This is a genomic window from Thioalkalivibrio sp. ALJT (assembly GCF_000381825.1).
In the GTDB taxonomy this organism is placed as follows: Bacteria; Pseudomonadota; Gammaproteobacteria; order Ectothiorhodospirales; family Ectothiorhodospiraceae; genus Thioalkalivibrio.
Genome location: NZ_KB907124.1, coordinates 172239 through 224258 on the forward strand (window position 1 = coordinate 172239; position 52020 = coordinate 224258).

General features: G+C 64.5%; 47 protein-coding genes, 3 tRNA genes and 1 pseudogene (1 of these 51 cut by a window edge). 26 read left to right on the forward strand and 25 right to left on the reverse strand.

The features are described 5' to 3' along the window. The 3 genes in view from G332_RS0106550 to G332_RS0106560 are tightly spaced (at most 5 nt apart) and all read left to right on the forward strand, a layout consistent with a single transcriptional unit that may run on beyond the window. Positions 1–427, forward strand: partial view of an adenylate/guanylate cyclase domain-containing protein gene (locus G332_RS0106550; RefSeq protein ID WP_019626205.1) — the final stretch only. Its footprint begins 1652 nt before the window's first position; 427 of the gene's 2079 nt are visible here — the last part of the coding sequence; its start codon lies off the left edge, out of view; it ends in the stop codon at positions 425–427. Next, entirely contained in the window at positions 424–972 is a 549-nt protein-coding gene (locus tag G332_RS0106555; protein WP_019626206.1) for a hypothetical protein, read from the forward strand. Before G332_RS0106550 ends, G332_RS0106555 begins: the two co-directional genes overlap by 4 nt. A 5-nt stretch (positions 973–977) precedes the next feature. Beyond that, entirely contained in the window at positions 978–1502 is a 525-nt protein-coding gene (locus G332_RS0106560; RefSeq protein ID WP_019626207.1) for a hypothetical protein, read from the forward strand. A gap of 306 nt (positions 1503–1808) precedes the next feature. Here G332_RS0106560 and G332_RS0106565 read toward each other — a convergent pair. After that, positions 1809–1884 (reverse strand) — tRNA-Asn (locus G332_RS0106565). Positions 1885–1956: 72 nt separating this feature from the next. Further along, positions 1957–3147 (reverse strand): pyridoxal phosphate-dependent aminotransferase, encoded by a 1191-nt coding sequence (locus G332_RS0106570; protein ID WP_019626208.1) that lies wholly within the window; start codon positions 3145–3147, stop codon positions 1957–1959. 98 nt (positions 3148–3245) lie between these two features. On the opposite strand from G332_RS0106570, the gene uvrB reads away from it, so the two are divergent. The 5 genes from uvrB (at position 3246) to G332_RS0106595 (ending at position 8333) form a co-directional block, all read left to right on the forward strand. Beyond that, on the forward strand, positions 3246–5279 hold the full coding sequence (gene uvrB, locus G332_RS0106575) for an excinuclease ABC subunit UvrB (protein WP_019626209.1): 2034 nt from the start codon (positions 3246–3248) through the stop codon (positions 5277–5279). A 74-nt stretch (positions 5280–5353) separates the two neighbouring features. Continuing rightward, positions 5354–6361, forward strand: a complete 1008-nt coding sequence (nagZ, locus tag G332_RS0106580; RefSeq protein WP_019626210.1) for a beta-N-acetylhexosaminidase — start codon at positions 5354–5356, stop codon at positions 6359–6361. Positions 6362–6501: 140 nt separating this feature from the next. After that, a complete protein-coding gene (locus G332_RS0106585; protein WP_019626211.1) occupies positions 6502–6870 on the forward strand; it encodes a DsrE/DsrF/DrsH-like family protein in 369 nt (122 codons plus the stop codon). A gap of 131 nt (positions 6871–7001) precedes the next feature. Further along, a complete protein-coding gene (locus G332_RS0106590; protein WP_019626212.1) occupies positions 7002–7553 on the forward strand; it encodes a hypoxanthine-guanine phosphoribosyltransferase in 552 nt (183 codons plus the stop codon). Positions 7554–7580: 27 nt separating this feature from the next. Continuing rightward, on the forward strand, positions 7581–8333 hold the full coding sequence (locus G332_RS0106595) for an S-methyl-5'-thioinosine phosphorylase (RefSeq protein ID WP_019626213.1): 753 nt from the start codon (positions 7581–7583) through the stop codon (positions 8331–8333). Positions 8334–8820: 487 nt separating this feature from the next. On the opposite strand, the gene G332_RS0106600 is transcribed toward G332_RS0106595, so the two are convergent. After that, positions 8821–10179 carry an adenosylmethionine--8-amino-7-oxononanoate transaminase gene (locus G332_RS0106600; protein WP_019626214.1) on the reverse strand — a complete coding sequence of 453 codons (1359 nt, stop codon included), beginning with the start codon at positions 10177–10179 and terminating at the stop codon, positions 8821–8823. A gap of 103 nt (positions 10180–10282) precedes the next feature. Here G332_RS0106600 and G332_RS0106605 point away from each other — a divergent pair, with 103 nt between their 5' ends. Further along, the gene (locus G332_RS0106605) at positions 10283–11401 is read left to right on the forward strand and encodes an aminotransferase class V-fold PLP-dependent enzyme (RefSeq protein WP_019626215.1); all 1119 of its coding nucleotides are present in this window, start codon (positions 10283–10285) and stop codon (positions 11399–11401) included. A 171-nt stretch (positions 11402–11572) separates the two neighbouring features. Here the strand turns inward: G332_RS0106605 and G332_RS0106610 are convergent, their stop codons facing one another. The 10 genes from G332_RS0106610 to fabD form a co-directional block, all read right to left on the reverse strand. After that, complete coding sequence (locus G332_RS0106610) at positions 11573–11911, reverse strand: PilZ domain-containing protein (protein WP_019626216.1); 339 nt, start codon at positions 11909–11911, stop codon at positions 11573–11575. A gap of 125 nt (positions 11912–12036) precedes the next feature. Continuing rightward, on the reverse strand, positions 12037–13032 hold the full coding sequence (locus tag G332_RS0106615; RefSeq protein WP_019626217.1) for an AAA family ATPase: 996 nt from the start codon (positions 13030–13032) through the stop codon (positions 12037–12039). After that, complete coding sequence (gene tmk, locus G332_RS0106620; RefSeq protein WP_019626218.1) at positions 13032–13712, reverse strand: dTMP kinase; 681 nt, start codon at positions 13710–13712, stop codon at positions 13032–13034. Before tmk ends, G332_RS0106615 begins: the two co-directional genes overlap by 1 nt. A 15-nt stretch (positions 13713–13727) precedes the next feature. Further along, the gene (mltG, locus tag G332_RS0106625) at positions 13728–14762 is read right to left on the reverse strand and encodes an endolytic transglycosylase MltG (protein WP_019626219.1); all 1035 of its coding nucleotides are present in this window, start codon (positions 14760–14762) and stop codon (positions 13728–13730) included. Continuing rightward, positions 14749–15561, reverse strand: a complete 813-nt coding sequence (gene pabC, locus G332_RS0106630) for an aminodeoxychorismate lyase (protein WP_019626220.1) — start codon at positions 15559–15561, stop codon at positions 14749–14751. The genes mltG and pabC overlap by 14 nt, the downstream gene beginning before the upstream one ends. Continuing rightward, entirely contained in the window at positions 15558–16907 is a 1350-nt protein-coding gene (locus G332_RS0106635; RefSeq protein ID WP_019626221.1) for an aminodeoxychorismate synthase component I, read from the reverse strand. The genes pabC and G332_RS0106635 overlap by 4 nt, the downstream gene beginning before the upstream one ends. Before the next feature lie 15 nt (positions 16908–16922). Beyond that, entirely contained in the window at positions 16923–18143 is a 1221-nt protein-coding gene (fabF, locus tag G332_RS0106640) for a beta-ketoacyl-ACP synthase II (RefSeq protein ID WP_019626222.1), read from the reverse strand. A gap of 134 nt (positions 18144–18277) precedes the next feature. Beyond that, a complete protein-coding gene (gene acpP / locus G332_RS0106645; RefSeq protein WP_018872584.1) occupies positions 18278–18517 on the reverse strand; it encodes an acyl carrier protein in 240 nt (79 codons plus the stop codon). Positions 18518–18644: 127 nt separating this feature from the next. Beyond that, a complete protein-coding gene (gene fabG / locus G332_RS0106650; RefSeq protein ID WP_019626223.1) occupies positions 18645–19382 on the reverse strand; it encodes a 3-oxoacyl-ACP reductase FabG in 738 nt (245 codons plus the stop codon). Between the two features lie 31 nt (positions 19383–19413). Beyond that, complete coding sequence (fabD, locus tag G332_RS0106655; RefSeq protein ID WP_081619772.1) at positions 19414–20364, reverse strand: ACP S-malonyltransferase; 951 nt, start codon at positions 20362–20364, stop codon at positions 19414–19416. Positions 20365–20568: 204 nt separating this feature from the next. On the opposite strand from fabD, the gene infA reads away from it, so the two are divergent. Further along, positions 20569–20787, forward strand: a complete 219-nt coding sequence (gene infA, locus G332_RS0106660) for a translation initiation factor IF-1 (RefSeq protein ID WP_012982660.1) — start codon at positions 20569–20571, stop codon at positions 20785–20787. Between the two features lie 86 nt (positions 20788–20873). On the opposite strand, the gene clpA is transcribed toward infA, so the two are convergent. The 3 genes from clpA to icd all read right to left on the reverse strand — a co-directional run bounded on the left by clpA (position 20874) and on the right by icd (position 24844). Beyond that, positions 20874–23144: an ATP-dependent Clp protease ATP-binding subunit ClpA gene (gene clpA / locus G332_RS0106665; RefSeq protein ID WP_019626225.1), complete on the reverse strand. Its 2271-nt coding sequence runs from the start codon at positions 23142–23144 to the stop codon at positions 20874–20876. Between the two features lie 5 nt (positions 23145–23149). Continuing rightward, the gene (clpS, locus tag G332_RS0106670; protein WP_018140091.1) at positions 23150–23476 is read right to left on the reverse strand and encodes an ATP-dependent Clp protease adapter ClpS; all 327 of its coding nucleotides are present in this window, start codon (positions 23474–23476) and stop codon (positions 23150–23152) included. Positions 23477–23587: 111 nt separating this feature from the next. Further along, entirely contained in the window at positions 23588–24844 is a 1257-nt protein-coding gene (icd, locus tag G332_RS0106675; protein ID WP_019626226.1) for an NADP-dependent isocitrate dehydrogenase, read from the reverse strand. 161 nt (positions 24845–25005) lie between these two features. Here icd and G332_RS0106680 point away from each other — a divergent pair, with 161 nt between their 5' ends. From G332_RS0106680 to G332_RS0106710, 7 genes are all read left to right on the forward strand, one after another. Beyond that, on the forward strand, positions 25006–25467 hold the full coding sequence (locus G332_RS0106680; protein WP_026340673.1) for an NUDIX domain-containing protein: 462 nt from the start codon (positions 25006–25008) through the stop codon (positions 25465–25467). Further along, positions 25464–26570 carry a tRNA 2-thiouridine(34) synthase MnmA gene (mnmA, locus tag G332_RS0106685; RefSeq protein WP_026340674.1) on the forward strand — a complete coding sequence of 369 codons (1107 nt, stop codon included), beginning with the start codon at positions 25464–25466 and terminating at the stop codon, positions 26568–26570. The genes G332_RS0106680 and mnmA overlap by 4 nt, the downstream gene beginning before the upstream one ends. Before the next feature lie 62 nt (positions 26571–26632). Next, positions 26633–27262 (forward strand): high frequency lysogenization protein HflD, encoded by a 630-nt coding sequence (hflD, locus tag G332_RS0106690; protein WP_019626229.1) that lies wholly within the window; start codon positions 26633–26635, stop codon positions 27260–27262. A gap of 16 nt (positions 27263–27278) precedes the next feature. Beyond that, the gene (gene acnA / locus G332_RS0106695; protein ID WP_019626230.1) at positions 27279–30032 is read left to right on the forward strand and encodes an aconitate hydratase AcnA; all 2754 of its coding nucleotides are present in this window, start codon (positions 27279–27281) and stop codon (positions 30030–30032) included. Between the two features lie 66 nt (positions 30033–30098). Then, positions 30099–30455: a hypothetical protein gene (locus tag G332_RS0106700; RefSeq protein ID WP_019626231.1), complete on the forward strand. Its 357-nt coding sequence runs from the start codon at positions 30099–30101 to the stop codon at positions 30453–30455. Beyond that, positions 30452–31294, forward strand: coding sequence for an HDOD domain-containing protein (locus tag G332_RS0106705; protein WP_026340675.1), 843 nt, complete (start codon positions 30452–30454; stop codon positions 31292–31294). The genes G332_RS0106700 and G332_RS0106705 overlap by 4 nt, the downstream gene beginning before the upstream one ends. A 30-nt stretch (positions 31295–31324) precedes the next feature. Next, positions 31325–33286 carry a bifunctional diguanylate cyclase/phosphodiesterase gene (locus G332_RS0106710; RefSeq protein WP_019626233.1) on the forward strand — a complete coding sequence of 654 codons (1962 nt, stop codon included), beginning with the start codon at positions 31325–31327 and terminating at the stop codon, positions 33284–33286. Between the two features lie 89 nt (positions 33287–33375). Here the strand turns inward: G332_RS0106710 and G332_RS0106715 are convergent, their stop codons facing one another. Beyond that, a complete protein-coding gene (locus G332_RS0106715) occupies positions 33376–34761 on the reverse strand; it encodes a lyase family protein (protein ID WP_019626234.1) in 1386 nt (461 codons plus the stop codon). Positions 34762–34918: 157 nt separating this feature from the next. Between G332_RS0106715 and purB the strand changes: the two genes are divergently transcribed. Then, entirely contained in the window at positions 34919–36286 is a 1368-nt protein-coding gene (gene purB / locus G332_RS0106720; RefSeq protein WP_026340676.1) for an adenylosuccinate lyase, read from the forward strand. A gap of 7 nt (positions 36287–36293) precedes the next feature. After that, positions 36294–37478, forward strand: coding sequence for a JmjC domain-containing protein (locus tag G332_RS0106725; protein WP_019626236.1), 1185 nt, complete (start codon positions 36294–36296; stop codon positions 37476–37478). A gap of 5 nt (positions 37479–37483) precedes the next feature. Here the strand turns inward: G332_RS0106725 and dusA are convergent, their stop codons facing one another. Then, positions 37484–38425, reverse strand: a complete 942-nt coding sequence (dusA, locus tag G332_RS0106730; RefSeq protein ID WP_038059578.1) for a tRNA dihydrouridine(20/20a) synthase DusA — start codon at positions 38423–38425, stop codon at positions 37484–37486. Between the two features lie 104 nt (positions 38426–38529). On the opposite strand from dusA, the pseudogene G332_RS12705 reads away from it, so the two are divergent. Then, positions 38530–39965, forward strand: a pseudogene (locus G332_RS12705) (Glu/Leu/Phe/Val dehydrogenase). Positions 39966–40028: 63 nt separating this feature from the next. On the opposite strand, the gene G332_RS0106740 reads toward G332_RS12705, so the two are convergent. After that, positions 40029–41414, reverse strand: a complete 1386-nt coding sequence (locus G332_RS0106740; RefSeq protein ID WP_019626239.1) for a M17 family metallopeptidase — start codon at positions 41412–41414, stop codon at positions 40029–40031. Between the two features lie 198 nt (positions 41415–41612). Here G332_RS0106740 and G332_RS0106745 point away from each other — a divergent pair, with 198 nt between their 5' ends. From G332_RS0106745 to mnmD, 4 genes are all read left to right on the forward strand, one after another. Beyond that, positions 41613–42590, forward strand: a complete 978-nt coding sequence (locus tag G332_RS0106745) for an ABC transporter ATP-binding protein (RefSeq protein ID WP_019626240.1) — start codon at positions 41613–41615, stop codon at positions 42588–42590. Next, positions 42587–43369: an ABC transporter permease gene (locus tag G332_RS0106750; protein WP_019626241.1), complete on the forward strand. Its 783-nt coding sequence runs from the start codon at positions 42587–42589 to the stop codon at positions 43367–43369. Before G332_RS0106745 ends, G332_RS0106750 begins: the two co-directional genes overlap by 4 nt. A 117-nt stretch (positions 43370–43486) precedes the next feature. Next, positions 43487–45013, forward strand: coding sequence for a peptidoglycan DD-metalloendopeptidase family protein (locus G332_RS0106755; protein WP_019626242.1), 1527 nt, complete (start codon positions 43487–43489; stop codon positions 45011–45013). Positions 45014–45107: 94 nt separating this feature from the next. After that, entirely contained in the window at positions 45108–46925 is a 1818-nt protein-coding gene (gene mnmD / locus G332_RS0106760) for a tRNA (5-methylaminomethyl-2-thiouridine)(34)-methyltransferase MnmD (RefSeq protein ID WP_026340677.1), read from the forward strand. A 100-nt stretch (positions 46926–47025) separates the two neighbouring features. On the opposite strand, the gene G332_RS0106765 is transcribed toward mnmD, so the two are convergent. From G332_RS0106765 to G332_RS0106775, 3 genes are all read right to left on the reverse strand, one after another. Next, positions 47026–47112: transfer RNA gene (locus tag G332_RS0106765), tRNA-Leu, on the reverse strand. A gap of 43 nt (positions 47113–47155) precedes the next feature. Next, positions 47156–49183, reverse strand: a complete 2028-nt coding sequence (locus G332_RS0106770) for a M48 family metallopeptidase (RefSeq protein WP_019626244.1) — start codon at positions 49181–49183, stop codon at positions 47156–47158. Positions 49184–49196: 13 nt separating this feature from the next. Further along, a complete protein-coding gene (locus tag G332_RS0106775; RefSeq protein WP_019626245.1) occupies positions 49197–49787 on the reverse strand; it encodes a LemA family protein in 591 nt (196 codons plus the stop codon). Positions 49788–49951: 164 nt separating this feature from the next. On the opposite strand from G332_RS0106775, the gene G332_RS0106780 reads away from it, so the two are divergent. Together G332_RS0106780 and G332_RS0106785 are read left to right on the forward strand one after the other, a co-directional pair. Next, positions 49952–50028 (forward strand) — tRNA-Arg (locus G332_RS0106780). A gap of 190 nt (positions 50029–50218) precedes the next feature. Beyond that, on the forward strand, positions 50219–50509 hold the full coding sequence (locus G332_RS0106785) for an IS3 family transposase (protein ID WP_026340679.1): 291 nt from the start codon (positions 50219–50221) through the stop codon (positions 50507–50509). A 248-nt stretch (positions 50510–50757) separates the two neighbouring features. On the opposite strand, the gene G332_RS13490 is transcribed toward G332_RS0106785, so the two are convergent. The 3 genes from G332_RS13490 to G332_RS13670 form a co-directional block, all read right to left on the reverse strand. Beyond that, on the reverse strand, positions 50758–51045 hold the full coding sequence (locus G332_RS13490) for a hypothetical protein (protein WP_156000779.1): 288 nt from the start codon (positions 51043–51045) through the stop codon (positions 50758–50760). Positions 51046–51146: 101 nt separating this feature from the next. After that, entirely contained in the window at positions 51147–51701 is a 555-nt protein-coding gene (locus G332_RS13495; protein ID WP_156000781.1) for a hypothetical protein, read from the reverse strand. A gap of 102 nt (positions 51702–51803) precedes the next feature. Continuing rightward, positions 51804–52020: hypothetical protein (locus G332_RS13670; protein WP_019626248.1), on the reverse strand; the 217-nt coding region annotated here is incomplete at its 5' end.

Consider the following 52020-nt stretch of genomic DNA (forward strand, 5'->3'; position numbering starts at 1 on the left):
CTACTCGGTCGTTGGCGGCGCGGTATCGGTCAACAACTGGCTGGGCAACCTGAATCGGCGCTACGGCACGACCATACTGGCCAGCGAGGCCATCCGCAGTGAAACCACCGGCGACTTCGTATGGCGCTGGATCGATCGGGTCGAAGTCTTCGACGGATGGAACCCCTCCGACGGGGAGGCCCACTCGGACAGGGGCGAGCCCTTCGATATCTACGAACTACGCGGGCATGCCGCCGACCCGGGACTCGCCCAACAACGCGACTATGTCGCGCGCTACGAGGCCGCGCTCGCCCTGCGGGTCAACGAGAAGGACCTCGAACGGGCGCTGGAACGTTTCTACGCACTGCATGAGCAATTCCCGGGCGATGACGCCGTGGCCTGGCAGGTCAAGGTCATTCGCGCAATGCTTGAGGACGACAAGGTATGAGTTATTTCGACCAGGACAAGATGGTCGAGACGGCGCTTGAGCGCTTCGATCGTATTCACGCCATGCATCTCCAGGGATCGGCGGCCCTGGCACAACGCCTGAACTTCCTCTACCGGGTAACGTTCCTCGGTCTGGCGCTGCTGCTGGCGGCCCTGTTCGCGCTGGTGATTGTGGTCTCGGCCCAGATGAACAATATGAATCGCGTGATCTCGGCCGTTAACAACCACATGGGGGAGATCAACCAGGATATGAACCGGATGCTCGCGACGGTCTCGCGTCTGGATTCCAATATGGAGGGCATGTCCGGCGTCGTGCTCCACATGGATAAGATCAACCACAGCGTCGACACCATCTCGATGGACATGTTCGAGATCAACCGCCACGTCGCGCTTCTGGACCGTGATGTCGAGCAAATGTCAACCCATATCGGGGACATGCAGCAGTCGTTCCGCGCCGTCGACGGCAATATGGGGCTTCTGGCCGATGATATGCAGCGCATGTCGCAGCCGATGCGGATGTTCAACCAGTTCAATCCCTTCTGGTAACGCCGATGATCGGTTCCAGCAAACACCTCGACAAGATTGTCCGGCACCTGGAGCACGTCGAGGACGATATCCGGCAGACTCAGCTGGAGCATGCGGCTCACGAGCGTCGCACCGACCGCTTCATGCAGATCACGGTGGCATCACTCGCGGCGGTTGCGCTTTTGAATCTCTACTTCGTCGGCGAACTGGCCCATGAAATCGGGGTTCTGGTCCGAAACATGGACCGCACCCTGGTGCATCTTGAGGAGATAGAGGATCGCATGACGGGGATGGAGCTGCACTTTCAGCAGGTCGGGGAGAATGCTGGCAGGCTCCCGATCGTCGTGGACCAGATGACCTCCATTAGCGCCCGGATGCAGGAGATCGAACGGGACCTTGGCGGCGTCTCCGGGCACATGCACCAGATGAGCAGCCACGTGGCAGAAATGGACAGGAACGTCAGATTCATGACCCACTCGTTCCGGAATGTCAATGGTAAGCTCGTTCACATCCGGCATAATGTCCGGGAGATGTCACGCGTCGTTCCTTGACCACGACGCGGGCTCACTGGCTTTCGCCTCGCCGGGGTATTCCGGCCGCGCATGAGCCAACGCTCCGGAGCACCAACCGGATCGAATCGACGTTTCGCCAACGTTGCGCCTGCGTACCGAAGGGATCCGGGGTTCCGCGACCCGCCAAACGGTCCTGAGCCTGACGTTCAAGCTCGGCCGGCGCGCACAGAAGCGCTTTTGTCCACTTCCCCGGTCCAGGGCCATAGCACAGCGTCAAGTGGTACAGATCCGGGCACACAAACGAAAAAGGCCAGCCCGAAGGCTGGCCTTTTTCGTTGTTTTATCTGGCTCCCCGGGACGGGCTCGAACCGCCGACCTAGTGATTAACAGTCACCCGCTCTACCGACTGAGCTACCGGGGAATTGGGCGCAGATCCTAATGGGGCGGGACGGAGGCGTCAAGGAAAATCTTCCGCCGGTGTCGCCCGCACCGTTTAGCGGTGGGTTGCGGCGAACTGGCGTAGCCGCTCCAGGGCCTTGTCGAGCGTGTCCATGCTGGTGGCGAAGGATACGCGCACATGCCCGGGGGCACCGAAGGCGCTGCCCGGCACCAGGGCCACCCCAACGTCGTCCAGCAGTTGTTTGCTCAATGCCACGTCGGTGTCAATGTCTGCGGCCGCCATCAGGCCGGTTACCCGCGGGAAGCAGTAGAAGGTGCCATCCGGCATCAGGCATTCGATGCCGTCGATGGCATTCAAGCCGTCGACGACATGCCGGGCGCGTTCGGCGAACGCGGAACACATGGCGATCACGCAGCCCTGGTCGCCGTCCAGTGCGGCCTGAGCGCCGGCCTGGGCGATCGATGTGGGGTTGGAGGTGCTCTGCGACTGGATCTTCTTCATCGCGGCGATCAGGTTCTTCGGGCCTGCTGCATAGCCGATGCGCCAACCGGTCATTGCGTAGGCCTTGGAGACGCCATTGAGCACCACGGTGCGTTCGAGCAAATCAGGCGCGACGTTTACGATGTTCACGAACGGGGTGGCGCCGAAGCGGATGTGCTCGTACATGTCGTCGGTGGCGATCACCAGACGCGGATGCTGGCGCAGTACCTCGGCCAGGGCCTTCAGTTCGTCCGCGGAGTAGGCGGCGCCGGTCGGGTTGGACGGACTGTTCAGGAACACCAGGCGGGTGTTCGGGGTGATGGCGGCGGCCAGTTGTTCGGCGGTAATGCGGAACCCGGCCTCCTGGGTGGCGCTGACGATCACCGGACGCGCGCCTGCGAGCAGGGCGATGTCGGGGTAGGAGACCCAGTAGGGTGCCGGGATCACGACCTCGTCACCCGGGTTCAGCAGGGCCTGGCAGAGGTTGAAGATGCTCTGCTTGCCGCCGGAGGACACCAGAATCTGGTCGCGTTCGAACGAAAGCCGGTTATCGCGATCGAATTTGCGGATGACGGCGTCTTTCAACGCTGGCGTACCGTCCACGGCAGTGTACTTGGTATCCCCGCGGGCAAGCGCGTCCACCGCGGCCTGCTTGATATGCTCGGGTGTATCGAAATCCGGCTCGCCGGCACCCAGACCAACGATATCGCGGCCCTCGGCGCGCAGTTGCGCGGCCAGCGCGCTCACGGCCAGGGTGGGGGAGGGCTGGATGCGCTGAACGCGATCGGAGAGCTCGATATCCAAGGCGGGGCCTCTTTTGCGGGTTGTGTTGCGTGGGGCCCGCTCGCGAACGGGCTGAAAGGTTGCGAAATAATACTGAAATCAGGCGCGGAGGATAAGGCGTGCAGTCAGATGGGGGCGAACAGTTCAAGGTGGTCTCGCAGTATCGGCCCGCCGGTGACCAGCCGACGGCGATCCGCGAGCTGACCGATGGTATCGAGGCCGGTCTGGCCCACCAGGTCCTTCTGGGGGTCACCGGTTCCGGCAAGACATTCAGTATTGCCAACGTCATCCAGAACCTGCAGCGTCCGACGATCATCCTCGCGCCGAACAAGACCCTGGCTGCGCAGTTGTATGGCGAGTTCAAGGAGTTCTTCCCGAACAATGCGGTGGAGTACTTCGTCTCCTATTACGACTATTACCAGCCGGAGGCCTACGTCCCGTCGTCGGATACTTACATCGAGAAGGACGCGTCCATCAACGACCATATCGAGCAGATGCGCCTGTCTGCGACGCGCGCCCTGCTGGAACGGCGCGACGCGATCATTGTCGCCTCGGTGTCGGCCATCTACGGCCTGGGGGATCCGCGCAAGTATCTGTCCATGGTGCTGCATATCCAGCGCGGTGACCGCATCGACCAGCGCGATCTGCTGCGCCGGCTGGCCGAGCTGCAGTACACCCGCAACGATGCCGAGCTGCGCCGTGCGACCTATCGGGTGCGCGGCGAGGTAATCGACATCCACCCGGCCGAGTCGGAGGTGGAGGCGGTGCGCATCGAGCTGTTCGACGACGAGGTGGAACGCCTGTCGTACTTCGATCCGTTGACCGGCGAACAGTTGCGCACGGTGCCACGGCTGACGATCTACCCGAAGACGCATTACGTGACGCCCCGCGAGACCTTGCTGGAGGCCGTGGACCACATCCGGGACGAGCTCAAGGAACGGCTGGATTTCCTGCGCAAGGAAGATCGCCTGGTAGAGGCCCAACGCCTGGAGCAACGCACGCTGTTCGATCTGGAGATGATCCTGGAGATCGGCTACTGCAACGGCATCGAGAACTATTCGCGCTATCTGTCCGGCCGGGCCCCTGGCGAGCCGCCCCCGACCTTCTTCGACTATCTGCCGAAGGATGCGTTGCTGGTGATCGACGAGTCGCATGTCACGGTCCCGCAGGTGGGCGGGATGTACAAGGGCGACCGCTCGCGCAAGGAGACCCTGGTGGAGTTCGGCTTCCGCCTGCCGTCGGCGCTGGACAACCGCCCGCTGCGCTTTGAGGAGTTCGAGGCCCTGCAGCCGCAGACCATCTACGTATCCGCCACGCCGGGGAGTTATGAACGTGAACACGCGGGGGCCATTGTGGATCAGGTGGTCCGGCCTACCGGACTCCTGGACCCGATCCTCGAGGTTCGTCCGGCCGGCAGCCAGGTGGACGACTGTCTGTCCGAGGTGCGCGAGCGGGTGGAGTGCGACGAGCGTGTGCTGATCACCACGCTGACCAAGCGCATGGCCGAGGATCTGACCGACTACCTCTCGGAGCACGGTGTGCGCGTGCGTTACCTGCACTCCGACATCGACACCGTGGAGCGCATGGAGATTATCCGCGACCTGCGCCTGGGCGAATTCGACGTACTGGTGGGGATCAATCTGCTGCGTGAAGGCCTGGACATGCCCGAGGTCTCGCTGGTGGCGATCTTCGATGCCGACAAAGAGGGCTTCCTGCGTTCCGACCGTTCGCTCATCCAGACCATCGGCCGCGCGGCGCGCAATGTGAAGGGCAAGGCGATCCTGTATGCCGACAAGGTCACCGGCTCCATGCAGCGGGCGATCGACGAGACCGAGCGCCGCCGCGCGAAGCAGATCGCCCACAACGAGGCGCACGGCATCACTCCGCAAGGCATTCGCAAGAATGTCGCGGATATCCTCGAGGCACGCCATGCCACGCCGGGCGCCGGTCGCCGTCGCGGCCAGAAGAAGGTAGCGGAGGAGGGTGCCGATTACATCGATGCCCCCGAAAATGCTGCCCGCGAGATCGAACGGCTGGAGCAGGAGATGTTCCAGAAGGCGCGCGACCTGGAATTCGAGGAGGCCGCGCGCCTGCGCGACCGCATCGAGAAGCTGAAAGCACTCGCCTTTCTGCCCGAAGCCTCGCTATCCTGAGCAGATCGCTCGCAGGAGCCCTACTAAGACCCAACCCGATGGCTGCATCCCCGGAACTGCCCCCTGGCCCCGTCATGCTCGACGTGAGCGGGCTTGAACTGACGGCCGAAGACCGCGAACGCCTTCGCCACCCCGCCACCGGCGGGGTCATCCTGTTCGCCCGTAACGCCGGTACGCCGGAAGAGGTGCGGGCGCTGACCGACTCCATCCGTACCGAACGCCCCGGCATCCTGATCGCCGTGGACCAGGAGGGTGGGCGCGTACAGCGCCTCCGCGATGGCTTCACCCGTATCCCGCCCATGCGCGAGTTGGGACTGGTCGATGACCATGACCGCCACAAGGCCTGCGAGCTGGCCCATGCGGTCGGCGAGCTGCTGGCGCTCGAACTGCGCGAGGCGGGGATCGATTTCAGCTTTACCCCGGTGCTCGACCGCGATATCGACGTCAGCGAGGTGATCGGCGATCGCGCCTTTCACCATGACCCGGACGTGATTGCGCGGCTGTCCGGCGAACTCATTCGCGGACTGGCGGCCGGCGGGATGACCAGCGTCGGCAAGCATTTTCCTGGCCACGGGGCAGTCGCCGCGGACTCTCACGTCGCGTTGCCGGTAGACGCTCGGCCACTGGCCGAGATTGAGGCCGATGACCTGTCCGCCTTCCGGCCCGTGCTGGGGGATCTGGGTGCCGTCATGCCGGCCCACGTGGTGTATCCGCAGGTCGACGACCGTCCGGCCGGTTTCTCGCGCATCTGGCTGCAGGACATCCTGCGGCGTGAATTGCGCTTTCGCGGCGCCATTCTCAGTGATGACCTGGCCATGGCCGGTGCGGAGGCCCTGGGCAGCCCGGCTCAGCGTGCCGCTGCGGCTCGGGCCGCTGGTTGTGACATGGTTCTGATCTGCAACCAGCCGGAGCAGGCCGATGCGATCCTGGAATCCTGCGCGACGGAAGGACTGGATGCCGCAGCGCTGCGCCGTCTGGAGGCCTTGCGCATGCGACCGCTGGAACCGGGGCCGCGCCGCCTGCAGACCCTGCGCGCGCAGCTGCAGCACTGGCTTGCAGCCGCCGCTGCGACCCCGGCCTGAAGGCGTGCGTGCATGGTCGCCGGGGCCCGATGGTCATCGGGCATTGGCGCCCGCTCGCTCACACGCCTATAATGCGCGACCGGTTTGCACCTAAGCCAATGGTTATATTCACACTCACCACCGAAGCTGGAGATTAAAAGATGGCTGACAAGCTCCTGATCGTCATGGTCAACACCGACCCGAGCAGCCCGTCCGAACTGGGTGCCCCGTTCTTCCAGGCCACCGTGGCCGCCGCGATGGAATACGACGTTGAGGTCATCATGACCGGTCGTGCCGGTGAGCTGGCCAAGAAGGGCGTGGCCGAAAACCTGTTTGTGCAGGAAGGCTCCAGCAAGAGCGTCTATGACTTCATCAAGGACGCCCACGAAGCCGGCGTTGCGATGAAGGTCTGCACCCCGACCCTGGATCTCTGGGGCAACGACCTGATTCCGGAAGTCGACGAGACCGTGGGCGGTGCCTACGTGATCTCCGAGGCGATGGACGATGACACCGTGACCTTCACCTACTAAGGTCGACGTGTTGTTTGCCAGCCGGCCGGCCCTTGTGCCGGCCGGTTGCGTTTGTGGGGGTCGGAACCCGGCGCCTTGCGCACTTCGGTCCGCTCGCACATGATTCCCGCATCCTCCTCTCAGGACAGGCCATGAACCCCGAACAGGCCCGAGCAACACTGCGTGATGCCGACTGCCTTTTCAGTCGCGATGCGGTTGAAACCGCGATAGATCGACTGGCCGAACGCACGGCGGCGGAGCTGAAGGACTGCAACCCGTTGGTACTCGGCGTAATGAACGGAGGGGTGGTGCTCCTGGGCGGGCTGCTGACACGCTGGTCCTTCCCGATGCAGGTGGACTACCTGCATGCGACCCGCTACCGCGGCGGCACCCGGGGCGGCGAGCAGCTGCACTGGTTGGCCCGGCCGCAGACGCCCCTGGCGGGCCGCACGGTGGTGATTGTGGATGACATCCTCGACGGCGGGATTACCCTCGACGGTATCCACACCTTCTGCCGGGAGCAGGGCGCGGCACGCGTGTATTCCATCGTCCTTGTCGAGAAGGACAATCCGCAGCGCGATCCGGCAATCACCGTGGACTTTGCCGCGCTGGAAGTGCCTGATCGCTATGTATTCGGTTACGGCATGGACTACCAGGACTACCTTCGGAACGCACCCGGCATCTTTGCGGTCGCGGGCCATTGATCCAGCGGACCATTGAGAGATTTCGATATGTCGACCCCGCGACTTGCCATCATTGGCGGTACCGGCCTGACCCAGTTGAAGGACCTGGAGATTACTCGACGCCAGGTGATGCACACGCCGTATGGCGAGCCCTCAGGGCCGCTGGTGTTCGGTCATCTGCACGATACCGAAATCGTGTTTCTGCCGCGGCACGGGGCCCGACACACAATTCCGCCGCATCAGGTGAATTACCGCGCGAACATCTGGGCGCTCAAGCACGCCGGGGTGGACAACGTGATCGCGGTAGCGGCGGTCGGCGGTATTACCGAGGCCATGCGGCCAGGTCTGATCGCCATTCCCGATCAGATCATTGACTACACCTGGGCACGCGCCAGCACCTTTTTCGAAGGGGGTGATCTGGAAGGGGTCACGCACATCGACATGACCTGGCCTTACCACCCGGCCGTGCGCGAAACGCTGCTACGGGCCGTGGACGAACTGGAACTGGATGCTGTCGACCACGGGACCTATGGCGCGACCCAGGGTCCGCGTCTGGAGACTGCGGCGGAAATCGACCGTCTGGAGCGCGACGGCTGCGATCTCGTCGGCATGACCGGGATGCCGGAAACGGCGCTTGCGCGCGAACTCGGGCTGAACTACGCCTGTTGCGCCGTCATTGCCAACTGGGCCGCCGGACGCTCGGCGGGCGAGATCACCATGGACGACATCGCCGAGAACCTGAATGTGGGCATGGCCAAGGTCAAGCAGGTACTGACCCACGTGATCCACAGGCTCTCCTGAGCCGAGCGCGCCGCGGGCCCCGCACGGGCGCGTATTCCGTCATCGAAAGGGCATGCGCCGCACGCAGACGACTGCCGAGAAGTGGCGGCCTGGGTGCCACCCGTATCGTTACGCACATCCCGTCTTTAACATAATATGTATTATGCGACGTTATCCGTTGGGCGTTATGGCATGGTGCGTCGGCACCGTTCGTTGATGAAACCTTATGATTCGGGCGCGTGTATTCGAAACCCTTGTGGGAAACACGGCCGAAGGTTCATGCCCGCGCTCGATTTGCCCTTGTGTGATGGTGTATGAGCAAGGCGCGTTGGTCGCACGGATGACCGTCGCGAATAATGCTGCGGGACGGCGCGACCGATCCGATCAAGGATTCGGATTATCTGAGCTGTGGCGATGATCCTGTGCCTGTGCGCGCAAGGACACCAGCGCGTACCTGCGCTCGTGGCACTGCACACAGACTCGGAAGCATGCATCGGCGGATCGCCGATCATGCTCGTACGGCGTGCTCGATGCCTTCGGTCATGACCTCGACCAGAAAGTCGATCTGCTCCTCGGTGATGACATACGGCGGCATCAGATAGCTCACATTGCCGAGCGGACGCAGCAACGCCCCGCGCCTCAGGCCGTGTCGATAGATATGGAGCCCGCGACGTTCCTGCCAGGGATACGGCGTCCGGCTGGACTTGTCCTGGACCAGTTCCACGGCGGCAATCATCCCGTGCTGGCGCACATCAGCCACATGAGGATGCTCGCGCAATGGTTCAAGTCTTGTCGCGATATGCTGGGCAAGCTCTTGATTACGTTTAATAACTGGATCGGAATCGAAGATATCCAGAGTGGCCAGTGCCGCCCGGCAGGCCAGCGGGTTCCCGGTGTAGGAATGGGAATGCAGGAACATGTTCAGACGCTCATAATCGTCATAGAACGCCTGGTAGATCGTCTCCGTGGTCAGGACCGCGGCCATCGGGAGATAGCCGCCGGTAAGCCCCTTTGACAGGCACAGGAAGTCGGGCGTGATCGGCCCCTGTTCGCAGGCGAAGAGCGTCCCGGTACGGCCAAACCCCACCGCGATCTCGTCGGCAATCAGGTGCACGCCATGATGGTCGCACGCCCTGCGCAGCAGACGCAGGTATTCGGGGTCGTACATGCGCATGTGGCCGGCACACTGGACCAGTGGCTCAACGATGACGGCGCAGACTTCGTCGGCGTGTTGTTCAAGCGCCGTTTCCATGTGCTGGAACTGGCGGCGGGCGACATCCGCGCAGGTTTCACCCGCCTCGCGTTCAAAACAGTCCGGTGCGGGTACGGTGATCACATCCAGCATCAGCGGTTCGTAGGTCGCGCTGTAGAGCGGTACGTCGCTGACGGACAGCGCACCCAGGGTCTCGCCGTGATAGCTGTTGGACAGACGAATAAAGCGGGTCTTCTGGTTCTGGCCACAGTTGCGCCAGTAGTGAAAGCTCATCTTCAGCGCCACCTCAACGCCGGCGCTGCCGTTGTCGGCCAGGAATACCCGATCGAGGCCTTCGGGGGTGATGTCGATCAGACGCTCGCAGAGCTCCACGACCGGTTCGTGGGTACAACCGGCCAGGATCACATGTTCCAGTCGGTCGAGCTGATCCTTCACGGCATCGCCGATACGCGGGTTGGCATGACCGAACAGATTGACCCACCAGGAGCTGATGGCGTCCAGATAGCGGTTGCCGTCGAAGTCGTACAGCCAGACGCCCTCCCCGCGCTGTATGGGAAGAAGTGGCAACGTGCCCTCCTCCCCGTAGTCCTTCATTTGGGTGCACGGATGCCAGAGGGCCCGCAGGTCGCGTCTTTTCAGGGTGTCGTTGTCCATGCCGCGTATTGTGCCAAAAGCATGCGGCCGCGCGTCGCGTTGGCAGGTGTTCTCAACCTCGAAGGAACCGGGTACCCTTCGCCCCCACTTGAGGAGGACCGCCATGCACCCGGAATTTCCCCAGGATGGGATCATCCATCTCAACCACGCCGCGGTAGGCCCCTGGCCACGCAGGACCGAAGACGCGGTATGCCGGTTCGCGCGCGAGAATGTAGTCCATGGTTCGCGTGACTACCCGACGTGGCTGCGCCATATGGAGGCCACGCGTGAACTGGCGCGCAGCTTGATCGGGGCGCCTGCAGCGTCCGATATTGCGTTTGTGAAGAATACCTCCGAGGCCCTGTCGATGGTGGCATTCGGACTGGACTGGAAGCCTGGTGACAACGTGGTGTTTCCCGCCGGGGAGTTTCCGTCCAACCGCGTGGTCTGGCTGGAGGCGGCGCGCCGCTATGGCATTGAGGCCCGGGAGGTGCCGGTAGACGCTGAACCCGAACCCGCGCTGCTGGCCGCCTGCGATTCCCGGACACGGCTGCTGGCCACCAGCGCCGTGCGCTACGACTCCGGTATGCGTATCGACGTGCAGGCCCTCGGTGTGGAATTGCGGGCTCGCGGCATCCTGTTCTGCGTGGACGCGATTCAGCATCTGGGCGTTCTGCCCTTTGATGCACAGGGCTGCGATGCCGATTTCGTGATGGCGGACGCCCACAAATGGATGCTCGGTCCCGAGGGCATTGGAGTGTTCTACGTGAACCCCGAGGTCCGCGAGCAGCTTACGCTGCAGGAATACGGCTGGAACATGCTGGCGCACGCCGGTGATTTCGCCAATCCGGGCATTGCGCCGGCTACCAGCGCCCGTCGCTTTGAACCCGGGAGCCCAAACCTGCTGGGGATCCATGCCCTGAATGCAAGCCTGGGGTTGTTACTGGAAACCGGCCTGGACACGATTGACCACGAGATCCGCGAACACTGGCTGTATCTTGCGGACGGGCTGCGGGCGCGCGGCTGCGAGATTCTGACACCACCCGGACGCCGGGCCGGCATCCTGACCTTTCGCCCGCCGGTGCAGGACCTCGAAGGGCTGTATGCACGCCTGCAGGGTCGCGGCATCCTCTGCGCCCTGCGCGGTGGCGGGATTCGCTTTGCGCCGCATTTCTACCTGACACGGGCACAGCTCGATCAGGCCCTGGAGGAGCTGGACGCCGCGCTGGGATGCACTGATTGAAGCAGCGCGCGTGTTGGGAGAGCGGGGCTAGGCTGCCCGTTGTTGATCAAAAACGGGCGCGGGAACGGCGTTACGGCTCACCAGAAGCAGAATGACTGCACGGCCGTCACCACGCATTAAACGCACGCAAAAGCGACTCGAGCGCGGACGTGCGATTCAATCAGCGTCTCCCTAGAACGTGTGGGTTTTGCGATCAGAATTCAGCATGGTCCCCAGATGTTCTTCGATTCGGCGGTGGGTGATGCCTTTATCCGACTGGTTGAACTGAACGCCAATGCCACGCAGGCGGTTGCCTTGGGCACGTGGTGGCGTGATCCAGACAACGGTGCAGGGTGTCGGCAGGCGATCGGAGTCGTCCAGCAGGGATAAAAGCAGGAACACCTGATCCCCCAGCTTGTAGACCTTGTCGGTCGGGATGAACAGACCGCCATTGGTGACGAACGGCATGTAAGCCGCGTAAAGCGCGGGTTTTTCCTTGATCGTCAAGGTGAGCATGCCCTGCCCGGCCATAGAACCTCCCCAGTGCCTTGAAAACGTACTCCTCAGCCGGAGTCACAACCATGGAGTATCGCCCATCAAACCCGTGGCGCGCCAGGTCGCTGCCGGGCCTGACGGACGCCCCCTGGCCCGATGTTTTATGAATTGCGTCCGAGGAGACTGAGGGCGATATCTTCCAGACGCAGCTGAGGATTGAGCTGGCGCGCTGCCTGGCGCTGCCAGACATGGGCCCGCGAGGAGAGTTCGGCCAGACGCCGGGGCCCATGCCGGCGCGCAAACGCCTCCAGCAGATCGCGCGGGAACTGGCGGCCAAAGGCATCCGCCTGCTCGGTAACCAGCAGGCGCTGCGCGGCGAGCAGCAGGGCCTGTAAACGGGGGATCAGGGACTCTGGCAGGCTGCGCTGCATGACGCTGGCCATTGGCGTCACGCCGGGGGCACGCAGCAGGGTCGTCAGGGCCTCGCGGTCTTGCTGCCACTGTTCCATGCGTTGCGGGTCAACCAGAATCTCGCGCGCCAGCAGCGGACGCCCCAGCGCCGCTGCATAGGCCTCGTCCGCGGCCTCGGGTGCGGAGGCGAAGCGGCGCAACCATGCTCCCGCCTCGCCCGCGTCGGGTGTCGGGATCTCGACCATCTCGCAGCGACTGCGGATGGTCGCGGGCAGGCGTGCGGGCTGATCGGCGATCAGGATCAGCATCGCGCCGGCGGGCGGCTCTTCCAGCGTCTTCAGCAACGCATTCGCGGCATTGGTGTTCAGCGCGTCGGCTGGCTGGATCAGCACACAGCGCAGTTCGCCGGAACCGGACAAGCCGAGGAATTCGATGGCGTCGCGGGCCGCAGCAATCAGGATCTCCTTGCCCGCCTCTTCCGGTTCCAGGCTCATCACCTCCGGATGTACGCCCCCAAGAAAGCCCCGGCAGGCATTACAGACCCCACAGGGTGGATCGGCCCCTTTGGCCTGCTGGCATAGCAGGGTCTGCACCAGAGACCGGGCCAGCAGCCCCTTTCCCACGCCCCCGGCACCGTGGACGAGGAGCCCGGTGGGCAGGCGCCTGGCGCGTCCGCGCTGAACCAGGGCTTGCCATGGGGCCTGCAACCAGGGCGGCAGGCGCTCGCTCGTGTCCTGCGTATCCATTATTCGTCCAGTATTCGGGAGTTGTCCTGACCCTGCAGCCCCGCCATCGGCAGACGGTCTTGCAGGCCGTCGAGGATACGTGCGGTCACGGTGTCCGGGTCTGCATTCGCATCCACGACCAGATAGCGGTCCGGGGTCCGGGCCGCGCGTTCCAGATACGCTGCCCGCGCGCGTTCGAAGAAATCCAGCGCCTCGTGTTCGATCCGGTCCCGGCGCCCGCGCTGAACCGCCCGGCCGAGTCCGATCCCGGCCTCGATATCCAGCAGGACCACGAGGTCGGGACGCATCTCGCCCTGTAGCCAGGATTCGAGCTCGGCGACACGGTCCGTACCGAGCCCACGCCCCGCGCCCTGGTAGGCAAACGAGGCATCGGTGAAGCGATCACTGAGTACCCACTCCCCGGCTTGCAGTGCCGGCCGGATGACCTCCTGCAGATGTTGCGCGCGGGCCGCAAACATCAGCAGCAATTCCGACTCCGGGCACATGCCGGGGAGGTCCGGGTCCAGCAGAAGACCGCGCAATCGCTCGCCCAGGGCCGTGCCGCCGGGCTCGCGGGTCAAGCGAATACGCGAGCCGCGATCGCGCAGGGTGGCGTCCAGACGTTCGATCTGAGTGGTTTTGCCCGAGCCCTCGATGCCCTCGAGGACCAGAAAGCGGCCGCGATCGCGCGCGCGTTCCATGTCGTAGCGCCCTCCTCAGCGGTTGCGAATGCCATAGCGGCTGCCGTCACCACCGAGCTGATAGCGGATAACGGCCTCTCGATGCTCGCGGTAGGTCTCGGAAAAGTGATGACTGCCATCCCCGCGCGAGACGAAGAACAGGTCATTGGTGTCCTCAGGGCGTGCGGCAGCCTGCAAGGCTGCGCGCCCGGGCAGGGCAATCGGCGTCGGCGGCAGGCCGGCCCGAGTGTAGGTGTTGTAAGGGTGGTCGCGGTCGAGTTCGTCCCGCGTCAGGCGCTGAACGCCGGGGTCCTGCACATACAGCAGGGTGGGATCGGTCTGCAGCCGCATCCCGCGCTGGAGACGGTTTACGAACACCCCGGCTACACGTTCACGCTCGTCGCCGCGGCCCGTCTCCCGTTCGATGATGGAGGCCAGGATCAGCAGCTCGTAGGGAGACTCCACGGGGTGGTCCTCCAAGCGGTCTTTCCAGGCCTGTTCCAGCTGGATCCGCATGGACTGGTGGGCGCGTCGCAGCACCGTCAGGGCATCCGTGCCGGAACCGAAGAAGTAGGTATCGGGAAGGAACCAGCCCTCCGGGTGCTCGACATCGTCCAGCCCCAGGATCTCTGGCAGGTTGTGTACGCCCACCGACTCCGGCGGCGCAATCAGTTCCGGGTGCTGGCGCAGGGCCGACAATGCCTGGCGGACGGTCCAGCCCTCCGGGAAGGTAACCCGGTGCTGGACCACATCCCCGCGGGCCATCGCGTGCACCAGGTCGCGCGCGCTCATGCCGGGGGTCACCGCGTATTCCCCCGCCTGCAGGCGCGGGGCAACACCCTGACGCCGCCCGTAGACTTCAAGCACCCAGGCGGAGTCGATCCAGCCCCGCTCGACAAAGGTGGTGCTGATCTGGCGCAGGCCCTGTCCCGACTCAAGCTGGAATCGCTCGACGCTCTCGAGCGCCAGTGGACGATCGAGCTGTACGCGGTAGTGCTCGCTGAGCCACCAGGCCGCCGCAAGCGCCAGCACTACTACCAGGCCCAGCAAGCCGAGACTAATCCGCTTCATGCAATGCGATTCCCATTGGATACAGCGGATCATCCTGCCATGTGCCGGCCGGGATGTCCGCATCGATCAGGCGCGCCGGGGCGATCCCCAGCCGCGCATTGCTCACATACAACGCATCGGCCGACCGGACCCGGGCCGGTTCGGGATAGGCCTCATGCACGCGGAGGCCGAACTGCCGCGCGTGCTCGAGTATCCATGCGCGTCGGGTGCCGGCAATGCCGGCCGCGTCCACCGGCGGGGTCAGCAGCGTTCGCCCCTCGCGCAGCCAGAGGTTGCCCTGGCTTGCACTGATCACGCGCCCCAGCGCATCCCGCAGGACTGCCTCATCCCACTCGGCGTGCCAGCCACTGCGCGCGAGTACGTGTTCCAGCCGGCTCGTATGCTTGAGCCCGGCCAGTGCAGGGTTCACCCCGATGCTGACCTCGGCCCAGCCCATCATGAGCGGTTGCGCTTCGAGGGGCGCGGGAAACATCCGTGCGGGGCCCGCACTGACGATACGCGTGATGGCTGGCACGGACGGCGGCGCATAGCCCCGCGGCCCCACCCCGCGGGTGATCGTGAGCCGCGCCATGCAGGTGTTTCCGTTCGTGGCGCGGGCCAGCTCCTCGAGGACCGCAGCTTCCTCCAGCCCGGGAAAGCCCAGACACTGCAGCCCGCGCGCAAGCCGTTCGCGATGGTAGCGCCACAGTTGTGGCCGCCCATTCCGCATTTGCAGGGTCTCGAACAGACCGTCACCGAGCAGCACGCCCCGATCCAGTGCCGAGAGCGTCCCGGCGGCCACGCCATTGACCAGCGTCATGCGTCTTGCCCTGGCGCCGCCTGCAGGGCCTCGATCAGGCCACGGGCCTTGTGCCGCGTCTCCTCGAGTTCGCGCCGGGGGTCGGAATCCGCCACGATGCCGGCCCCGGCGCGGAAGCGCAGCTCCCGACCCCGCACCACCAGGGTCCGGATCAGGATATTGGTATCCATGCGCCCGTGCCGGCTCACATAGCCGCAGCTGCCGGTGTAGGCCCCGCGCGGGGCGGCACTCTCCAGCTCCTGGATGATCTGCATGCTGCGAATCTTCGGGCAGCCGGTGATGGTCCCGCCCGGAAACACCGCTCGCAGGATATCCCCTGTCCGGGTTCCCGGGCGCAGGCGCCCGATGATGCTCGAGACGATGTGATGTACGCGCCGATAGCTCTCGATGGTCATGAGTTCGGCCACACGCACACTGCCGGTCTCGGCCACGCGTCCGATGTCATTGCGCTCGAGATCCACAAGCATCACGTGTTCAGCACGTTCTTTAATATTAAAAGTCAACTCACTGAAAAGACGCTTATCTTTCTCGGAATCCGAATCGCGCCGGCGGGTACCGGCAATGGGCCGGGTTTCCACCTCTCCGGCGTCCACCGAGACAAGGCGCTCGGGCGAAGAACTGATCACATGGGCGCCGGGCAACTGCAGCCAGGCCGCAAACGGAGCGGCGTTCGCCCCTCGCAGGCGTTCGTACAGCACGCCCGGATCCAGCTCAACTTGGGCCGTCGCGCGCCATTCGCGCGACAAGTTGACCTGAAAGGTATCGCCGGCCCGGATGTATTCAAGACCCCGCGCGACCGCATCCAGATACTGTTGCGCCGGTTCCTCCTCCAGGGTCATTTCCGGGAGGGGCGCGGCCTGCATCGCGGCCCCGGTCTCCAGCGCCGCCAGGTCGCGCAGCAGCTGTTGCTGGCGCGCATCCGTAGCGGCCTCGTCGACAAACCAGGTGCGCTCCTCGTGATGGTCGCGTATGACTGCCGCCGGGAAATACGTCACCAGCGCATCCGGCAGCCAGGGGTCGGCCCGACACTCCCCCAGGGCCGGTTCCAGCCGCCACGCCAGCTCGTAGCCCGCATACAGGAACCAGCCGCCGAGAAACGGCAGATGGGCATATGCAGACCACGCCGGATCGGCTGCGTGCGAGCACGAGAGATCCTGCTCCAGTGCCGCGAGGACATCATCCCCCGAAGCAGTGGAAAGCGTGCGCCCGGGAAAGGCAAAGAGGATCGAGAAACGTGCTGGAGCCTGCCCGATCAGGGCCGACTCCAGCAGATGGGGATAGCGTTCGGGAAACCGCCGCGCCAGGGCGACGAGATCGGCCCCGGCGGACAGCTCATGGACCGCCATGGCGGTGAACCGGCGTCAGATGGTGCGGAAGACCAGGGTGCCGTTGGTGCCCCCGAACCCGAACGAATTCGACAGGCCGACCCGGGTGTTCATGTCGCGCGCTTCGTTGGCAACATAGTCCAGGTCGCAACCCTCACCCGGGTTTTCCAGGTTGATCGTGGGCGGCGATACCTGATCGTGCAGCGCGAGCGCGGTAAACACGCCCTCGATCCCGCCGGCGGCACCCAGCAGGTGGCCGGTCATCGACTTGGTGGAATTCACGAGCAGCGAACGCGCGTGATCGCCGAAGGCCTTCTTCAGGCCCTGGGTCTCGGCCACGTCGCCCGCCGGCGTGGAGGTGCCGTGGGCATTGATGTAACCAACCTCGTCCGGGTTGACACCGGCATCGGCGAGTGCGCGATGCATGCACTTGGCCGCGCCGGACCCATCCTGCACTGGCTGGGTCATGTGGTGCGCATCGGCGTTCCAGGCAAACCCGGCCAGTTCGCAGTAGATCTTCGCCCCGCGAGCCTTCGCGTGCTCGTATTCCTCCAGCATCATCACACCGGCACCGTCGCTGAGCACGAAGCCGTCACGATCGCGATCCCAGGGGCGCGAGGCCTGTTCCGGGGCGTCATTGCGGGTGGAGAGCGCCCGCGCCGCCGCAAAGCCGCCGATACCCAGCGGGGTCGTGGCCATCTCGGCACCGCCGGCCACCATCGCATCGACATCGCCGTAGGCAATCATGCGCGCTGCATCGCCGATATTGTGCGTGCCGGTCGCGCAGGCGGAGACGATGGAGATGTTCGGCCCTTGCAGGTTGCGCATGATCGACAGGTTCCCCGCGACCATGTTGATGATGGCGCTGGGCACGAAGAATGGTGAAATCTTGCGCGCCCCACCCTTCAGGTAGGCGCCGTACGAGCGCTCGATGTACGGCAGACCGCCGATACCGGAGCCAATGGCAACCCCGATACGGTCCGCGTTTTCTTCGGTGACTTCGAAACCGGAGTCGTCCAGCGCCTGCAAGCCGGCTGCGAGTCCATAGAGGACGAAGGTGTCCATCTTTTTCTGGTCTTTCGGCGGGACGTAGTCATTGGCTTCAAAGTCCCGAACGGATCCCGAAATCTTTACCGGCATCTCCGACGCATCGAATACATCGATGGGGGAAATGCCGCTCTTGCCAGCCTTGATGTTGCTCCAGGCCTTGTCGATAGTGGATCCGACCGGGGATACGATCCCGAGTCCGGTAATCACGACACGTCGCTTAGCCAATGATGTTCTCCTCGAAAGACTGCAAATCCGCGTTCAGCGAAACGACGAAAGGCCGCCCTGCGTGCAGGAAGGCCCGTTCGCCACTCACGTTCTGACCGGCGCCAGCAGGCGTCGGATCAGTCCTTCATGTGTTCGTTGATGTAGTCGATGGCCTGCTGCACGGTCGTGATCTTTTCGGCCTGCTCGTCGGGGATTTCCGTTTCGAATTCCTCTTCAAGCGCCATCACCAGTTCAACCGTGTCCAGCGAATCCGCACCCAGGTCGTCGACGAAGGCAGCCGTGTTGGTCACGTCTTCTTCCTTCACGCCCAGTTGTTCGACAACGATCTTCTTGACGCGTTCTTCAATGCTACTCATGGTTCAGAAATCCCCTTCGGATTGAGGCGGCTTCGATAAAGGCCCACCATTCTAGAGAAAACCCCCGCCGCGATCTAGCGATCAACGCCGCGGACGCCACGGGCCACACCGGGTGGTCCCGCGAAAATCAATGCATGAACATCCCGCCGTTTACATGCAGGGTCTCGCCGGTGATGTACCCGGCCTCTTCCGAGGCCAGAAAACCGACAGTTGCGGCAATCTCCTCCGGTGCGCCCAGGCGCCCCAGAGGAATCTGGCCCAGAAGGGCCTGCTTGGTGTCATCACCCAGTTCACGGGTCATGTCGGTATCAATGAAGCCGGGGGCCACGGTATTCACCGTGATGTTGCGGCTGCCCACCTCGCGCGCCAGCGAGCGCGCAAACCCGGCCAGACCGGCCTTGGCTGCGGCGTAGTTGGTCTGGCCCGCGTTGCCGGAGGACCCGACCACCGAGCCAATCAGGATGATGCGACCGCGCCGCAGCTTCATCATCCCTTTCAGCAGCCGCTGGGTCAGCCGGACCGCCGCAGACAGGTTGGTGTCGATAATGGCATCCCACTCTGCGTCCTTCATCCGCATGAACAGGTTGTCACGCGTGATGCCGGCGTTGTTCACCAGAACCTCGATGGCCCCCTCCCGGTCCTGAATATCCTTCAGGCCGGCCGCCACCGATTCCGCATCGGTCACGTCCATTGCGATACCACGACCACCGTATTCCTTCAGGGCCTCGGTAATCCGTTCGGCACCGGCCTCGCTGGTGGCCGTACCAATGACCTGCAGGCCCTGCTGGGCCAGGCGTTGAGCGATCGCGGCGCCGATGCCGCGGCTGGCTCCGGTCACCAGGGCTACGCGTTTGCTGTCGGACATGTTTGAGCCTTTACGTCGAGATGAGAAGAGTTCAGGTGCGGTCGCCGGAGAGGCGCTGGACGGTCGCCTCGAGGGTTGCGCGATCGGCGACATCGTACAGTTCCAGGGCGCGGTCGATGCGCTTGGCCAGTCCGCTCAGGACCCGCCCGGGCCCGCACTCGACCTGGACGTCAACTCCCTGCGTCCGGAGGCCGCGAATGGTCTCGACCCAGCGCACCGGCCGGTACAGCTGTGCGGCCAGGTTGGCCTTGATATCGGCCGCGGACGCCACCGGACCTGCCGTCACGTTCTGCCAGACCGGAAGGGTCGGCGCATGAAACGCGGTCCGGTCAAGAACGGCCTGCAGTTGCTCGGCGGCCGGCTGCATCAGGGCGCAATGCGACGGCACCGAAACCGGTAGCTTGACGGCCCGCTTCGCACCGGCATCCTTCGCGGCGCCCACCGCGCGTTCCACCGCCGCCGTGTTGCCGGCAATGACGACCTGTCCCGGGGCATTCAGGTTGACTGCCTCCAGTACCTGGTCCCCGGCATGGGCCTCGCAGAGCGCCTGGACTGCTGCATCATCGAGCCCCAGGATTGCCGCCATTGCCCCCTCGCCCTCTGGCACCGCGGCCTGCATCGCGCGTGCACGTTCGGCAACCAGGTGCACGGCATCGGGAAAACGCAGCACACCGGCCGCGACCAGGGCGCTGTATTCACCCAGACTGTGGCCTGTCACGGCCTGAGGGCGGGCATCGGTCTGCGCGCAGAGCAGTCGCCAGGCCGCCACGCCGGCCGCGAGCATGACCGGCTGGGTCCATTCGGTCTGATTCAACTGCTCGACCGGGCCGTGCTGGCACAGACTCCAGAGATCGGCATCAAGGCAGTCCGAAGCCTCTTGAAAGGTGTCCCGCACGATGGCGTGGTCGTCGCCCAGGTCGGCCAGCATGCCGGTAAACTGAGAACCCTGGCCGGGGAATACGGCTGCCCAAGTCGTTGTCATACGCTGTCGGTCTCGCTCGTGAAAGCGATCGTAGTGTAGGCGCTCGCGTGAACGTCGGCAAACGAGCCCGATGCCCGGAAACCGGGAGCCCGCCGGGGCGGCCTGCCGTTCGGAATTCCAATCCGGTCACAAAGGGCCAATACTTGTGTTCCCTCGACGCATCCGGATAATGTCGCCACCTTGATTCAACGCGAGAGGAACTGTATGGCGAAGGAAGACGAAATCGAGCTGGAGGGCACTGTCGTCGAGACGCTGCCGAACACCACCTTCCGGGTGGAGCTCGAAAATGGGCACACGATCACGGCGCACATCTCCGGGAAGATGCGCAAGCATTACATCCGGATCCTGCGCGGTGACAAGGTGATCGTACAGATGACGCCCTACGACCTGACCAAGGGTCGCATCGTCTACCGCAACAAGTAAGCCCCTCTCGAACGAAGAAGCCCCGGCCGGACCGGGGCTTCTTCGTTCGCAGGCCATCCATGGCCCGTGCGTTTGCAGCCGGCGCTTCAGGAAGAAACGGCCGTCTCCTGGACATCCAGCTCCAGCCCCGATTCGCCAAGGCGTACGACCACTTCACCGCCCTGGGTCAGACGACCGAAGAGCAGTTCGTCCGCCAGTGGCTTCTTGATGTGCTCCTGCAGAGTGCGCGCCATCGGTCGCGCCCCCATCTTGGCATCGTAGCCGTGCTCCGCCAGCCAGGCCCGGGCATCCGGTTCCACGGTCAAGTGTACCTTCTTCTCGTCGAGCTGGGCCTGCAGCTGAATCAGGAACTTGTCGACCACATTGAGGATGGTCGCCTCGTCCAGCGGGCCGAACTGGATGGTGGCATCCAGCCGGTTACGGAACTCCGGCGTGAAGGTGCGCTTGATCGCCTCCATCGCATCGCTGGAGTGATCCTGCTGGGTAAAGCCCACCGACGGGCGGCTGGCCTGCTCGGCCCCCGCATTGGTAGTCATCACCAGGATCACGTTGCGGAAGTCCACCTCACGTCCGTTGGTATCCGTCAACGTGCCGTGGTCCATCACCTGCAGCAGCACATTGAACACATCCGGGTGGGCCTTCTCGATCTCGTCCAGCAACAGCACGGAATGCGGATGCTTCAGGATGGCATCGGTCAGCAGCCCGCCCTCGTCATAGCCGACATAGCCGGGCGGTGCCCCGATCAGGCGCGAAACCGTATGGCGCTCCATGTACTCCGACATGTCGAACCGCGCCAGATGAATGCCCATCTGCTGCGCCAGCTGACGCGTGACCTCGGTCTTGCCGACGCCTGTGGGACCTGCGAACAGGAACGAGCCAATCGGCTTGTCCATGTCGCCCAGCCCGGAGCGCGCCATCTTGATTGCCGTCGCCAGGGTGCCGATCGCCTCGTCCTGCCCGAACACGGTCATCTTCAGGTTGCGGTCGAGGTTGCGCAGGGTCTCCTTGTCGGAGCTGGAGACCGACTTCGGCGGGATGCGCGCGATCTTTGCTACGATGGTTTCGATGTCCTGCACCCCGATGGTCTTCTTGCGCTGGCTGGCCGGCTGTAGCTGGCGGCTGGCCCCGGCCTCGTCGATCAGGTCGATCGCCTTGTCCGGCAGGAAACGGTCGGTGATGTAACGATCGGCCAGTTCCGCCGCGGCGCGCAGCGCCGGCTTGGTAAAGCGCACGTTGTGATGCGATTCAAAGCGGGATTTCAGACCGCGCAGGATCTGCTCGGTCTCGTCCACCGTGGGCTCGGGGACCTCGATCTTCTGGAAACGCCGCGCCAGGGCGCGATCCTTCTCGAAGATGCCGCGATATTCCTGATAAGTCGTGGACCCGATGCACTTCAGCTCGCCCGAGGCCAGCATGGGCTTGATCAGGTTCGATGCATCCATCACCCCGCCGGAGGCCGCGCCGGCGCCGATGATGGTGTGGATCTCGTCGATGAACAGCACCGCACCCGGCTCCTTCTTGAGCTGGGCCAGAACGCCCTTCAGACGCTTCTCGAAGTCACCGCGGTATTTGGTCCCGGCGACCAGCGCCCCCAGGTCCAGGGCATAAACGGTCGCGGATTCGATCGCCTCCGGTACCTCCTCGTCGACAATGCGCCGCGCCAGACCCTCGGCAATGGCGGTCTTGCCGACCCCGGCCTCGCCGACCAGCAGCGGGTTGTTCTTGCGCCGGCGGCAGAGGATCTGGACGGTGCGTTCGATCTCGTGATCGCGACCGATCAGCGGGTCGATCTCGTCCTTGTGCGCCTTTTCGTTCAGATTGCTGGCATACAGCTGCAGCGCGTTGGTCTTCTCCTCGCGCTCGCCCTCCACCGGCTCGGCCTGGGACTCGTTCGGGTTGGGCTGCGCCCCGAGTTCGTCCTCGCCCACCTTGGAGATCCCGTGCGAGATGAAGTTGACGACATCCAGACGCGAGATGTTCTGCTGCCCCAGCACATACAGGGCCTGGCTGTCCTGCTCGCCGAACAGGGCCACCAGGACGTTGGCGCCGGAGACCTCCTTGCGTCCGCTGGACTGCACATGGAACACGGCCCGCTGCAGCACCCGCTGGAAGCCCAGCGTCGGCTGCGTCTCGCGCGAATCGTTTGGCGGGATCCGCGGCGTGTTCTCGTCGATATAGGCCTCCAGCTCGTCGCGGATGCGATCGAGATCGCCCCCGCAGGCCCGCAGCACCGTGGCCGCGCTGGGATTCTGCGCCAGCGCCATCAGCAGATGCTCAACGGTCACGAACTCGTGACGTTTTTCGCGGGCCTCCTTGAAGACCATGTTCAGGCTGAATTCGAGTTCCTTGTCGAGCATGGGAGTCAGGCCTCCTCCATCGAGCAAAGCAGTGGGTGCTGATGGCTGCGGGCGTAGTCGTTCACCTGCGCCACCTTGGTCTCGGCCACATCCCGGGTAAAGATGCCGCATACTCCCTTGCCGCGCGTGTGCACGTGCAGCATCACCCGGGTGGCCTTTTCGCGATCCATGCTGAAGAACGTCTCCAGCACTTCGATCACGAACTCCATCGGCGTGAAATCGTCGTTGAGCAGGACCACCTTGTACTGTCGTGGTGGCTTGAGCTCCGGCCTCGATTCTTCGACCGTTACCGAGTCGTCTCGATCGGGGTTTTGGGGCTTGTCATCACTCATCGGTCGAACTCACGCCTTCAGCGGTTACTCGTTTGGGTCGTTTCCATCCTCGAATGGTTCCGGGCCGGGGCCAAGTGCCCTTACGGACACTCCGACCACCGGCCCGCCCCATCACATGTGCTTGATCATTGCCTCGCCAAAGGCGGAGCAGGCAATCGGCTCGACGTTATCCATCAGCCGCGCGAAGTCGTAGGTCACCTCGCCGGCGCTGATCGCGCCGCCCATGCCCTTGACCACCAGATCCGCCGCCTCGGACCAGCCCAGATGCCGCAGCATCATTTCGGCAGACAGGATCAGCGAACCGGGGTTCACCTTGTCCTGGCCGGCGTACTTCGGCGCGGTCCCGTGGGTCGCCTCGAACATCGCGGTGGTGTCCGACAGGTTCGCACCCGGGGCGATGCCAATGCCACCCACCTGCGCGGCCAGCGCATCCGAAATGTAGTCGCCGTTGAGGTTCAGGGTGGCGATCACCGAGTAGTCCTCCGGGCGCAGCAGGATCTGCTGCAGGAAGGCATCGGCAATCACGTCCTTGACCACGATATCGCGGCCGGTCTTCGGGTTCTTGAAGGTCTGCCACGGGCCACCGTCCAGATCCTGTGCACCGAACTCCTCGCGTGCCAGCTCGTAGCCCCAGGCCTTGAAGGAGCCCTCGGTGAATTTCATGATGTTGCCCTTGTGCACCAGCGTCACCGACGGACGGTCGTTGTCGATCGCGTACTCGATGGCCTTGCGTACCAGGCGCCTGGTGCCCTCGCTGGAGACCGGCTTCACGCCGATGCCGGCAGTATCCGGGAAGCGGATCTGCGTCACGCCCATCTCGCCCTGCAGGAAGTCGATGATCTTCTTCGCCTCCGGCGTGCCGGACTCAAACTCGATGCCGGCGTAGATGTCCTCCGAGTTCTCGCGGAAGATCACCATGTCGGTTTTTTCCGGCTCCTTCAGCGGGCTCGGGGTGCCGTCGTAGTAGCGCACCGGGCGCAGACAGACAAACAGATCCAGCTTCTGGCGCAGTGCCACGTTCAGGGAGCGGAACCCGCCACCCACCGGCGTCGTCAGCGGGCCCTTGATGGACACGCTGTATTCCTTCACGGCCGCAAGCGTCTCTTCCGGCAGGCCGGAGTTGTCGTCGTAGACCTGCGTGGCCTTCTCACCGGCAAAGACCTCCATCCACTCGATGGCCTTCTTCCCGCCATAGGCCTTTTCCACGGCGGCATCGGTCACCCGGCGCATCACCGGGGTAATGTCCACCCCGATCCCGTCCCCCTCGATAAACGGGATGATCGGACGATCCGGGACCGTCAGCTTGCCCTGCTTGTCCACGGTGATGCGCGCGCCCTGTTCCGGGACCTGAATGTGCTGATAGGCCATGCCAACTCCTTGTGCGGATCTGAGATCAATGAATGCCTGAAGGCGTTTATTGGGATTATACATGGCAAGCCTGATTAACCAGTGGCCTGAAACCGTCCTGAATGACCCCGACCGTGCCCCTGGTCGGCGGTGAGCGCACCTGCTGCGTTATCATGGCGGCCATGACCGACCGCCTCCCCTGCCATATCACCGTGGCCGCCGTCATCGAGGACGCCGGCCGCTTCCTGTTTGTCGAAGAAACCGAGGCTGGCCGCCGCGTGCTGAACCAGCCTGCGGGCCACCTCGATGCCGGCGAGGACCTCGTGGCGGCCGTGATTCGTGAGGTGCGCGAAGAGACCTGTCTGGAATTCCAGCCCGAGGCAACCCTGGGCTGCGACCTGCTGGAACTGTCCAGCGGCAGTGTGATCCTCCGGGTCAGCTTCTGCGGCCCGACACAGCGCCCCGCAGCCCCCGGGCCACGCGATGCGGCCATCCATGCCCTGCACTGGTTAACCCCGGAGGAGGCCGAACATGGCTGGCCACTGCGCAGCCCGCTGGTCATGCGCAGCATCCAGCGCTATCGCGAGGGCGGACGCTTCCCGCTGGCCGCGGTGGGCGGCCTGGTGCGCGCCCCGTTCGCATGAGTGCTGGCGAGCGCGTGATCGTCGGCCTGTCCGGCGGGGTGGACTCGGCCGTGGCCGCGAGTCGCCTGATCGAGGCCGGCTACCGCGTCGAGGCCCTGTTCATGAAGAACTGGGAAGATGACGACGACGCCGAATACTGCGCCGCCGAGGACGACTACCGCATGGCCTGCGAGGTCGCCGCGACGCTGGAGATCCCGCTGCACAAGGCCAATTTTGCCGAGGACTACCGTCAGCGTGTATTTGCCCGTTTTCTGCACGAGTACGAAGCCGGACGCACCCCCAACCCCGATATCCTCTGCAACCGCGAGATTAAGTTCCGCTCGTTTCTCGACCACGCCCGTGCCCTGGGCGCGCGCTGGATCGCGACCGGGCACTACGCCCGAGTGCGCCACCACCCGGATTACAGCGAACTGTGCCTGGCCGCCGATGCGAACAAGGACCAGACCTATTTCCTGCATACCCTGACGCAGGAGCAGCTGCGCCCTGCCCTGTTTCCGCTCGGCGACATCCCCAAACAAGAGGTGCGAGAACGCGCCCGTGAACTGGGCCTGCCTAATCATGCACGCAAGGACTCCACCGGGATCTGTTTCATCGGGGAACGGCGCTTTCGCGATTTTCTGGCCCAGTACCTGCGCGCAGCGGCCGGCGCGATGCAGACCCCGGAAGGCCAGGTCGTCGGTCAGCACCAGGGCCTGATGTTCTACACCCTGGGGCAACGCCAGGGCCTGGGCATCGGCGGTGTCGATGGCTTTGCCGAGGCCCCGTGGTATGTGGTCGACAAGGATATCCGGCACAACCGGCTGATCGTCGCCCAGGACCCGCAGCACCCGTTGTTGATGAGCCCCGCGCTCACCACCGAGGCCGTGCACTGGATCCATCGGCCCCCGGAGTCGGGCGAGCCGTTGCTGGCGCGCCTGCGCCATCGCCAGCCGCTGCAGTGGTGCCGACTGGGGCCCGGTGACGGCGCCGGCAGCCAGGTGGTGTTCGACACCCCCCAGCGCGCGGCGACCCCCGGCCAGTCGATTGCCTTTTACCGCGAGGACGTCTGCCTGGGGGGCGGCGTTATCGCTCGGCGCAACACCCTGGCAGAACCTGCGCCGTGAGTCTCTGACGCCACTTCCGGTATAGTGGCAACTCCTTTTTGACGACCCCGGGATCTACTGGCTTGGACCGCTCCGATCACAACCGCACCCTCGCGCTCGCCGCCCTGTTTCAGTGCGCAAGCCTGGTCAAGGATCTCGCCTGGCGCGGGAACTGCGACGAATACGAGTTCGAAGTCCTGATCGGGAGCCTGTTCGCCTTCGATGCCGAGACCCCCGAGGCCGTCTATCGCGAGACCGTCAGTCTGAAGAGCGGTCTGGAGCGCATCGAGAGCCAGTTGCAAAACGGCAACAAGCCGCCGGATATGGAGATTACCCGGTATGCGATCGGGCTGATCTTTCTGGAACGCAAGCTGCAAAAGCGCGATGACATGTTGCAGAAGCTCACCGATGGTCTGCAGGGCGCGCAGCGTCAGATCGACTACTTCCACATCACGCATGAAAGCGTGATCGCCCGCCTGGCCGAGGTCTACAAGGAGACCATTTCCGAACTCGGCCCGCGCATTATCGTGCAGGGCGAACAGAACAACCTCTCCAATCCCGATACCGCCGCGCGCATCCGGGCGCTGCTGCTGGCCGGGATCCGGGCCGCCGTACTCTGGCGTCAGGCCGGGGGATCACGCTGGAAGCTGCTGTTCGGGCGCAAACGGCTGATCCGGGAGGCCAACGACATCCTCAATCGACTCAACACCTGACCGCGGAAGACGCAACATGAGCCACGCCGAACCGAAGAACACCCGCACCCTGAACGCAGGCGGCCGCGAGTGCCGTTACGTCCCGATCACCGACGATTCGCGGGCGCAGGATCTGCCCTTTGCGCTCAAGGTGCTGCTGGAAAACCTTCTGCGCTTCGAGGACGAGCGTACCGTGCGCCGGGCTGATATTGAGGCCCTGCTGGACTGGGACCCACAGGCCGAACCCAGTCAGGAGATCGCCTTCCGCCCGGCGCGGGTGCTGCTGCAGGATTTCACCGGAGTGCCGGCGGTAGTCGATCTGGCCGCAATGCGGGATGCCATGGAGGCACTGGGTGGGGACCCGAAGAAGATCACGCCACTGCAGCCGGCGGAACTGGTGATCGACCATTCGGTGCAGGTGGATGCCCACGGCAACGCCAACGCGATGAATCTTAACGCCGAGCTGGAATACTCGCGCAACCGCGAGCGCTACAGCTTCCTGAAGTGGGGCCAGCAGGCGTTCGATACCTTCAAGGTCGTACCGCCGGATACCGGCATCGTGCACCAGGTCAACCTCGAATACCTCGCACGCACCGTGTTCGTGGATGACCGGGCCGCGGGCGGCTGCATGGCCTATCCGGACACCCTGGTGGGCACCGACTCCCACACTACGATGATCAACGGCCTGGGTGTGCTCGGCTGGGGTGTGGGCGGCATCGAGGCCGAGGCCGCGATGCTCGGCCAGCCGATCTCGATGCTGATCCCGCAGGTCGTCGGCTTCCGCCTGAGCGGCAAGCTGGCCGAAGGCGCCACCGCCACCGATCTGGTGCTGATCATCGTCGAGATGCTGCGCAAGAAGGGTGTGGTCGGCAAGTTCGTCGAGTTCTTCGGCGACGGCCTGGCCGACCTGCCGCTGGCCGACCGCGCCACCATTGCCAACATGGCACCGGAATACGGCGCCACCTGTGGCATCTTCCCGATCGATGACGAGACGCTGGAATACCTGCGACTGACCGGGCGCGACGCCGGCCATATCGAATTCATCGAGGCCTACGCGAAGGCCCAGGGGCTGTGGCGCGACGACAGCGCACCGGTCGCGCGTTACAGCGACATGCTGGAGCTGGACCTGTCAACGGTCGAACCCAGCCTGGCCGGCCCCAAACGCCCGCAGGACCGCATCCCGTTGAGTCAGGCCGGCGCTACGATCAGCCACCATCTCGACACCATGCTCAAGGAACGCGAAAGTGGCGCAGACGAACCGGCCGAGGCCGAACGTTTCGCCACCGAGGGCGGCCATACCGCGGTGGGTGTGGAACACCAGGCGGAGGAGCCCCATCACACCGCGATCGAGATGGACGGCGAGACCTTTACCCTCGATCACGGCGATATCGTAATCGCCGCCATCACCTCCTGCACCAACACCTCGAACCCATCGGTGATGCTGGGCGCCGGTCTGGTCGCGCGCAAGGCGCGCGAGGCCGGGCTGCAAGTCAAGCCCTGGGTGAAGACCTCGCTGGCCCCCGGCTCGCGGGTGGTGACCGACTACCTGGAGAAGTCCGGCCTGCTGAAGGATCTGGAACACCTCGGCTTCCATGTGGTGGGCTACGGCTGCACCACCTGCATCGGCAACTCCGGCCCGCTGCCGGAGCCGATCAGCGAAGCGATCATCAAGGATGACCTGGTGGTCAGCTCGGTCCTCTCCGGCAACCGTAACTTCGAGGGGCGCATCCACTCCGAGGTGCAGATGAACTTCCTCGCATCGCCGCCGCTGGTGGTGGCCTATGCACTGGCCGGTCGCAGCAACATCGACCTGTACAAAGACCCCATCGGCGAGAACGCCGAAGGCCGTGCGATCTACCTGCGCGACATCTGGCCCACCACCGAAGAAGTTCGCCGCGAAGTCGCCGAACATGTAGGTGCCGGGAGCTTCACCAGTGCCTACGGCGACCTCTATTCCGGCGAGGAGCGCTGGCGCAACCTGGAGGCCCCGCAGGGCGAACGTTTCGACTGGCAGGAAGATTCCACCTACGTGCGCAACCCGCCCTACTTCAAGGGTATGGGGATGACGCCGATGCCCCTGAACGACATTCAGGGGGCCCGCGTGCTGGCGCTGCTGGGCGACTCGGTTACCACCGACCATATCTCCCCGGCCGGGTCCATCGCCAAGGACAGCCCCGCCGGCCGTTACCTCGAATCCAAGGGCGTGAAATCGGCCGACTTCAACTCCTACGGCTCGCGGCGCGGCAACCACGAAGTGATGATGCGCGGGACCTTCGCCAACGTGCGCCTGCGTAACCTGCTGGCGCCGGGTACCCAGGGCGGTGTCACCCAGCACCTGCCAGATGGCGCACAGATGTCCATCTATGACGCGGCCATGCGTTATCAGGAAGAGGACACCCCGCTGATCGTGATCGCCGGGCAGGAATACGGGACCGGCTCCTCGCGTGACTGGGCCGCCAAGGGCACCCTGCTTCTGGGCGTGAAGGCCGTGATCGTCGAAAGCTTCGAGCGCATCCACCGCTCCAACCTGGTCGGAATGGGCGTACTGCCGCTGCAGTTCCTGCCGGGCGAGAACGCCGCCAGCCTCGGTCTTACGGGACGCGAGACCTACAGCATTACCGGGGTGGAGAACGGCGAGGCGCGCGAGGCTACCGTCACCGCTGTCAGCGATGACGGCCAGCGCAAGACCTTCAACGTCCGTGTGCGGCTGGATACACCGCAGGAGGTCGACTATTTTCGCCACGGCGGCATCCTGCCCTACGTATTGCGCCAGCTTGCGGCTTCGGCATAAAGTCATGGCATGGGACGGAGGATATCCACCGCATCGATCCGGAGCGGTCAGACACTCGCCGAGGCGGTGCATGACCGGTCCGGCCGTCTTCTGATCCCGGCCGGCATGGTGCTCCAGGACAAGCAGATCCGCGTGCTGCGGTCCTGGGGTATCTGTACGGTCGACGTCGTCGAGGATGCACAGGATACGGACACCACCGGGGCCGATACGCCCCCGCCCCGTGTCTCCCGGAACGCCCCGAACAATGTCTCGGATACCGAGCAGCCCACATCCGTCATGGAAGAACAGGTCGACCGGGCTCTGGCTGACCGTTTTCGCCACTGCGATGTAACCCACTACCCGATGGATGGCATTTATCGCCTTGCACGTCAGCGACTCCTCGAAGAGCTGGTGCAATGCGGTGGCCGTGCGCCGAACGCATGAAGACGATCGAGGAATTCCTCAGCAAGGACGACTCCCTCTGTAGTTTTTCAGATACTTATAACACCATCTTCAAGCGCATTGCCGATCCTTCCGCAACGGTGGCCGGGATCGCCGAGGCCGTGGAGCTGGACCCGACCATCGCGGCCAAGACGTTGCGTATGGCGAATTCCTCGCTTTACGGTTTTCCCGAACCGATCGAGACCCTGCATCGAGCCATCAGCATCATCGGCCTGCAGCAGATCCGACAGATCGTGATGTCAACCATCGTGATTCAGAATTTTCGTGACCTGCCGGTGACCGGCGTGGATATGGAATCCTTCTGGCGGCACAGCATCGCGGTCGGCGTGCTCAGCCGTTCGATCGCCCGCTCTCGGCGCGAAGCCAACGTCGAACGCCTGTATCTGTACGGGATCATGCACGATCTCGGTCGCCTGCTGTTGTTCCTGCATCTGGGGCCGCGCACCGCGGAGCTGTTCGAACTGCGCGAACGCGAGCAGTGCCTGCTGCACGCGGCCGAGCGCGAGCTGCTGGGCTTTGACCATGCGGCTCTGGGTGCCGCCCTGCTGGAGGCATGGGGGATGGCCCCGGCCCAGATCGAAGCGACCTGTTACCACCACGCGCCGGAACAGGCCTCAACCTTCCCGCTTGAAACCGCGATTGTGCATGTGGCCGACAGTATCGCCCATGCCTTGCGGCTGGGCAGCTCCGGGGAGTTCTTCGTCCCCCCGGTGACACCGGAAACCTTCGACCGTATTGGCCTGGAGATGCCGATATACGAGGACATCATTGGCCAGGCCCGCGAGCATCTCGACCAGATGCAGGCGATCCTCCTTCGCTAACCCAGCCATGCTGGCAAAGGATGCTGTCGCATGAGCTCTTCTTCGCACCCGGCCGCAAACGTCGAGCTCAATACACTTCGGGAACGGGTCCAGTTTCTGGAAGAGGCGCTCGATTCCAGCGCCAGCGCGATGGAGGTGCTGGCCTCGACGACGGCGATCTTCGGCGATACCCGCCGCAGCCGCAGTCCCGAAAGGATCATCCAGAACAGCGCCCAGGCACTACGCGCCCTGCTGCCGGCACTGGACATGGCGATCTATATCGTCGACAACGAATGTTCGTTCAATCTGGCCCGCCAGGAACACCCGGGTACGCTGGAGCCGGACTTGCCCTGCATCGTCGAACAACTGATCGAGGATGGCCAGTTCGCCTGGGCCCTGCATCAGAGCCACGCGGTCTGTCTGCCCTCTCCAGTTGCGGACGAGAGCCTGATGCTGCATGTCATCTCCACCCGAACGCGGATTCGCGGCATGTTCGTCGCGCGCTTCCGCCAGGAAGACCTGCAGCGCTACGAGGTGATCCAGGCAACACTGACCATGCTGTTGTTCAATACCGCCTACGCCCTTGAAAGCGCAGACCTGTTTCAGATGATGGAGCGGCGCCAGCAGGCCCTGCAACGGGTTACCGAGCGGCAATCGCGCGACCTCCTGCATCATATGTCGCACGACTCGCTGACTGACCTCCCCAATCGGATGCTGTTCAGCGACCGCCTGTCGCAGGCGATCGAGCGCCATGCGGAGAACCCTGATCGTGTCGCGCTGATCCTTCTCGATCTGGACAACTTCAAGCGCATCAACGACTCGCTGGGTCATCGGGCAGGCGATGAACTGATCCGCAAGGTCGCGCAGGACCTGTCGGAGCTGCTTGATCGGGCCCGAGCGCACTCCGGAGGGCGGCTGCGCACCACTTTGTCACGTCTGGATGGCGACGAGTTCGGAATCCTGGTTGAGGACTCCCAGGGGCTGGACGGGATCGTGCGTCTGGTGACCGACGTTGTACGCAGCACGGCGACCGAACGCCGGATCTTTGAACAACCGGTCATCAGCAGTGTCTCCTGCGGTATTGCCGTCTATCCCTACGATGGAAAGGACGCGGACACCCTGCTCGGCAACGCCGACGTGGCGATGCACGAAGTCAAGCAGCGTGGTCGCAACGGTTTTCGGTTCTACACCCATGATCTTCACTCGCGCACCTTTCACCACTTCGAGCTGGAAAACGAGCTCGGGCAGGCCATCGCCAAGGATCAGCTGGTCCTGCACTACCAGCCCAAGGTCGCCCTCGACAGCGGCCGTATCCTCGGCGCCGAGGCGCTGATCCGCTGGCAGCACCCAACGCGCGGACTGCTGTTACCCGATCATTTCATCGCGGTGGCGGAGGCCATGACCCTGATCGAGGAGATCGGCGAGTGGGTGTTGCGCCAGGTCTGCCGTGATCTGCAGTCGCTGCGCCTGCCCCCGGAGCAATTGCCACGCATCGCGATCAATGTGTCCGCACGCCAGCTGCGTCATCCCGATCTGGCCGGCGACTTTCACCGCATCATCTCCGAGGCGGGTATCCCGCCACGTTGCATTGAACTGGAACTGACCGAGAGCACCATCGTAGATGATCCCGAGGGTGCCTTACGGGTCTTTCAACGCCTGCGCGAGCTCGGCATGTCGCTGGCCGTGGATGACTTCGGCACCGGCCACGCCTCGCTGATACAGCTCAAGCAGTTGCCGGCCGATACCGTGAAGATCGACCGCTCCTTCGTGATGGATCTGGACCAGGGCGCTGATCATTCCCGGATCGTGCATGCGATTATCCTGATGGCCCGCACCCTGGACCTGGACGTGATCGCGGAGGGCGTGGAGACCGCACGCCAGGCCGAGATCCTGCAGGAACTCGACTGCCACATCGCACAGGGGTACCTGTACGCGTACCCGGTCCCCTTCCCGCAATTCCGCGACTGGTTTCAGGATGCGGTCACGTTGCCTGTGACCACGGCCGGAGATTGAGGACGCTCGTTGCGCCTCGGGAGCACGAAAAAAGGGCCTCGCTCCCCTGCGCTCGCGACGATCGCCCTAACCCGACAGGCTCCCGGGATTCATTCGGGCTTCTGCGGGCCGGTCAGGACCACCGGATCCAGCAGCGCCTGCAGACGCTCGCGCGGGATATCCGTCTGCTCGGCCGCGACATCCACAATGGGCCGACCGCTGGCATAGGCCTCCTTGGCGATGCGTGCGCCCGCCTCGTAGCCGATTTCCGCGTTCAGTGCAGTCACCAGGATCGGATTGCGGTCCAGTGCCGCGCGCAGCACCCCTTCATTGACCGTAAAGCCGGCAATCGCGCGATCGGCGAGATGCTCGGCCGCCCCGGCCAGCAGGCCGATCTGCTGCAGCAGATTGTCGACGACCAGGGGCAGGCCGACATTCAGCTGGAAGTTGCCACCCTGCCCGGCCGCCGCGATCGCCACATCCAGCCCGACCACCTGCTGCGCAGCCATGATCACGGCCTCCGGGATCACCGGATTGACCTTGCCCGGCATGATCGAGCTACCCGGCTGCAGGGCCGGCAGTGCGATCTCCCCCAGCCCCGCAAGCGGCCCGGAATTCATCCAGCGCAGATCGTTGGCAATCTTGATCAGGCTGGTGGCCAGGGTGCGCAACTGCCCGGACAGTTCGACGGCTGTATCCTGACTGGCCAGTGCCGCAAACCCGTTTGCCTCACGCACAAAGGCCACCCCGGTGCGCTCGGCCAGACGCCGCGCCACGTGATCGCCGAACTCCGCCGGGGCATTGATGCCGGTGCCCACTGCGGTACCTCCAATGGCCAGCCGGTTCACCCGCTTGCGGGTGTCGCCCATCCGCTCGGCGTCCAGTTCCAGCTGGGTGCGCCACCCGGACAGCTCCTGACTCATGCGCACCGGCATCGCATCCATCAGATGGGTCCGCCCGGTCTTCACGATCGCCGTCAGTTCGCCCTCGCGGCGCGCGATCGTCGCGATCAGGTGGCGCAGTGCCGGCAGCAACCGCCGCTCCAGTTCCAGGCCGGCCGCCACATGCAGAGCCGTCGGGATCACATCATTGGAACTCTGCGAACGGTTCACATGATCATTCGGATGCACCGTCAGTGCGGCATCGGATGCCAGCCGGGCGATCACCTCGTTCATATTCATGTTGCTGCTGGTGCCGGAACCCGTCTGATAGACATCCACCGGGAAGGCATCGGCATGGTCTCCGCTGGCGAGACTGTCGGCCGCCGCGACGATCGCCCCGGCAACCGCATCCGGCAACTGGCCCAGGTTCTGGTTGGCCTCGGCGCAAGCGGCCTTGGTCAGCGCCAGGGCACGGATGAAGGCCGGCGGCAGCGGCCGCCCGCTGATCTGGAAGTTATCGATCGCACGCTGGGTCTGGGCACCCCACAGGGCCTCCTGCGGGACCTCCACCGTCCCCAGACTGTCCTGTTCCTGACGCATTGCGGGCTTCGCCATGCCTTTCTCCTGATTGAGTCCGCACCAGGCTCCAGGGTCCGGGGCAGGCCACGCCCGGCCAACCCATGGGGCCAACCGGGCCCGGCGCGATGCTGTATTGGATCTGAACGCCTTAGTATACTGCGCCGCCTGACCTGAACCCGACCCCGGAATGCCCATGTCTCTGAGCCCATTGAGCGCGATCAGCCCCGTCGACGGCCGTTATGCCCGCCACACCCGTGACCTCGCCCCCTATTTCTCCGAGCAAGGGCTGATGCAGGCCCGAGTGCGCGTCGAGATTGCATGGCTGAAGGCCCTGGCGGCGGAGCCTGCGATCCCAGAAGTCCCCGCGCTGACGACCGAGGCTGCGGCCTTCCTGGACGAGATTGCATTCAGCTTCGACGAAGTCGCAGGCACGCGCGTCAAGGAGATCGAGGCCACCACCAACCACGACGTCAAGGCCATCGAGTACTACATCAAGGAACAGATGTCGGACCGGGCCGACCTGCAGAGCCAGATCGAATTCGTGCATTTTGCCTGCACCTCGGAAGATATCAACAACCTCGCCTATGGCGTGATGGTCCGCGAGGCCCGTGATCACGTGATGCTGCCGGCCCTGGATGCCGTGCTGGCCCCCATGCGCGAGCTGTCCGCGCGCTTTGCCGACCAGCCGATGCTGGCGCGCACCCACGGCCAGCCCGCCTCCCCTACCACCATGGGCAAGGAGCTGGCCAACGTGGTCCAGCGCCTGGAACGCCAGCGTGCCGAGATTGCCGGCGTCGAGTGTCTGGGCAAAATCAACGGTGCGGTCGGCAACTTCAACGCCCATACCGTGGCCTACCCCGAGGTGGACTGGCCGGCCCTCTCGCAGCGCATGGTCACGAGCCTGGGCCTGGTGCCAAACACCCACACGACCCAGATCGAGCCGCACGACTTCCTCGCCGAGCTGTTCCACGCCTGCATGCGCATCAACACCATCCTGCTGGATGCCGCGCGCGATATCTGGGGCTACATCTCGCTGGGCTACTTCAAGCAAAAGGTCGTGGCCGGCGAGGTGGGTTCCTCGACCATGCCGCACAAGGTCAACCCGATCGACTTCGAGAACGCCGAGGGCAACCTGGGCCTGGCCAATGCCCTGTTCGATCACCTCGCCGGCAAACTCCCGGTATCGCGTTTCCAGCGCGACCTGACCGACTCCACGGTGCTGCGCAATATCGGCATCGCCTTTGCCTGGTCCCTGATCGCCTACAAGGCCTTCGGACGCGGGCTGGGCAAACTGGAGATCGAGCCGGGGCGACTGGCGGAGGATCTGGACCAGAACTGGGAAGTCCTGGGCGAGGCCGTGCAGACCGTGATGCGGCGCTACGGCATCGAGTCGCCCTACGAAAAGCTGAAGGAACTGACCCGCGGGCAGCGCATCACCCCCGAGGCCCTGGGCCGCTTCATTGACGGCCTCGAGATCCCCGAAGAGGCGCGCGCGCGGCTGCGCGAACTGACGCCGGCCGCCTACGTTGGCATCGCCGGCCGACTGGCCCGCGAATCCTGAGGACGGCGTGGCCGCACCGGACCCGCAGCAGCCTCTGACCATTCTGGGAGGGCTCACGCCGGCCGAGTTTCTGCGCGATTACTGGCAGCAGCGGCCCCTGCTGGTGCGCGGCGCGATCCCGGGCTTCGAAAATCCGATCGAGCCCGACGACCTCGCCGGGCTGGCGACCGACCCGGACGCGAGCAGCCGTCTCGTGCTCGGCCACCAGGACCGCCAGGACTGGGCGGTCGAATACGGTCCGTTCGCGGCGGAGCGCCTGGAACGGCTGCCCGAGCGCGACTGGACCCTGCTGGTCACCGACGTAGAGCGCTTCTGGTCCGACGGCCTCCATTTCCTTGCGCGCTTCGACTTCATCCCGCGCTGGCGCCGGGACGATCTGATGATCTCCTGCGCGGCCCCGGGCGGCTCGGTGGGTCCGCACGTGGATCAGTACGACGTGTTCCTGTTCCAGGCGGCCGGGCACCGGCGCTGGCAAATCCAGGACCCGCCCGGCGCGCTGGATTGCCACGATGATCTCCCGCTCGCGATCCTGCGCGACTTTGCGCCCACCGACAGCTGGGAACTGGGTCCTGGCGACTTGCTCTATCTGCCGCCCAACCTGCCGCATTACGGGCTGGCGCGGGATGCCCAGTGCATGACCTGGTCGGTCGGCTTCCGCGCCCCGAGCCTGCTGGACGTGTTCGGCGGCTATTTTGACGAACGCGCCAGCGCGCTCGACGAACAAACGCGCTTCGAAGACCCTGGCCGCGCCCCCGCCATACACCCCGGCGAGATTCCTTCCGGTGACCGGCGCATGCTGCGCGACAGCCTGCGCGCGTTGCTGGCTGCCGACGACGCCGAGCTGGACGCCTGCCTGGGGCGCTTCCTGACTCGCCCGACGCATTCCCTGGGTCTGGTGCCCGACGACCCTGCCCTGGCCTCCAGCGCCCCGGCGGATGCGGCGTTCGACGTCCATCCGGGGGTACGCCGGGCCTGGTTTCAGGGTATGGACGGCCCGGTACTATGTCTGGCCGGAAAGGATTATCCGCTGCCGCCGGTCGCGCCGGACGTGCTGGAGGCCTTCTGTCGCGCCCAGTCGCTCAGCGTGGCCGAATGGCGGGAAGCGGTACCGAATATCCGCGCGATCCTGCGCGACGGGCTTGCGGCCGGCTGGCTGGCGCCCCGCGACACCGACACCGACACCGGGCCATAACGGCTTCAGGCGGCGCGGGGCAAGCAGGCGCGTGCGGCGCGCTCGACCAATTCAGGGCCGGCATCGGCGTGGTGTGCCCCTTCGGTGAGGATGCGCCGCCACTGACGGGCACCAGGCTCGCCATGGAACAGCCCGAGGATATGTCGGGTCAGGCGCGCCAGCGGGACCCCGTCCCGGCGCATCGTCTCGGTCAGCGCGAGCACGCCGGCCAGCACCTCGTCACGGCGCGGGTCGCAATCGGCACCGAAATACAGCCGGTCCACCGCAGCCAGCGTCCATGGCTGATGATACGCCAGCCGCCCGAACATCACGCCATCGACATACGTCAGGTGCGAACGTGCCGCGGCGACGTCATCCAGCCCGCCGTTCAACACAATGCTCAGCTCCGGAAATTCCGCTTTCAGCCGATAGACGCGCGCATAGTCCAGCGGCGGTACATCGCGGTTGTCCTTCGGGCTCAGCCCCTGCAGCCACGCCTTGCGGGCATGGACCACAAAGGTCTGACAGCCCGCCGCGGCCACCGCCCCCACAAAGACGTGGAGATCGCGTTCCGAGTCCTGATCATCGATCCCGATACGGTGCTTGACTGTCACCGGCACGTCCACGGCGGACTGCATCTCGCCGATGCATTCCGCCACCAGCGCCGGCTGCGCCATCAGGCAGGCACCGAACGCCCCGGACTGTACGCGGTCGGACGGGCAGCCTACATTCAGATTGATCTCGTCAAAGCCACGATCGGCCGCGATGCGTGCCGCCTGTGCCAGCGTGGCCGGGTCCGACCCGCCCAGCTGCAGTGCGATCGGGTGTTCCACCGCGGCAAAGCCGAGCAGCCGGTCGCGGTCGCCATGAATGACCGCGTTGGCATGCACCATCTCGGTATACAACAATGCCCGTCGGGTCAGCAGCCGATGGAACTGGCGACACCAGGTGTCCGTCCAGTCCATCATCGGGGCCACCGAGAATCGCGGATCGCAGTGGCGAACCGTATTACCCACCCACCAGTCTCCGCGCGGGGCCGCCTGCAGCGTCAAATCTGAAAGGATTTCTCATCATGCCGGAATGCGAAACACCCGAAACGTTTCTCGATAGTGTCTCACACATGGTCGACCGGGCGATGAACTACCTGGAACTGCCGGAGGGCGCCCGTAACGCACTGAAGACCTGCGATTCCGTCATCCAGGTCAGCTTTCCGATCAGCTTTCGCGACCGCATCGAGGTCTTCAAGGGCTGGCGTGCCGTGCACTCATCGCATCGCCTGCCGGCCAAGGGTGGGCTGCGTTTCGCCCCCACCATGGACCAGGAACACGCCGAGGCCCTGGCCGCCCTGATGACCTTCAAGTGCGCGCTGGTGAATATCCCCTTCGGAGGCTCCAAAGGCGGGTTGCGAATCGACCCCCGCAACTACAGCCCCTGGGAGATGGAACGCATCACCCGGCGCTTCGCCCGAGAGCTCATCCAGCGCGGGTACATCAGCCCGGCCCAGAATGTCCCGGCACCGGACCTCGGGACCTCGGGACCTCGCAGCGCGAGATGGCGTGGATCATGGAGACCTATCGCGATCACCATCCGGAGGATGTCAACCATATCGCCGCCGTCACCGGCAAACCGGTCGAGATGGGTGGCATTCGGGGCCGTCTGGAGGCGACCGGCCGCGGTGTGCAGTACGCGCTGCAGGCGTTTTTTCGCGAATCCCAGGCCCCGCAGGACGCCGGGCTCAAGGGCAAGCTGGGAGACCAGCGCATCATTATCCAGGGCTTTGGCAATGTCGGCTCGCATGCGGCGCGCTTCCTGCACAAGAACGATCACGCAAAGATCGTCGGCATTATCAATATTGACGGCGGCATTTACGATCCGAATGGCCTGGATGTGCCCGCGGTCGACGAATATCTGCGCCGCAGCGGCACGCTCGAGGGCTATCCCGGGGTGCGCTTCGAGCGCAACGGCAACGTGCTGCTGGAGGAAGACTGCGACATCCTGATTCCGGCTGCACTGGAGGGCGTGATCCACCGCGATAACGCACACAAGATTCAGGCGAAACTGGTGGTCGAGGCTGCCAACGGACCCTGCACCTTCGAGGGCGACCGCATCCTCCAGGAGCGCGGCATCACCGTCCTGCCGGATGTCTATGTCAATGCCGGTGGCGTGATCGTGTCGTATTTCGAATGGGTGCGAAACCTGTCGCACATGCGCTTTGGCCGTATGGAGCGCCGCTATGACCAGAGCCAGGGGCAGCACATCGTCACCGCCATCGAGATGCTGACCAACCAGAGCGCCCCGGACTGGCTGCGCGACGCCATCGTCCGCGGCGCCGAGGAAATCGACCTGGTGCGATCCGGGCTGGACGACACGATGTGCGAAGCCTTCCGGGAGATGCACGAAGTACGCGAAGTGGAAAGCAACGGCCAGGTCCTGGACTACCGCACCGCCGCCTACCTGATCGCCTTGCGCAAGATCATCCGAGCGCGCAGCGACCTGAAACTGATCTGACCCGGCCGGTCTTGCATCTGACTCTCCTGGTCTTCCTGCGGGCACCGGGGCCGATGTATCGCCCTACCCCGGCTGCCCGTAACGCGACTCCAGCGCCGCGAACAACGCCCGCAGCCCCATGGCCTCGCCCCCCTTGGGCCGGCCGGGCCGGGCGCGGTCGTTGAAGGCCATGATGTCGAAATGGAGCCAGGTCGTCCCTTCGGGGACAAACTCGCGCAGGAACAAACCGGCAGTAATGGCCCCCGCATAGCCGCCGCTGGAACTGTTCGCGATATCGGCCACATCACTGTCGAGCATGTACCGATACGGGGCATGCAGGGGCAACTGGCAGATCGGGTCGTCCCATTCCCGCGCTGGCTCCACCAGAGCCCTTGCCCAGCCCTCGTCCTCGGTCAGGCAGGCGCTGATCTCGGTCCCCACCGCCACGCGCGCAGCCCCGGTCAGGGTGGCAAAGTCCACCAGAAGATCGGGATGGAATGAACCGGCGCGATCCAGCAGGTCCGCCAATACCAGACGGCCCTCGGCATCCGTGTTGTCAATTTCAATGCGCTTGCCATTGCGGGCGGTCAACACATCGCCGGGACGGAACGCACCGGCACCGATTGCGTTTTCCACCGCACCGATCAACACCGTCAGCCGCACCGGCAGAGCTTGTGCCATGATCAGACGCGCCAGCCCCAGCACAATGGCGGCCCCGCCCATATCCTTCTTCATCTGACGCATGGAGTTGCCCGGCTTCAGATTCAGCCCGCCGGAATCGAAGCACACGCCCTTGCCCACCAGCACCAGCGAGGGGGCATCGGGCGGGCCCCAGGTCAGCTCGATGACACGGGCGCCGTGTTCGCTGGCAGCCCCCACTGCATGCACGCAGGGAAATGTTTCTTCCAGTTTGTCGCTGTCACTGACCACATGCAGGCTGCAACCGTAGGCCTCGGCCAGGTCCCGTGCCTGCAGCGCCAGATTGGCCGGCATCATGTCGGCCGCGGGGGTGTTGATCAGGTCGCGCGTCAGCGTGATGGACTCCACAAATGCCAGCACCCGGTCGCGGTCGGCGTCCGCAGGCCACACCAGCCGCGGGGCCCGGTCCGGAGCCTCCCGGTAGCGGTCGAAGCGATAGCGACCAAGTCCCCAGCCGATGGCGGCGAGGTTCTGGATGTCGGGGTTCAGGAAATCGGTCTCGAGCTGGTAATCGCCGGTGCCAAGGGTCTCCGCCGCCGCGGCCAGCATCCAGATCGGGGTCTCTGCGTCAAAACCGGCCAGCACTGCGGCCAGGCCACCCTCCGCATCGGGGATGCGCAGGATGCCCCCCGGCTCCGCCTCGTAGCCGGAGGCCTCCACCCAGTTGCGCCAGGACTCCGGCGCACTCTCCAGGCGCACTGGCAGGGACTCGGGGCTCACCGGGATCAACGGGATGGCGGTATCGGACGACGCAACAAAAACAGAATCCACGCGGCTTTCCTCGAAAACAGTCGAAAGCCTTCATAATACGCGCCTTGTCGATCCCCGGGCGCCGGTCGAATCCGGGCGGTGATTGCGTGCGCAGTGGGAGAACGGCCTCGTTTGGCGTGCTCCCGCATGCGCAGCCGATCCGCCCCGCATCCGGCAAGGGCCCGGGGTTCCCCCCATGTTGTCGAACAGGATGTGCCCATGACGCCAGCGCTGGAGATTCGCGGGCTGAAAAAGACCTACAAAAACGGCTTCCAGGCCCTCAAGGGCATTGATCTCGAGGTCGCACCGGGAAGCTTCTTCGCCCTGCTGGGGCCGAATGGCGCCGGCAAGTCGACCACCATCGGGATCATTACCTCGCTGATCAACAAGACCGCGGGCACGGTCAAGGTGTTCGGCCACGACCTCGACACCGACCTGCAGGCGGTCAAGCGCTCCATTGGTCTGGTGCCGCAGGAGTTCAATTTCAATAACTTCGAGCCGATTGGCGAGATCGTGGTGAATCAGGCCGGCTATTACGGGATCCCGCGTAACGAGGCCTGGGAACGCTGCGAGCATTACCTGAACGAGCTCGGCCTGTGGGAAAAGCGCAAGGACATGGCGCGCACGCTCTCCGGCGGCATGAAACGACGCCTGATGATTGCACGTGCCCTGGTGCACGAACCCCGTCTGCTGATCCTGGACGAACCCACCGCCGGGGTGGATATCGAACTGCGGCGCTCGATGTGGGACTTCCTCACCCGCATCAACACCGATGGCCGCAGCATTATCCTCACCACTCACTACCTGGAAGAGGCGGAGACGCTGTGCCGCAACATCGCGATCATCGATGATGGCGGCATCATCGAGAACACCACCATGAAGCAGTTACTGGCCAAGCTGGAGACCGAGACCATGGTCCTGGATCTCAGCGAGCCGCCGCCCGGCATACCGCAGGACGCCCCGCTGGCACTGCGTCAGCTGGACGACCTGACCCTCGAGGTGGATATCCGCCGCGGCCAGCACCTGAACGACCTGTTCCGGGTCCTCGATCAGGCCGGCATTCGGGTTCACAGCATGCGCAACAAGTCCAACAGGCTGGAGGAGCTGTTCCTGCGCATGACCCGCAATGGCCAGACGCCGAGCCACCTGACGCCGGGCGCCGGCGGTACCAGCGAGCAGCCGGAGAACCAGGCATGAGCCCATCTCACCTGCAACAGTACTGGACCGCCTTTCGCACCATCGTCACCAAGGAGGTGCTGCGTTTTGCCCGTATCTGGGTGCAGACCATCCTGCCCCCGGTGATCACGACCGCCTTGTACTTCATCATTTTCGGCGGACTGATCGGCGAGCGCATCGGCGAGATGGAAGGCTACCGCTACATGGACTTCATCGTCCCGGGCCTGATCATGCTCGCGGTCATCACCAACAGCTATTCCAACGTCGTCTCGTCGTTCTTCGGGTCCAAGTTCCAGCGTCATATCGAGGAGATGCTGGTCTCCCCGATCCCCAACAGCGTGATCATCCTTGGCTTTGTGTTCGGAGGCGTGGCGCGCGGGCTCGCCGTGGGCGTGGCCGTACTCCTGATCTCGCTGTTCTTCAGCCCCCTCAGCGTGCACAACCTGCCGGTCATGCTGGTGATCGTGCTGATGACGTCCATCCTGTTCGCCCTCGCCGGCCTGATCAACGGCGTATTTGCCCGCACCTTCGACGACATCGCCATCGTCCCGACCTTTGTGCTCACGCCGCTCACCTATCTCGGCGGGGTGTTCTACTCCGTCAGCCTCCTGCCGGAGTTCTGGCAGGGACTCTCCATGCTGAACCCGATTCTGTACATGGTCGATGCCTTCCGCTATGGCAGCCTCGGGCACAGCGACTTCCCCGTCGCCCTGTCCTTTGCCATCATCGCCGGCTTTATCACGGTGCTGTACAGCGTCGCACTGATTCTGCTCAACCGCGGGGTCGGCATTCGATCCTGAGAAAGACCCTGCGCCTGTATACCGCGAAGCCACCGGGGCACGCCCCCGGGAGCCTGTCGGTGTAAAATCGCGCAAAAAACGTGGTATAAAGTGGAAACTTCTCGGGTCCAGGGTCTTATGGTCAAGAACAGAAAGAAACTCCATCTCTTTCTGGCGGGTACCGCCGGTCTCACCATTGTGGTGGGCAGCAGCCTGTTTCTGTCTTCGCGCCCTGCCGAGACCTCCCAGCCGCTCTCAATCGGCGCGGGCAAGCCCCTGGCCGATATCCAGCTCCCGGTGACATCGCTTGACCACCCGGCCGGCGGTGCGACCATCCATCCCGTATCCAATGGCCGGGTCAATGGCAGTGCGGAAACCATTGCAGCCGCTACCGACACCCTGGACGATCCAGCCCTGCAATACGCATCGTTTGCCATCGAGCCGGATGCAGATGCCCCGACCTCACCGGATGCGGACGCCCCGACCTCGTATGAGACCTTCGATCTCGACGACGAAGATCCGCACGCCATCGACCCTGAAGACTCCGACTGGAAAAGCCACACCCTCAAGGAAGGCGAACGCCTGACCGACCTGTGGGAACGCGACTGGGAACTGCCTCTGGCCACGCTCTACCGCCTGCTGGACGACAGCGATAATGCCTCCATCCTGAATCGCGTCCGCCCCGGTCAGGAGATCGAATGGCAGGTGGACGAAGACGGCTACCTGACACACATGCGCCTGTGGACCGACCGCGCCAGTGGACACGAGTGGGTGCGCGAGGCCGACGGCTGGGACTTCGACCGCGCCGAGGTCGAGAACGGGCGCGAGTTCAGTCACCTGATCATCCACGCAGAGATCGACGGCAACATTGCCTCGGCGCTGGCCGCGCGTACGGATCTCAGCCCGGGCGCAACCAATGCCCTGGCCGTGCTGCTGGACCGCTACCTCCCGGTGCGCACCCATGCCCGCACCGGCGACCAGTTCACCCTGCTGGTCGAACAGGAGACCCTGGTCGGTGACGACACCCCGCACAATCTCCGCTTGCTGGCCTTTGACTACGAAGGCCAGCGCATCGAAGTGCGCGCGGCCCGTAACGTCAATGGCCGGTTCTACACCCCGGAAGGCGAAAGTCTGCTGCCGCCGTTCGATCGTCGCCCCTTCGCCGGCAACTATCGCATCAGTTCCGGTTTCAATCCGCAGCGGCGCCATCCGGTCACCGGCCGCATCGCTCCGCATCACGGGACCGACTTTGCCATGCCGATCGGCACGCCGATCCTTGCGCCGGCGGACGGCCGCGTCACCCGGGTCGAGAATCACCCCCATGCGGGCCGCTTCATTGTCATCGAGCACGGCCAGGGATACTCCACCCGCTATCTGCATCTGGATCGCCAGCTGGTGCGTCCGGGACAGACGGTGGAACGTGGCGACCGCATCGCCCTGTCCGGCAACACCGGGCGCAGCACCGGCCCGCATCTGCATTACGAGATCCACGTAAACAATCGCCCGCAGAACCCGATGCGGGTCGCGCTCCCGGAAAGCGATTCACTGGAAGGCGACGAACTGGACCGCTTCAAGTCCATCAGCCAGACCCTTCTGGCGCAACTGGACGCAGGCCAGCGCAATCAGCAGGTCGCCTTCACTCCGTTCGAAGAACTGACTCGCTAATTGTGCACCGTCGGGCCGTTATCGGCCCGGCGTACCTGCCCCCGCACACGTGACACCCGTACCCGTCTCCTACCCCGTACTCGACCGGGCGCGCCTGGAATGGCGCGACGGGCTCCCGTTCGCCGTCGACTACGGGGATGGCTACTTCGGGTCCCGTGATCCCCGCTCCGAGGTGCAGGAGGTCTTCATAGGGGCCAACGCCCTCGCCTCTCGATTCCGCCAGTGCCGCCGATTCGTACTGGCCGAGACCGGCTTTGGCAGCGGGCTCAACCTGCTCATGGCCTTGCAGACCTGGCGGCACGAGGCCCCTCCCGGGGCGTTTCTGTCCATGCTGAGCCTGGAGGCCCACCCCCTGGCCCCGGAGGACCTGGCTGCGATTCACGCCACACTGGGACTCGACGGTACCGACGCGCGCCGGTTGCGCAGCCAGTACCCGCCCCCGGTAGCCGGGCTGCACCGCATCGAGTTTCCCGAGGCCCGCGCCGTATTGACCCTGGCTTTGGGCGATGCCGCGCCCCTGCTGAGCGGGGTTGCGGGACAGGTGGATGCGTGGTTCCTGGATGGTTTCGCGCCGCGCAGCAACCCCGCGCTCTGGAACACGGGCGTCTTTCGCCAGATCGCGCGGCTGTCGGCGCCCGGCGCCACCTTCGGCACCTATACCGCGGCGGGACAGGTCCGGCGCGACCTCGAGGACGCCGGATTCGAGGTCCGGCGCGTACCGGGCCACGGCCGCAAGCGCGAGCGCCTGCAGGGAACCCTGCGTACCCGCCCGAATACGCCGGTATCCTCGCGCAGCGTGCCCGAACGGGTCGCCGTGGTCGGGGCCGGTCTGGCAGGGCTTGCGGCGGCACATGCCCTCCAGGCACGGGGCGTCACGGTGGAGGTATTCGACCCCGCGGGCGTCGCAGGCGGGGCCTCCGGCAACCCGGCCGGTGTGCTTTTGCCCAACCTGCATCCTCAAGACCTGGAATTGAACCAGATCGCCCTGGCCGGTATGCGGCACACCGCCGCACTCACTGACCACCTCGAGGGGAAGACCCACCGGCCCATTCGTCTCGCCTCGGGGGTCGCCTTTCATGGCATTAGCGCCCACGGGCGCAAGCGCGTACAGCGTCTGCAAAAGGCCGGACCGGCCCGCGCCGGCCTGCTCTTCGCTCCCGAGGGACCAGGCTGCAACCCGGCCCCGCACCTGTTCTATCCCGACGCTCTCGCCCTGGACATCCGCGCGCTCTGCGAAGCCCTGGCGGCCGAGCTGGCCCCCGTCCGGCACGAGACCGTGCAGGATATCCAGACCCTGGCGAACGGATCCCTGCGCCTTCAGGGGGCCTCCGGGCTCGAGGAATACGATGCGGTCGTGCTCGCCCTGGCGGCCGGCCACCAGCGGCCCCTTTGCCCGGAACAGGCAGCCATTGCGACAGTGGACGGTCAGATGAGCCGGATACAGGCCCCCCTGCCGGACTGGGGCGGGTTTGTCGCGACCGGGCAGGGCTACTGTATCCCGGAGGCTCACGGCCGGGCCTGGATTGGCGCGACCTACCGACATACCGCTGCACCGGCGACCACGGCGCCTGCGTACACCACAGCAGAGGACGATCAGGCCAACCTCCGGCACCTGTCCTGGGTACCGGGACTGCAGGACCCGTCCGAAGTGAAAGTGCTCGCGCGCTGGGCCGGCACGCGGGCCGTCGTGCGGGATCGACTCCCGCTGGTCGGCCCCAGCCGCATGGACCCGGAAGGCCGGGTGATGCTGAGCCTGGCCCACGGCTCGCGCGGCCTGCTGTACGCCCCGCTCGCAGGAGAATGGCTGGCAGATCACCTGCTGGGGTTGATCGAACCCCTCGATGCGCATACGCGGGCACGTCTCGACCCCATGCGGATTGCCGTTCCAGGTGAGGATTCCGCCGAGTCCTGAGCTGAGCGGTTTCCGGACTGACGCAGCAGGAGGCGGCTGGAGACCCGTTCCCGAACGGCCTCGACCCAGGCAGACACCCGATGCGAATCAGGTAATTGAATGGTGGGGACGGCCGGAATCGAACCGGCACGGGCTTGCGCCCAGCGGATTTTAAGTCCGATGCGTCTACCAGTTCCGCCACGCCCCCGGAGCCGCCGCATCATACCGCGCACTCCCGAACACCGCACCCGTCAGCCGACCGGCGTTGTCGAGGACGGAGATCCGCTACCGGGCTCGACAGCCCCTGCCGGCGGCGCGTCGGCCGCCGGCAGCTCGGCAAGCGGTAACGGCACGTGCAGTGCGCCCGCGATGGCACGCAGCAATTCCACCTCGCCAATCACCGTTTGCCCCCCATGCGTAATGGTCGCGAGCATGGCATTGATCAGGGCCTGCTTGTCCGCCGGCCGCAGACCATCCAGGGCCTCCAGCGCGGTATCCAGCACCTGATGCCACGCACCGCCATCGCCCACGCGCGACAGGGCCTGATCCGCGGCCGCCTCGGCGTCTTCTACCGTCAAAGACGTCAACCCGGCCACGACCGCCGCACGCGCAGCGACGGCATCACCCGGATGCCCGTGCCGCGCCAGGATCGCCAGAACATCCTGCGCGGGCTCGATATTCCGGGCCAGCTTCGCCCGCCCACTCGGCCGCGCCCGGTCCGGCTGTTCCAGATCGCGCAACTGCCGGCGCAGCAACAGCCCCGTCGCGTACTCGAACGGCGAGACCCGGCCATCGGCCCGGATCAACTCGGCGATCAGCCCCTCCAGCGCCAGGCGTTCCTCGCGCGGGCGGTGCCGCAGCACCGGGAAGCTCATCTCCAGTAGCGGTATCCGCAGATCCGCCTGCAGCTCCGGCACAGCATCCAGCAGATTCCGCACCCGCGTCTCACTCTCGCCACCGCGCACCTTTGCGATCTGCAAAAGCTGCGCATCGCGCACGTCCTGATCGGGGCTGATCAGCAGGTACAGCAGCACCTCGACGCCCCAGGCATCCGAATGCGCGGCGCGCTCCAGTGGCCCCGGCATGGACGCCACCAGCAAACCAGCCCCCAGGATCTGCGCCAGCCCCGGGTCTCCGATCTGGTCCACCAGTCGTGTCGGGTCCAACAGCAGTCCGCCCGGTCCGTGTGCCGGTGCTGCCTCCCGAGCTGCGGCTTCGGCCTCGGCCTGCGCCTCCCGTTCCGCACGGCGGGCCTGCGCGTCCTCCTCCATGCGCTGGCGGATGGTCGCCAGCTCATCCTCCTGGAACCCGGGCTCGATCGCCTGAATCCGCGGCACCAGCGGCGGATGGGTCGCAAACATCTGCCCCAGGGCCCCCGAGGCAAACAGCATGTGCCCCACCTCCTCGGTGTCGGCGCGCATCGCGCCCTGGCTGGCCCCGATCTTCTTCAGTGCGCCGGCAATGCCCGCAGGCTGACGCGTGAACTGCACCGCCGAGGCATCCGCCAGATACTCGCGCTGCCGCGATACCGAGGCCCGAATCCAGCGCCCGAAGAACAGGCCGATATACCCCACCACCATCAGTGCCACACCCGCGGCCACAATGCCCCCGGCGTTGCGGTTGTTGCGCGACAGGCGCATCGCCAGCAACATGCGCTGACCAATCAACGCCAGCAGCAGGATACCGAACAGCATCCCCATCAGGCGGATGTTCAGGCGCATGTCGCCATTGAGAATATGCCCGAACTCGTGCGCGACCACGCCCTGGAGCTCATCGCGGTCCAGCTGCTCCAGTGCACCGCGGGTCACGGCAATGGCCGCATCGTCCGGCGAATACCCGGCCGCAAACGCATTGATACCCGACTCCTGCTCGAGCACATAGATCTCCGGCACCGGCACGCCAGAGGCGATCGCAATCTCCTCCACCACGTTGACCAGGCGCCGCCGCAGCGGATCGCGGGTATCCCCGTCCACCCGAGTCCCGCCCAGCTCACGCGCCACTGCACCGCCGCCATCACGCAGGCCTATGGTGCGATAAAGGCTACCCAGCCCGATCAGCCCCAGGGTCAGCACACTGGTCCACACCATCACATCCACATTGCCCGCGAGAAAATCCCGGGTCAGCCAGGGTTCGCCCTGTGCCACCGGCTCCCCCTGGCCCAGCAGCACCAGCACGATCGCATTCATCACCAGCACAATGGCCAGCACCGCCAGCGCAAACAGCACCAGCAGCCCCCGGGTACGCCGCTGCGCCCGGTCCTGATGTTCGAAGAAGTTCATCGCCCAGCCCGTATCAGGAGAAGTTGACCTGTACCGCCTCGCGCTTGCGCTCGTCCTCGATCTCCAGCATCTGCGCCGGGCGGAACGCGAAGTTATTGGCAATCAGACTGTTCGGGAACATCTCGCGCAGGATGTTGTACTGCATCACCGCATCGTTGAAGCCCTGACGTGCATAGGCCACACGGTTCTCGGTACTGGTCAGCTCCTCGGAGAGCTGCATCATGTTCTCGTTCGCCTTCAGATCCGGATAGTTCTCGGACAGCGCAAACAGCCGACCCAGTGCGCCAGATACCCCCTGCTCGGCCCCCGACAGCCGCTGCACCGCCTCGGCATTGGTGGGATCACCCTTCGCCTCCTGCAGGCGGTTCACCGCCTGATTGCGCGCCTGGATCACCGCCTCCAGGGTGTCGCGCTCATGGCTCATGTAGCGATCCGCCACCTGCACCAGGTTCGGGATCAGGTCATAGCGCCGAGTCAACTGCACATCAATCTGGGCAAACGCATTCTTGTACCGATTACGCGCCGTCACCAGCCGGTTGTACGTCCAGATCCCCCAGATCACCAGCAGTACGAGGATTCCCAGCACCACCCACATCATATCCATCCCGCCACACTCCTTGACCGTAGGAACCGCGAGTGTACGCCGGATGCCCGGCGCCCACTACGCCCACATCACGCCCACCCGCCCCGACGAGCCGCCCAAACCGCCCTATCCAACCAGCGAATTTGGGCCACCAACCCCTCCACCCTTATACTCGTGCCGCGTTCGTCTCCGTAGCTCAGCTGGATAGAGCGGCCCCCTCCTAAGGGGCAGGTCGCAGGTTCGAATCCTGCCGGGGACACCACATTCCCAGCCTTTTCCGACACCTACGCCACGCCTTCACCCCAGCCACCCGGTATCGACCCGCGCCAATCAGCCCTTCACTGTGGCAACCGCGTGGCAAGACCGTTGCACTACACATCCCCTGTGTGCTGGTCTAATTTTCGTGGACACCTCGATCGGTGGAATGATTGGGATCTGATCGAGGAGACGATATGGGACGCAGGAATTTTGATCCGGAGTACAAGCTTCGGGTGGCCCGGATGGTGGTGGATGAGGGCCAGAGTGTGCCGCAAGTGGTGCGGGACACCGGGGTCGGCGAGACGGCCGTTCGACGCTGGGTCGAGCAGCTCAAGGCGGATCGCGCTGGAGAAGCCGGCGACGGCCGGCCCCTGACGCCGGAGCAGCGGCGGATCCGGGAGCTGGAGGAAGAGAACCGTCGGCTGCGGGAGGACAAGGCGATCCTAAAAAAGGCCTCCGCCTTCTTCGCCCGGGAACTGCTGTGATGCATCGCTGCATCACGACGCTGGCGAACAAGGCTCCGGTACAACGGGTCTGTGATCTGCTGGAGGTGAACCGGTCGGGCTACCCCTCCTTCGCGAATCATGGGCGTCAGACCTAGCCAGCGCAAAAGCGACTATCCCCGCATCTCCCGTCCTTTCCCTACATAGAAGTCGCATTTGCTCCCCAAAATCACCCCAATAAGCCCGAATTACGCGTCGGTTCTACTTTTTTCTCTCGTTCGTTCAGACGGTTATCGTGGTCCGACCCCGTCATTCCGGTAGAACCTGACCGGTGGCAAGGCGCTTGAGTTCTCGGGCAGGCTTTCCGGTGCCAGGTCAGCTTGCCACCCCCGCTCTAAAGCCCACTGTCTGAGAGAAATATCATCAATCATTGGATAATCAAATGAGCGAGGGTGAGGAGTCGAAGACGGGAACGCTTTAACGACCTGCTCATAAGGGATCACCAGATCTTTTTTATCGGTTGCCTCGAGTTCTGAATCCAGCGCATCTTTCCATTTAGAATCCTCAGAATCAGTCATTTCTAGTGCCCCTTTCTCATTCGCCTAACGTCTAAGCTAAGCGGCGCGGCGTTAGCCGCGTCCGGTGGAGCGCGAAGCGCGGAACGAACTTGAGCGACTTGTTATGTTTCATCTCGGCTCTTCTTCCAGGGTCGCTTTATCTGCCCAGTTGTCGCTGAGTCAACGTTTCTAATTGCACCAGGATAAAACTCTGAGAGAAGTTCCCGCGGGTCAACACCAGAGTCTCTGAATGTCCCAATAAGCTGGAAGCGAGCGACTGTGCCAGCCCTTATTCGTCTTATATTGAAGATAACTAAGGCACCATTTGCAGCTAAGCCGAGGGGCACATCAAAGCGGCTCTCATCGTAATCTATGGTTCTTACATCAATGGCTGAAAAGCCTGGAAAATATAGAGTTGGCTTCTGATTACCTGGGATTTGTTCTCCGGATATGTCGGCTCGCCCCTTCAGCCTCAGTTCAATATTGAAGACGGTGAGATTATTTATTGGGCTTCCTCGCAAGAACATTGAGAGCTTATCGTGAAATTCGCCGGGATCAAGATAAGCAGCCACCTGCACGTTGAAGCAAAGCCGCGGACGGTGAATAAATCGGGTCGTAACCCAATAGGTGACTAATCCACCCGCCACTAGGCCGGCGATCAAAAGGGCGATATCCATGGCCTCCCCTCAATGTTGGAAAGTGGAAACATCACGCGAAGCTGAGCCGCCGGGCCGCCGTAGGTGGGCGGGTCCGGAACCTGTCAACCTGTTTCGGACGCCTCACACGGAGGATAATGTATTTTCCGTCCTCGCCCTGGCTGCGCCCATGGTCGGGAAATTCACGACCATGGACTCGCCGGCATCCGCCTCTTCGGGTGACACCGGGTTGATGGTCACCACCTCCGGCGGTCGGGCGGCGACGGGTGCCCCTTTGACGAAGCGCTCGGGGTGATTGCGGTACTGGGCATCGAGCACCTGCTGTCGCTGCGTACGGATG

What these genes read in the sequence shown, in the direction of transcription:
- G332_RS0106555 (WP_019626206.1), top strand. Translation starts at nt 424, where the DNA reads ATGAGTTATTTCGACCAGGACAAGATGGTCGAGACGGCGCTTGAGCGC.
- G332_RS0106560 (WP_019626207.1), top strand. Translation starts at nt 978, where the DNA reads ATGATCGGTTCCAGCAAACACCTCGACAAGATTGTCCGGCACCTGGAG.
- nagZ (WP_019626210.1), top strand. Translation starts at nt 5,354, where the DNA reads ATGCTCGACGTGAGCGGGCTTGAACTGACGGCCGAAGACCGCGAACGC.
- G332_RS0106585 (WP_019626211.1), top strand. Translation starts at nt 6,502, where the DNA reads ATGGCTGACAAGCTCCTGATCGTCATGGTCAACACCGACCCGAGCAGC.
- G332_RS0106590 (WP_019626212.1), top strand. Translation starts at nt 7,002, where the DNA reads ATGAACCCCGAACAGGCCCGAGCAACACTGCGTGATGCCGACTGCCTT.
- G332_RS0106595 (WP_019626213.1), top strand. Translation starts at nt 7,581, where the DNA reads ATGTCGACCCCGCGACTTGCCATCATTGGCGGTACCGGCCTGACCCAG.
- G332_RS0106600 (WP_019626214.1), bottom strand. Translation starts at nt 10,179, where the DNA reads ATGGACAACGACACCCTGAAAAGACGCGACCTGCGGGCCCTCTGGCAT.
- G332_RS0106605 (WP_019626215.1), top strand. Translation starts at nt 10,283, where the DNA reads ATGCACCCGGAATTTCCCCAGGATGGGATCATCCATCTCAACCACGCC.
- G332_RS0106610 (WP_019626216.1), bottom strand. Translation starts at nt 11,911, where the DNA reads ATGGCCGGGCAGGGCATGCTCACCTTGACGATCAAGGAAAAACCCGCG.
- G332_RS0106615 (WP_019626217.1), bottom strand. Translation starts at nt 13,032, where the DNA reads ATGGATACGCAGGACACGAGCGAGCGCCTGCCGCCCTGGTTGCAGGCC.
- tmk (WP_019626218.1), bottom strand. Translation starts at nt 13,712, where the DNA reads ATGGAACGCGCGCGCGATCGCGGCCGCTTTCTGGTCCTCGAGGGCATC.
- mltG (WP_019626219.1), bottom strand. Translation starts at nt 14,762, where the DNA reads ATGAAGCGGATTAGTCTCGGCTTGCTGGGCCTGGTAGTAGTGCTGGCG.
- pabC (WP_019626220.1), bottom strand. Translation starts at nt 15,561, where the DNA reads ATGACGCTGGTCAATGGCGTGGCCGCCGGGACGCTCTCGGCACTGGAT.
- G332_RS0106635 (WP_019626221.1), bottom strand. Translation starts at nt 16,907, where the DNA reads ATGGCGGTCCATGAGCTGTCCGCCGGGGCCGATCTCGTCGCCCTGGCG.
- acpP (WP_018872584.1), bottom strand. Translation starts at nt 18,517, where the DNA reads ATGAGTAGCATTGAAGAACGCGTCAAGAAGATCGTTGTCGAACAACTG.
- fabG (WP_019626223.1), bottom strand. Translation starts at nt 19,382, where the DNA reads ATGTCCGACAGCAAACGCGTAGCCCTGGTGACCGGAGCCAGCCGCGGC.
- fabD (WP_081619772.1), bottom strand. Translation starts at nt 20,364, where the DNA reads ATGACAACGACTTGGGCAGCCGTATTCCCCGGCCAGGGTTCTCAGTTT.
- infA (WP_012982660.1), top strand. Translation starts at nt 20,569, where the DNA reads ATGGCGAAGGAAGACGAAATCGAGCTGGAGGGCACTGTCGTCGAGACG.
- clpA (WP_019626225.1), bottom strand. Translation starts at nt 23,144, where the DNA reads ATGCTCGACAAGGAACTCGAATTCAGCCTGAACATGGTCTTCAAGGAG.
- clpS (WP_018140091.1), bottom strand. Translation starts at nt 23,476, where the DNA reads ATGAGTGATGACAAGCCCCAAAACCCCGATCGAGACGACTCGGTAACG.
- icd (WP_019626226.1), bottom strand. Translation starts at nt 24,844, where the DNA reads ATGGCCTATCAGCACATTCAGGTCCCGGAACAGGGCGCGCGCATCACC.
- G332_RS0106680 (WP_026340673.1), top strand. Translation starts at nt 25,006, where the DNA reads ATGACCGACCGCCTCCCCTGCCATATCACCGTGGCCGCCGTCATCGAG.
- mnmA (WP_026340674.1), top strand. Translation starts at nt 25,464, where the DNA reads ATGAGTGCTGGCGAGCGCGTGATCGTCGGCCTGTCCGGCGGGGTGGAC.
- acnA (WP_019626230.1), top strand. Translation starts at nt 27,279, where the DNA reads ATGAGCCACGCCGAACCGAAGAACACCCGCACCCTGAACGCAGGCGGC.
- G332_RS0106705 (WP_026340675.1), top strand. Translation starts at nt 30,452, where the DNA reads ATGAAGACGATCGAGGAATTCCTCAGCAAGGACGACTCCCTCTGTAGT.
- G332_RS0106710 (WP_019626233.1), top strand. Translation starts at nt 31,325, where the DNA reads ATGAGCTCTTCTTCGCACCCGGCCGCAAACGTCGAGCTCAATACACTT.
- G332_RS0106715 (WP_019626234.1), bottom strand. Translation starts at nt 34,761, where the DNA reads ATGGCGAAGCCCGCAATGCGTCAGGAACAGGACAGTCTGGGGACGGTG.
- purB (WP_026340676.1), top strand. Translation starts at nt 34,919, where the DNA reads ATGTCTCTGAGCCCATTGAGCGCGATCAGCCCCGTCGACGGCCGTTAT.
- dusA (WP_038059578.1), bottom strand. Translation starts at nt 38,425, where the DNA reads ATGATGGACTGGACGGACACCTGGTGTCGCCAGTTCCATCGGCTGCTG.
- G332_RS0106745 (WP_019626240.1), top strand. Translation starts at nt 41,613, where the DNA reads ATGACGCCAGCGCTGGAGATTCGCGGGCTGAAAAAGACCTACAAAAAC.
- G332_RS0106750 (WP_019626241.1), top strand. Translation starts at nt 42,587, where the DNA reads ATGAGCCCATCTCACCTGCAACAGTACTGGACCGCCTTTCGCACCATC.
- G332_RS0106755 (WP_019626242.1), top strand. Translation starts at nt 43,487, where the DNA reads ATGGTCAAGAACAGAAAGAAACTCCATCTCTTTCTGGCGGGTACCGCC.
- G332_RS0106770 (WP_019626244.1), bottom strand. Translation starts at nt 49,183, where the DNA reads ATGAACTTCTTCGAACATCAGGACCGGGCGCAGCGGCGTACCCGGGGG.
- G332_RS0106775 (WP_019626245.1), bottom strand. Translation starts at nt 49,787, where the DNA reads ATGGATATGATGTGGGTGGTGCTGGGAATCCTCGTACTGCTGGTGATC.
- G332_RS0106785 (WP_026340679.1), top strand. Translation starts at nt 50,219, where the DNA reads ATGGGACGCAGGAATTTTGATCCGGAGTACAAGCTTCGGGTGGCCCGG.
- G332_RS13490 (WP_156000779.1), bottom strand. Translation starts at nt 51,045, where the DNA reads ATGACTGATTCTGAGGATTCTAAATGGAAAGATGCGCTGGATTCAGAA.
- G332_RS13495 (WP_156000781.1), bottom strand. Translation starts at nt 51,701, where the DNA reads ATGGATATCGCCCTTTTGATCGCCGGCCTAGTGGCGGGTGGATTAGTC.